Source organism: Burkholderia sp. Nafp2/4-1b (genome assembly GCF_003635165.1).
Classification (GTDB): domain Bacteria; phylum Pseudomonadota; class Gammaproteobacteria; order Burkholderiales; family Burkholderiaceae; genus Burkholderia.
In genome coordinates this window covers 1-45,668 of record NZ_ML058611.1, presented here as the reverse complement: position 1 = coordinate 45,668, position 45,668 = coordinate 1, and the positions used below count along the sequence as shown (strand labels likewise).

The following is a 45,668-nucleotide window of genomic DNA, read 5'->3' as shown; positions in this document are numbered from 1 at the left end:
AAAAGGGACGCGTTCATATAGGTTCAATGGCGCTATCGTGGCGAGGACATACTGCATTGGCCACGCGCCGCGGATTGGCAGAATGCCGCCGACATTCGAGGCGGAAATCCATTGCTGTTTCCGTTCGTCGGACGGCATTTCGTGGGCGGACACGAGGGCTGGTGGATGGATGGCGACGGACACGTACGGCGTCTGGCCTTGCACGGATTCGCATCGCATCTTCCATTCGAGATGACGGCGGCTGATCCGGGCGGCAGCATCACGATGACATTGCGAGACACGCCATTTACGCGCACCCGCTACCCATATGCCTTCGAATTCCGGATGACGTATCGACTGCTGGAGAACGGACTCGAAGCCACAATGACCGTATCGCACGAGGCACCGGTGCACGGCATGCGACGCCCGATGCCGTTTTATGCGGGCCACCACTTCTACTTTGAGTTGCCGCAGCAACTGCGCAGGCTCTCGACGCTATATCTTCCGGCCGCCCGCATGTCGCGCCAGCTTCCCGATGGGACGCTCGCCCCGTTCACGCCCGGCGATCGCGCGTACAGCGTGGACGATGCGACATTGATGGATTGCTATCACGTGCTCGACGAACCGGGCACGGTTCTGCTTGCCATTCCGCCCCATCCGCGCGCGCCGACGGGGCGGCGAATACGAGTCGAGCTGGATGGCGCGCCTGATCCTTGGTACGCAGTTACGACCTGGACGCAGCGTCAGTCGCCGGCGGATTTCTACTGCGTCGAGCCGTGGATGGGGCTCGCCAATGCCATACACCATGGACACGGGCTGCGGTTGCTCGCTCCTGGAGACAGTACCCGCGCAACATGTCGGCTTGTCATTGAGTCCGGATCGCAAGCTCCGTGCGCGTCGCCATGACCGCGGTCGGGTGGTCCCAAGGGGCCGCAGCCCGACCGCCTGTAGCGCCGAAATCCATCGGCGCTATGTCACCGCATCTTTAAAAGTTGAAGTTGGCGGCAATGCTCCTGCCGTGCGCGGCATTGACGTTCACGCTCAACTGGATCGGGCTGAGGCTGACCACCGTGATCGCGCTGTCCGGAGTTCCGGCCACACTGCTCGCATTATGGTTGATCGTGACTGTGACGACGCCATTGTTCGCCTCTGTCGGATCGGAAACCGCAACGGACAATTGCGACGCAGTTTCGGCCACCGTCACGGAAGCCTTGGACGAGCTCGTCAGGTAGCTTTGTCCGCTGACATTGACCGTGCCACCACTCGCGTTCCAGAAGTTCGCCCCGACGACGCGCGTATAGTTGCCGGCGCTCGGCGTGTACATGACCGCATGGATACCGTTGCCGTTGGACAGGATCGAGATGCCCGAATTCGAGGCGATCGCATTGACCTCGGCCGCGCTCTTGTTGGGCAGCAGGACATAGGCGTAGCTGGCCGAAGCCGGCGCTGTTCCCTCCGGAATGGCGAGGCTCAGATAGTTGTCCGTCACCTGCGTGGCGGAACCGCCCGCATTCACGTCGCTCCATGCGCCCGTGCGCGCTTCGCGCAGTACCGACAACGTAACCGGCGTCGGGAAGAAATAACCGATACCCTTCGAACCGGTCGGACAAGGATCGTTCAACACCGGGCTGCACGTGCTTTGGCTGCTACCCTGGATATGCGCCCATTTCACATTGGCAACCGTTTGAGTCCCGGCACCCAGTGACGCATTGTTATAGCCGCTGTTATTGATCGTGAGCTTGTTGGCACCACCCGCCGACCCGGAATATGGCGGTACGAGTTTGCGGTTGTCGACGATGGTCTCGACGGGACTTGCCGCGTTGTCCGCGATGTCGGAACCGAGCGCAACGATGCGATCGTCCATCATGAACCACGACTTTCGGCCGGTCAGGCCGCTCGGGCTGGTGCGACCTTGCGGCGGTTCCTGCGACAGAAATCCCGACATGTCGAACTCCATGCCCGCGGACGAGTAAGTGCCCGCAACGCTCGAACCACCTGTCCACCGAAGGTTGTTCAGCGCATTTCCGTAGAACGACCAGTCAACCGGCAGATGGGTGTTCGGATTGTTGAAATTGGAACCGTCGACGGTCGTGCCCGGCAGCCGCCCGGAATCGACCGTAGCCCAGAAGTTGCCGGTGAATTGCTTCTCGTCGTCGGTGTACATGGTCGACATGCCCGCGCCGGTCAGCCAGCCCTTCTTGTTCTCACCGTTTCCATATTCGAACGACGAGATTCGATCGGAAAACATCGAAAGCCCAAAGCCGAATGTCGGCGTCGTATGCACTGCGCGCGCCATGCTGCCGAATACGCGGCTCGTTTGCACGGTCGAGCCCGTCACCGTGCTGTCGGCTAGCAACGCCTTGACGCGCACCATATCGTACAGGCTGCTCACACCCCACATGTAACACGCCGACGTGCAACCTGACGCGCTATTGAACGTCGTGTCGGACTGAATCCAGCCCTTCACCAGACTATTGATGTGCGCAGCCGTCGCCGCATCTGCAGCGTCCGCGAGGCGCCGCACGGAAACACTCATCGCCCGTCCAGCCATATGATCGCTCGTCGCCGAACGAGAAATCTGCCGTCCGCGCGTCATGTCCATCATCGCTCCACCGTAAATGAACGGAGCGATGCTGTTGTCCACCCAGCCGGCAACGGATTGAATCTCGGCACTGGAAAAACTCCACTGCGTATTGTTGGTCAGGTACATCAGGTTCGTCATGTCGTCAATCACCGAGGCGCCGTAACCGCCGATGTAGCTGACGTAGTGATGCTGGATAAACGAACCGTCCGCGTAGAAACCGTCATCCGACGTGACGTTGTTATAGACCGGCGCCATCGCATTGCGAGCGGCCGTGATCTTGTTGCCGTCGTTGGCCAGCATGCCGCTGAAGATCCGTCCCACGACCTTGTCCAGCAGATTGGCGCCCGTCATCGCTACCGGCGGATTTGTCACCGGCCACGTCTGGTTGGTCGGGTCGGCGTTGAAGTGATCCATCGCCGTCACGTAATTGCCGATCAAGCCGCTGATGTTCGGATCGGAATCGTTTGTCAGATCGCTATAGAGCGGAATCAGTATGCTGCCGAGCGTCTTCGGAATGCCGATTTCCCAGTCCCACCAGTTATCGAACTGCGAAATGGACGGGCTGTAATGGTTGGTGTACAGCCACTGGAGCGCATCGACGATCTGCGCCCGCAGAGCCTGGTTACCGTGCAGACTGGATCCTTGCGTGGTGTAGGCAAGCACCATGCTCTGGACGTTCAGAAAGTTGTTGCGAACGGACGAGCTTTGCGTCCAGTCGCATGGATGAGTTGCGGTATTGGCTGCCGTGTTCCCGGTCCAGAGGCACGTGGTTCGGTTCGCAGCGGAAACGAAGTCGTTTTGCAGTTGCTGCGCGGTCGAGACGATGGACGAAATCTTCGCGGATACGTCCGGGTCGCTCGTGTCCACCGCCCCGCCGGTCACGTAGGTCTGCCACTGTGCGCGCATGCCGGCAATCGCATCCGAAACCGCGTCCTTCTGCGTGGCGACCAGAGAGTGCTGCGCATCGGATGGCGAGCCGTCACCGCCGCCGCAACCCGCCACCAGCGCTGCAATAGCCAATGCGATCGGAATCTTGATGCCGAGATTCTTACTTTTGCTACGAGATTTCATTCCGAACCTCTCACGAAATTAGCATTACTAAATGATCTTCCGGCCGTCGACTGCAAACAACGATGCAGCAGTGCTTTCCTCGCGCTTTCCGCGATGACCGGAACGACGTTCTGCAACTCACCGTTCAAGCGGCTCGCAAGGTCCGGCACTCCCCCGGCGTCAGAAAAGGCGATGAAGGTAAGCGCTTTCCAAAAAGACCGCTAAGCGTCCATCGCGGCCAAGCCGTATCAAGCCACACGCGAGAGTCGCTTTCCATACGGGAAACCACCAAAAAGCCACATCACGGATCCAAGCAAGACTACCCGATAACGGACAGCGACGCTCCGGCACAAGGTAATCGCATACCTTAGTCCGCATGCGCATAGCGATTCAGGCCGATTTGGAACAGGGGAATGGACGGAGCGCGCGGTGGGAGGAGCGAGATGTTGAACCGTTGAAACGGTACGCAAGGCTTTGCCATCACTCGCACAATGGGCACGAGGTCGAATGATCCGACGAAACCGTCACGAATACGGACGCCGGGAAGCTGAGTACGGCTTCGTCAAGCGGGTGGCGTTCTACAGCGACAAGTACAGCGTGTTCCGCAATACGACCGCCGGCAAGACCGGCCAGAGCGTCACGCACTTCGGCCGGGCCATGTATGAGTTGAACATCGACACGTTCTGCGCGAACAGCAGCTCGGCTGGGGCGTGTCGTGAGAGCACATCTGACGTTGCAGGACCGGCTGGTCAAGGAGATGCGCGCGTACCAGTCGGAGCACCTAACGACGGGGTGTGCTGGCACCGCCGGTCGAGGGACCGCTCATCTGCGATGCGGCCATGTCTGGAGACGCCCTCTGCTTCATTGGCGAACGGCAGACACTAACCCATTGATGATTATTATCGACAATTTGGGGTCGGACCGGATATTTGGCCTCGCACCGGCTGCGCACATCGATTTCGGACGACGCCGCGATCATTTGCCATCGGGCGGTAGCTGCAAGTTTTCCTCGCAGCGAACACGCCCGGTCAGGACAACGATCAGGCCGATGCGTGATCGCTGCCAGTCTGGAGTCGGTCGTCGAAGGGATACGACGCCCGCCTTGTCTCAGCGCTCAAGAAAGGGCCTGAGCTTGTCTGCACGGCTGGGATGCATCAGCTTGCGCATCGCCTTGCTCTCGATCTGACGGATCCGCTCACGAGTCACATCGAACTGCTTGCCGACCTCTTCAAGCGTGTGATCGGAGTTTGTGTCGAGCCCGAATCGCATCCGCAGAACCTTGGCCTCGCGCGGCGACAACCCGGCGAGTGCCTCGTCGATCGCCGCGCGCATGTTCGCGTGAATCGCCGCCTCAGCCGGTGAACTCGCCGAGACATCCTCGATCATGTCGCCGAGCGTTGCATCGGCATCGTCACCCACCGGGGTTTCGAGCGAGACAGGTTGCTTGGCGATCTTGAGGATACCGAGCACTTTCTCCTCGGTCATCTCCATGCGTTTTGCCAGCACCGCGGGATGCGCTTCCTGCCCGGTCTGTTGCAGGATTTCGCGCGATATCCGGTTCAGCTTGTTGATCGTCTCGATCATGTGGACCGGCACGCGAATGGTCCGCGCCTGATCGGCGAGCGCACGCGTGACAGCCTGCCGGACCCACCAGGTCGCGTAGGTCGAGAACTTCCAGCCGCGCCGGTATTCGAACTTGTCCACGGCCTTCATCAGGCCGATATTGCCCTCCTGGATCAAATCCAGGAACTGCATGCCGCGATTCACGTATTTCTTGGCGATTGAAATGACAAGACGAAGGTTCGCCTCGATCATCTCGCGCTTGGCCTGTCGCATTTTCAGTTCCGCGGCACTCATCTGGCGGTTGATCTGCTTGAGCTGCTGGAGCGGCAACGAGACCCGCGACTCGAGGTCGATGAGCTTCTGCTGCGCCGCCTGAATCGCCGGCTGATGTCGCTCGAGCGCCGCGCCAAACTGCTGCGAGGTCGCTGCCGTCCGGATCGTCCATTCAAGATCGGTCTCGTGGCCCGGGAACGATGCGACAAACGCGTCGCGCGGCATGCCGCAACGGTCGACAGCAATCGCCAGGATACTGCGCTCGATCGCGCGAACCTCAGTCACTTGCCCATGCACAATTGCGCACAGGCGGTCGATGGTCTTCGCGGTAAAGCGGATCGGCGCGAGTTCACACTGGATCGCCATGCGCACTTGCGCGGCGGCTGCGGAACGTGCATCGCCAGTGACAGGCTCATCCGGCAACTGCTCGAACAGTGCACGCACGCGCGCGAAAATCACAAGACTGTCGTTCGTGAGTTCTTGGAGGCGAGCCGCGTTCGCCTTCTCCGAATCCCCGGCGCCCGTTTCGACGTCGTCTTCGTCCGAATCATCGTCGGCGGCGAGTACTTCCGCATCCTCATCCTGGAACTCCGGCGTCATTTCGCTTTCATCGGCGTCGACACTGATGCCATCGACCAGTTCGTCGATGCGGAGTTCGCCTGCCACGATGCGGTCGACATCGGCAAGAATCGTGGACACGATCGACGGACACGCGGCAATCGCTTGAATCATGTCCTGTAGACCATCTTCGATCCGTTTCGCGACCTCGATTTCACCGGCGCGGGTCAGCAGCTCGCTGGCCCCCATCTCACGCATGTACATCCGAACCGGATCCGTGGTGCGGCCGAATTCGGAATCGACGGTCGACAACGCAGCTTCGGCCTCCTCGTCCGCCTGATCGTCGGATGCCACGGCCGGTGCAGCGTCGGTGAGCAGGAGCGCTTCGGCGTCCGGCGCTTGCTCATACACGGCCACGCCCATGTCGCCGAACGTGCTGACGATGGTGTCCATCGCCGCCGTTTGGGCAAAGTTGTCGGGCAGGTGATCGTTGATGTCCGCGTGGGTGAGATAACCGCGCTCACGACCGAGCGCGATCAACGCGCGCATCTGGTGCTGGCGCTCTTCGTTCTGGCGTGCCAGTGACGCGATGTCCGTCGGCGTCGGGGCCTGGGCCTTTCCCTTTGACACACGGCGGCCGGCTTTTGCCGTGGCGGTGATTTCAGGGGACGTGGAATCGTTCCGATCAGGAATTGTCAATACATGCTCCTCGACAGATGAGCCGACGATCGTCGCGAGCATGACGCCAGAACGGGTTGCCTGCCGGGATGCGAACGGAATCGTGATACGCACAGATAGTCGAGGCCGGGGTGCCTCGCTCGAAATCCGTATGCGCAGCTTGTGGGGGGCGTGAATGATACCGGAATGTATTGTGCGGCACAACACTGGGCCCCGTGGATCTCCATACACTGCCGGTGTAGTCCCGACCCGAAGCAGCCAGTCGAGACATCAACGAGCCTGCCCCGAACCAGACGTTCGGGACAGGCTCGAGCAATCGACTGCATCCGCTGCGAACCAGGTCCAACCTGCGCTCGGTTCAGTTCTCGATGCAGATCCGTGCAGCCATCAACCAGCCGCATCGCCTGAACTTCGCCCCTTTTCCGACGGCGCCTCTGGTGCGACACGCAATCTCTAACGGCTCCATGATTTGCCACGCCACCATAAATGGAGATACGATCTCCGTTTATGGATTCGACTGTCTTGGACCTCAGGAGGCATCTCATGGCAGACAGAGTTTTGGTAACCGGCGGGACCGGCTACGTGGCACGCGCGTGCATCGCCGCACTGCTGGAAAAGGGCTATGAAGTGCGCACGACGCTGCGCGATCCGGGCAAGCAAGCCGCGGTGCGGGCTGCCGTGGAATCGGGCGCGGTATGCGGTGGTCAGTTTTCGTTCGTGGTGGCGGATCTGCTCGCCGATGCAGGATGGGATGAGGCGGTAGAGGGCTGTCGCTACGTGCTGCATGTCGCCTCTCCGCTGGGTCTCGGCGCGACGACGCCGGAGCAGATGATCGAGACCGCACGCGGCGGCAGCCTGCGCGTGCTGGCCGCCGCTGTGCGCGGCGGCGTGGAGCGGGTGGTAATGACCTCTGCCGCCAACGCGTCCAGCCCGGACTCGTACGAGGAAGAAGGCGTCACCGACGAAACCCTGTGGACCGACCCCGATGCGCCGGGCCTCGTTCCCTACCGCCGCTCCAAGACGCTGGCGGAGAAGGCGGCCTGGGACTTCATGCAGGACAAAGGGGGCGCCACCACGCTGACCACCATCCTTCCTGGCGCAGTCTTCGGCCCGGTGCTGTCGGCCGAAAACCTGAACTCCGTGCAGGTCATCGGCCGCATGCTGCGCGGCGAGATAGCCGGGATTCCTCGCATCGGCTTCGAGATCGTGGATGTTCGCGACCTGGCCGACATCCACCTGCGTGCAATGGTGGCCCCCGCGGCGGCCGGCGAACGCTTCCTGGCCACGGGCGAGTTCATGTGGATGTCGGAGATCGCCGAGACGCTGCGCACGAGCTGTCCGCGGGCGGACAAGGTGCCCACCGTCGAACTATCCGACCAGCAGGTGCGACAACTGGCCGAGACGCGCCCGGAACTCCGCGAGATCGCGGTGGCGCTGGGCCGCAAGAACCGGCACAGCATCGAGAAGGCGCGTCGCGTCCTCGGCTGGATCCCGCGGTCCGCGCGCGAAACGGTGGCCGACTGCGGTCGCAGCCTGATCGAATGGCGGGTCGCTTGAGCAAGCCGCCCACGAAGCGTCTGCGAAGCGACGCGGCGAACAATCGCGAGCGGCTGCTGGCCGCCGCGAATGCTGTGTTCGCCGAGCGCGGCCTGTCCGCCACGCTGGACGACGTGGCGCGCCATGCCGGGGTGGGCGTGGGCACGGCCTACCGCCACTTCCCCAACAAGCAGGCGCTGGCCTCCGAAGTGCTCGAAGGCGCCATGCAGCAGTTGATTGCCGACGCCGAAGCTGCGCTGGCCGCGGCCGATCCCTGGCAGGGCTTCGCCAGCTTCTTCGAAACCGTGGTGGCGACGCAAGCACGCCATCGCGGCCTGCACCACCTGTCCGCCGCCGATGGCATCGCCAGCCCGCAAGTCCAGAAGCGCTTCGAACAAGCCGTGGCGGCGTTGTTCGAACGCGCGCAGCGCGCGGGCGTCGTGCGCGCGGATGCTTGCGCCACCGACATCGGACCGCTGCTGGTGATGATGCGCACGGTCATCGACCTGAGCCCGCCTGCCAAGCCGGAGCTCTGGCGCCGCTACCTCGCCTTCCTGCTCGACGGCATGCGCGCCGGCGGCCTCACACCGACCTGGGTCGAAGGCCTCACCATGCAGGAGTTCGACGACTTCCTGTCCACCAAGAAGCGCTCGGTGAAATGAGCCTGCGTCTATGAAAATCATCCTGACAGGGGCCACCGGCTTTGCCGGAGGCGAAGTGCTGCGACAGGCGCTGGCGGACCCGGACATCGCGCAGGTCACCGTACTGACGCGGCGCAGCGTGGGCTTCGTGCATCCCAAGCTGCGAGAAGTTCTTATGCGAGACTTCCTCGATTATGAGGGCCGGGATCTGGCCGGCTACACGGCCTGCATCTGGTGCCTCGGCACATCGCAGGCAGGCGCTGCGGCGCAGGCGTACATGCGCGTGACGCTGGACTATCCACTGGCCGCTGCCCGGGCGATGTTCGCGGCCAATCCCCGCTTGCGTTTCTGCTTCGTCAGCGGGCGAAGCGCCGACCCTACGGAACAGCGCCGCTCGTTATTTGCCTGCATCAAAGGCCGCGCGGAGCGCCAACTGTCGGAGCTGGACGCCCCGATCTTCATTTTTCGCCCCGGCTACATCCGTCCCACAGCCCGCAGCGGTCCGCGCAAGGACCTTGCGCGCTTCCTGGCCCCGGTGGGCGCCCTGTTCTCACTGCTGGGCGCCGACTACAGCGTGGACTGCGACCAGTTTGCGCGCTGCCTACTCGATGTTGCGAAACACGGGGCCGACCGTGCATTGCTGGTCAACAGCGAGCTTCGAGCATGGCCGATGAAATGAGCTGCCGTCGGCATGGACGGGCGTCAGCGTCGACATAGCGGCACAGCCGCTCGCACTGTGCGCTGCGGACCGATTAATTGCCAGGTCGCGAATCGTGGTGATTGCAGAAGCCCGGGAACGTTGAGGCGTCGGCGACTCCAATCTTTTCGAGCCCAACCTTTCCGTCTATTTTGCCAATCTGCACAAAGCCCTTCTTGGCGGAGTACGCGTGCCCGTCTTCCGAGATCAACCGCAACCCACCTCGCCGCTGCACGGTATGCGACCGGATCGCCTCGGCACTGGAGCATGTCTCCAACGATGCCGAAGGATGTAGACAAGGCCCCGATCGAAAAAACGCCATCTCCTCCGCGTGACTCTGCCCATCGGGCAGACGTTGTCGCTTCTCACGACACTGAGTAATGCTCAAAACGACGAAAAAAAGCAGCAAAACCAACCTTGAAACCGGACATTTTTAAATAGCTGGACGGTGGACATCTGAATTCGGGTATGACAGCCGTTTATATCGTTGGGTATATTAGCGCCACACGACGGCCATGCATCTATTGCAGCGGGTGTCGATATGAACGTGATCGCGCTTTGGCTCGGCCATAAGCATCTCGACACGACACACATCTACATGGAAGCCGATCTTGCGCACTGAAGGAGAAGACGCTGAATCGGCTGCAGCCGGCGGGGCAGACTGCTCCGCGATTTCGCGCGACCGACAGGGTGATGGCATTCCTCGCGAGCCTGTGATTATATTCACGGCGACGGTCCAAGACGTCCGTCACTCAATACGTTCCGGCCGCCGCTGTGCGTAATCCGGCGCTGAGCATAATCGTGAATATGCGAAGCTTCACAATGGGCGAATCCCGGCCGGCCCTCTAGCGTGCGCTCGTCAACTTGACAGAGCCATTTCGTCTTCCTCATCGCTTCATTCTCCCGCCGCCTCTTCACCAACTTGACAGAGTCTTTGCGTGGCTTTCAAGAGTTGGGCGGCAAGAAAATCGATAGTCGCGCTCGCCCCCGCAAACATCTTTCAATTGGATTTCAGGCGGTTCGATCATGCGTCATCGTTCCGCATTTCAGGCCACCGGCGCCCCGTCGTCGGCCGGCCAGCCGAAATACCGCCCCCCCGCCTCCGCCCTTTCAAATTTCCGCAAACGTCTGCCTATTGACCTATCTTTAATGGGATGAAAAAGCATGGGTCAATGCGTAAAAAATTCGATTGCGATCAGCCGCGCCGCAGGACAGCATGCCGGGCAGCGGCAATCGGATACCCATCCGGAACGATTCGATTGATCGCGCCGACCTGCGACTGAATCGTTTTCTCTGCACTTCGCGCCGCCGGATCCGGACGACCCACGCCCTACGGGAGATAGACATGGCCACCGTGACGCCCCACGCCGGCACACCCCCTTTGCGCGCCATGCTGCGCGGAGGACGCTTCACGCTCGGCACGCGCATCGTGCTCAGCTTCGGCGCGATCTTTGTGCTGATGCTGGTCATGGCCGTGATTTCATACACCCGATTGACGGCGATCGACGCCGCTGCCGACAGCCTCCAGCGGGATTCGGTGCCGGGCCTGTACCTGTCGACGTCGCTGCGCACCGTGATCAATCAAAGCTATACGGTGGTCGAACGCGCGACCTTCATCGACGGCGATGCGGACGGCACGAAGCGCGATCTCGACCGGATTCCGGAAGCGCTGAGGCGTTTCGACCAGGCGTCGACGCAATACGAGGCGACGCTGTTCCGCGACGAAGACAAAGCGCGCTTCGCAACGCTCCGGGCCGCATACGACCAGTACCTGCCGCTGTTGAACGACGCCGCGCATGCGGCGGCGAGCGACCGCGCGGCTGCGCAGGCCAACTTCGCGCCCGTGACGACGGCGTGGGAGAACGTAGTCCGTGCCGCGGACGCGCTGGTCGACGAGAACCGCAGCGAGGCCGACGATTCGGCACGGCAGATCCGCCTGTTGGTCAACACGGCGGAAGCGACGCTCGCGACCGCGCTGAGCGTCGTGCTGCTGGTCGCGCTCGCGACCGGCTATGCGCTGTTCCGCGCGATCACGGGGCCGATGGCACGGCTCGTCGAGGTGCACGACGCAATGCGCACCGGCAACCTCGCGCAGCGGCTCGACCTGCGCCGCAGCGACGAATTCGGCACGCTGCAGGACGGCTTCAACCGAATGGCCGAACAGCTCGCGAGCCTCGTGTCGCAGGCGCAGCAGTCCTCGCTACAGGTGACGACGTCGGTTGCCGAAATCGCGGCGACATCGCGCGAGCAGCAGGCGACCGCCAATGAAACCGCGGCAACGACGACCGAGATCGGCGCGACGTCGCGCGAGATCTTCGCGACGTCACGCGATTTGCTGCGCACGATGAACGAGGTGACCGGCGTGGCCGAACAGTCGGCGACGCTCGCGGGCGTGAGCCAGAGCGGCCTCACGCGGATGGGCGAGACGATGCGCAGCGTGATGGACGCGGCCGGCTCGGTGAACGCGAAACTCGCGATTCTCAACGAAAAGGCGCTGAACATCAACCAGGTCGTCGCGACGATCACCAAGGTAGCAGACCAAACGAACCTGCTGTCGCTGAACGCGGCGATCGAGGCCGAAAAGGCGGGCGAGTACGGCCGCGGCTTCGCGGTCGTCGCGACCGAGATCCGCCGCCTCGCCGACCAGACGGCCGTGGCGACCTACGACATCGAGCAGACGGTGAAGGAAATCCAGTCGGCCGTGTCGGCGGGCGTGATGGGGATGGACAAGTTCTCCGAGGAAGTGCGCCGCGGGATGCTCGACGTGCAGCAGGTCGGCGGCCAGCTGTCGCAGATCATCGCCGAAGTGCAGACGCTCGCGCCGCGCTTCCAGATGGTCAACGAAGGGATGCAGACGCAGGCGAACGGTGCCGAGCAGATCACCCAGGCGCTGTCGCAGCTGTCGGAATCCGCGCAGCAGACGGCCGAATCGTTGCGCCAGTCGTCGCAGGCGATCGACGACCTCACGCTCGTCGCGAACCACCTGCGCACCGGCGTGTCGCTCTTCAAGATCGACGGCTGACGCCCGCGGCCTTCGGGCAGACGACACGATGCTCTTCCTTCTTTTTGAACTCGACGGCGAACGCTATGCGCTCGATGCGACGCGGATCGTCGAGGTGCTGGCGCTCGCGCCCGTGAAGTCGATGCCGGGTACGCCGCCATGGCTCACCGGCGTGATCGATCACCGGGGCACGCTGGTGCCGGTGATTGATGTGCCGCGGTTCGCGCTCGGGCGCGCGGCGCACGCGCTGCGATCGACGCGGCTTGTCGTCGTGCGCTATGCGCAGCAACACGAGGCGGACGGCGCCGATCGATGGCTCGGGCTGATCATCGAGCACGCGACGCAGGTGCGCGAGTTCGCGCCCGCGCAATTCGCCGACAGCGGGATCGCGATGCCGCACGCGCGCTGGCTCGGGCCGGTCGCCGCCGACGCGACGGGATTCGTGCAGCGGATCGACGTAGAGCAGATGCTCGATGACGACGCGCGCGCATTGCTGTTTCCGCCCGCGCAGGTGCTTGCCGGATGATGACCATGATGAACGCCAACGACCCTCGATTCGAAGCGTGGCTCGCGCGTGAAACCGGGATGGATGCGGCGACGCTTGGCAATCGTGCGCTCGCGCGCGCGGTTGCCGAACGCGCACGCGTCACGCAGCCCAATGCACCGGACGCGCCCGACACACCGCTGCCCGCCGGCGGCATGCCGGACGACGTCGCCGAGGCCGCCGGTGGCGCCGCGATCGATGCGTACTGGCAGCGGCTGAATGCGTCCGCGGACGAACGGCAGGCGCTGATCGAAACGCTGGTCGTGCCGGAAACGTGGTTCTTCCGCGACCGCGAGGCATTCGTCGCGCTTGCGCGGATCGCCGACGCGCGGCTCGTGCGCGAGCCGGCGCGCACGCTACGTGTGCTGAGCGTGCCGTGCTCGACCGGCGAGGAGCCGTATTCGATCTCGATGGCACTGCTCGACGCCGGCATCGGCCCGTCGCGCTTCGCGATCGACGCGATCGACATCAGCGCCCGCGCGATCGAGCGGGCGCGGGTCGCCGTCTACGGACGCAACGCGTTTCGTGGCCACCCGCTCGAATTCCGCGACCGCCATTTCCGTGAAACGGCCGGCAGCTGGCAGCTCGACCCGCGGGTGCGCGAACCGGTACGCTTCGTGCAGGCAAACCTGTTCGACCTGCCGCTCGACGCGGACACGCGCTACGACTTCATCTTCTGCCGCAACGTGCTGATCTATTTCGACCGACACGCTCAGGACCAGTCGATCCGGCTGCTCGACCGGCAACTCGCGGACGCCGGCACGATCTTCGTCGGCCCGGCCGAGACGGGGCTGATGATGCGGCATGCGCTGGTGCCCGCGCGCATTCCGCTCGCGTTCGCGTTCCATCGCGCGCCGCCGGTTGGTGCTCCGGCTGCGGGCGTGAACGGTGGCGAGCGGCTGTCCACCGTGTCTGCGGCATCTGCCACACCGGTGGCCCCGCGAACGTTGCCGCTCGGGCACCCGGTCGCGGCGCCCTCCGCGGCAAGCCATTTCGCAACGGCAACCCTGTACCGCCCGCCGGCCGTGCCGCAGCGGCAGCCGGCGACGCGCATCGCGCACGCGGCGCCCGATGCCACGGATTCCACGCCGAGCGCACCCGCCGCCCCGGCGCCCACGCTGGCCGACGCCCGCCGGCTCGCCGACACGGGCCGCCTCGACGACGCCGAGCGCGCCGCGCACACGTTCGCGCTCGCGCACGGCCCCGACGCGGACGCGTTCTACCTGCTCGGCTTGATCGCCGATGCGCGCGGTCTCGATGCGGACGCGCAGGATTTTTATCGCAAGACGCTGTATCTCGACCCGGCTCACTACGAGGCGCTGACCCATCTCGCCGCGCTGCGCGATGCGGCAGGTGACGCGGCAGGTGCGCGGCAACTGATGCTGCGTGCGCAGCGGGCGAGCGCGCTGCGCGGCGCGTCAGCCGTGCCGACGGCGGACCGGACCAGCGAACCCGGGAGGAACCGATGACCCACGCCGCTCGTGACGACCGCGCTCCGGCTAGGGCTATCGACGATTGCTGGAATGGCATCGGCACGCGAGGTGACGGCTCATGCCCGCGGCTTGTCGAGCACACCCGTTGCCTGAACTGCCCGGTGTTCGAACAAGCAGCCGGGAAGCTGCTCGACCGGCCGCTCACCGACGCGGACCTCGCCGAAACGGCGCGCGCCGCACGCAGCGCGTCGCAGCCGGCCCCGGCGGACGCACGACTCACTGCATCCGCCGCCTCTGCCGCATCCGCCGACAATGCGCGAGCGCTGCAGTCCGCGCTCGCGTTCCGCGTCGGCGACGAATGGCTCGGCCTGCCCGCCGCCGCGCTGCGGCAGATCGACGGGCCGCGCCCGATCCATTCGCTGCCGCACCGGCGCGACGGCGCAGTGCTCGGGCTCGTCAACGTGCGCGGCACGCTGACGATCGCAGCATCCCTCGGCGTACTGCTGAATCTGGAACGCAACGCAGCCGGACCGCACGAGTCGCGCAACGCGTATGCGCGGATGCTGGTCGTCGAGCATCGCGGCGACGCGGTCGCGCTGCCCGTCGACGAGGTCGAGGGCGTGCTGCGATTTGCGGTGCACGCGCTGCTGCCGGTGCCGACGACGCTCACCCACGCGGCCGCGATGCACACGCGCGGCCTGCTCGCGTGGCGCGATACGACGATCGGCGTGCTGGACACCGACCGCGTGTTCGACTCGCTTGCGAGGAGCCTGCGATGAGCACCGACGACGACCTGATGCGCCTGTCGCTGCTCGACCTGTTCCGCGACGAAGCACACACGCAGACGCAGGCGCTCGCGAGCGGCCTGCTGACGCTCGAACATGCGCCCGGCGACGCGCCCGCGCTGGAAGCGTGCATGCGCGCCGCGCATTCGCTGAAAGGCGCCGCGCGCATCATCGACCTGCAGGACGGCGTCGACGTCGCGCACGCGATGGAGGAATGCTTCGTCGCCGCGCAGCGTGGCGAGCTGACGCTGACGACCGCGCACATCGACGCACTGCTGCATGGCGTGGACCTGCTGCTGCGCGTCGGCAACGCCGATCCGGCGGCGGCGGTTTCACGCACGGACATCGAGGCGCTGGCCGCACTGGGTCGCACCGACGCGTCGGACGAGGGCGCCGAACGCGCGGTGTCGCTCACACCGCTTGCACTGCCCATACCGCCCGCGCCGGAACCAGGCGCCGCAGCGCCGCACCTCGGCTACCCGCCCGACGCTGCCGCCCTTGTCCCAATATCGCCGCACACCGGCGACGGCCCCCCGCGCCACCCGCCCGCCGATCCGTCGCCGGGCTTGCATGCCGTCGCGCCCGACGCCCCGCCTTTGCACACCCAACCGCCCCCCCGGCACGATCCGCAGCGGATGCTGCGCGTACGCGCCGAGCAGCTCGACCAGCTGTTGAGCCTGTCCAGCGAATCGCTCGTCGAATCGCACTGGCTGAAGCCGTTCACGGGCTCGATCCTGCGCATCAAGCGGATGCAGCGCGACGTCGCGCGCTCGCTCGACATGCTCGTCGAAACGCTCGCGGAGCGGCTCGACCCGCCCGCGCTCGCGTCGCTGAACGATGTGCGCCAGGGGCTCGGCAACCTGCAGCTGCAGCTCGGCGCCCGCCTGGACGAGCTCGACCGCTTCGACCGCCGCAGCACGCATCTCGCGCAGCAGCTTTACGACGAAGCGTTGCGCTGCCGGATGCGGCCGTTCGGCGACGCGACGCACGCGTATCCGCGCATCGTCCGCGATCTCGCACGCTCGCTCGGCAAGCGCGTGCGGTTCGCGATCGTCGGCGAAACGACGCAGGTCGATCGCGACATCCTCGACATGCTCGACGCGCCGCTCGGCCACCTGCTGCGCAACGCGCTCGACCACGGCGTCGAGACGGCCGGCGAGCGCATCGCGCGCGGCAAGCCGGCCGAAGCGAGCGTGACGCTCGAAGCGCGCCACAGCGCGGGCCAGTTGCTGATCTCCGTCAGCGACGACGGCGCCGGCATCGATCTCGGCGCGCTGCGCGCAGCCGTCGTGCGGCGCGGGCTCGCCGACGCGGACACGGCCGCGCGGCTGTCCGACCACGAGCTGCTCGACTTCCTGCTGCTCCCCGGCTTCTCGATGCGCGACCGCGTCACCGATGTATCGGGCCGCGGCGTCGGCCTCGACGCGGTGCACGACATGGTCAAGGCCGTACGCGGCACCGTGCGGATCTTCACCGAGCCGGGCCGCGGCGCGCGCTTCGTGCTGCAACTGCCGCTCACGCTGTCGATCGTGCGCAGCCTGCTCGTCGAGGTCGGCGGCGAAGCGTACGCGATCCCGCTTGCGCACGTGCGCCGCACGCTCGAACTCCCGCGCGCCGACATCGACACGCTCGAAGGCCAGCAGCACTTCCGCTTCGACGGTCGCCCGGTCGGGCTCGTCACCGCGCACCAGCTGCTCGGCGCACCGCCGCCGGAACAGGCGCGCGACAGCGTCGCGACTGTCGTGATCGGCGACGAATGGGAGTCGTACGGGATCGCCGTCGACCGGTTCCGCGGCGAGTGCATGCTGGTGATCCAGCCGCTCGATCGCCGGCTCGGCAAGGTCAAGGACATCGCCGCGGCCGCGCTGATGGAGAATGGCGAACCGGTGCTGATCATCGACGTCGAGGACTTGCTGCGGTCGGTCGACAAGCTCGTGCGCGGCGGCCAGCTCGACAAGGTGCAGCGCGCGCAGCAGACGGCCGCCGCACGGCGCCGGCACGTGCTGGTGGTCGACGATTCGTTGACGGTGCGCGAACTGGAGCGCAAGCTGCTCGAAAAACGCGGCTACGCCGTCACCGTCGCGGTCGACGGGATGGACGGCTGGAACGCGCTGCGCGGCGCCGATTTCGATCTCGTCGTGACCGACATCGACATGCCGCGCATGGACGGCATCGAGCTCGTCACGCTGATCAAGCGCGATGCCGCGCTGAAATCGCTGCCGGTCATGATCGTGTCGTACAAGGACCGCGAGGAGGACCGCCGTCGCGGGCTCGACGCGGGCGCCGACTACTATCTGGCGAAGAGCAGCTTCCACGACGAAACCCTGCTCGACGCCGTACGAGACCTGATAGGAGAAGCCCGTCCGTGAACATCGGCATCGTCAACGACCTTCCGCTCGCCGTCGAGGCGTTGCACCGCGTGGTGGCGCGGCGGCCCGAGCACCGCGTGCTGTGGGTCGCGACCGACGGCGTGCAGGCCGTCGAGTTCTGCGCAGCGCAACCGCCCGACGTCGTGCTGATGGACCTGATCATGCCGAAGCTCGACGGCGTCGAAGCGACGCGGCGGATCATGTCTTCGGGCAAACCGTGCGCGATCCTGATCGTGACGAGCAATATCGGCGCGAATGCATGGCGCGTGTACGAGGCGATGGGCGCCGGCGCGCTCGACGCAGTCGATACGCCGCGGCTCGGCGCAGGCTCGAACGGCGACACCGCGCAGCTGTTGCTCGCGAAGATCGACCAGATCGGCCGGCTGCTCGACAAGCCGACGAGCGCCGCCCGCCCCGCCGGCACGGCGGCGCGCGGCGACGGCGGGCGGCTCGTCGCGATCGGCGCGTCGGCCGGCGGCCCGACCGCGCTTGCGTCGATCCTCGGCGCACTGCCCGCCGATTTCCGCGCGCCGATCGTTATCGTGCAGCATGTCGACCAGGCGTTCGCTGACGGCATGGCGCAATGGCTCGACGGCCAGACGCCGCTCAACGTGCGCATCGCCCGCGAAGGCGACCGGCCACAACCGTCGTTCGTGCTGCTCGCCGCGACCAACGACCACCTGCGGATCACGCGCGCCGGCACGCTCGAATACACGCGCGAGCCGACCGAGACGCCGTACCGGCCGTCGGTCGACGTATTCTTCAGCAGCGTGACCGAGCACTGGCCCGGCGACGTGATCGGCGTGCTGCTCACCGGGATGGGGCGCGACGGCGCGATCGGGCTGAAGGCGATGCGGATGAAGGGCTACCAGACGATCGCGCAGGACCAGGCGACGAGCGCCGTCTACGGAATGCCGAAAGCCGCCGCGACGCTCGGCGCTGCGCGCGCGATCCTGCCGCTCGAGCGCATTGCGGACGAACTGGCGGCGCTCGTCAGGAACTGAATGAAATGGACTTGCGTGCCAGCAACGGCAACAACAGGTGTCGACATGACGAATGACTCCACGCGACGCCCGGGCCACGATAACGGCACGTCCGCCGCGGACGACGCGGACGACGCGGGCGCGGCGCTCGAAGCCGCGCGCGCGACCCTGCAGGCGCCGCCGGCGACCGACGTGCCGGTGATGGTGCTACTGGTCGACGACCAGACGATCGTCGCCCAGGCCGTGCAGCGCGCGCTTGCCGACGAGCACGGCATCGACTTCCACTACTGCACGCGCTCGGACGACGCGCTCGCCGCCGCAGTCGAAACGCGGCCGACCGTGATCCTGCAGGACCTCGTGATGCCCGGCACCGACGGATTGAGTCTCGTGAAGGCGTACCGCACGAATCCCGTGATCCGCGACGTGCCGATCATCGTGCTGTCGACCAAGGAGGAACCGGCGATCAAGAGCGCCGCATTTGCGGCCGGCGCGAACGACTACCTCGTGAAGCTGCCGGACCGCATCGAGCTCGTCGCACGGGTCCGCTACCACTCGCGCTCGTACGTCAACCTGCTGCAGCGCGACGAAGCCTACCGCGCACTGCGGCAATCGCAGCAGCAATTGCTCAAAGCGAACCTCGAACTGCGCCGCCTCACGCATTCCGACGGGCTCACCGGGCTGTCGAACCGCCGCTATCTCGACGAATACCTGGCCGCCGAATGGCGGCGCTGCGCGCGCGAGCGCAGCGAGCTGTCGCTGCTGATGATCGACGTCGACAACTTCAAGCTCTACAACGACACGTACGGACACGTGTCGGGCGACGACGTGCTCAAGCGGGTCGCCTCGACCGTCGAAAGCTGCCTCGGCCGCGCGGGCGATCTCGCCGCACGCTTCGGCGGCGAGGAATTCGCGGTGGTGCTGCCGGGCACGTCGCCGGGCGGCGTGCGCCTGCTCGCCGAGAAGATTCGCCTCGCGATCGAAGCACTGCGGCTGGAGCACGTGCATTCGTCGACCGGCCGCTACGTGACGATCAGCATCGGCGGCGCGAGCGTCGTGCCGGCGGCCGGCCTGCCGACGACGTCGCTGATCGAGGCAGCCGACCGCGCGCTGTACCGCGCGAAGCACCAAGGCAAGAATCGCGTCGCGATCGATGCGGGGCCGGCAATGGCGAAGTAGTCTGCGTAGTACGCGCATACGCTTGCAGCTCGAGCGCCGATGGAAACGCGATCGTCCCGGCAACGGAAGGACAAGCGCCATCAGCTGCTGGTAGTGCCGGCACGTCATCACAGACAGCGCCGGCTAACTCTGTGCCGGCCGCTCCCGGCAATGGATCGGCAAATCGTGTGTCTGAACCGGCGAATGGGGCCGCGCAGGCAATCTGGCTTGCGCCATCGCAAGCCAAAGTTGGCCAACCGTTCACGGTGCAGCTCGTCATGAATTCGGGTCAGCCCGTGACCGGCATTCCAGTAGCGATCGGCTACGATCCGAAGAAACTGCAAGCGGGCAGGTGTCCGTTCGGACTCCTGTCGTCAAGTCAAGCGGCATCGCGTGAACCAGGCCAATCAATCTCGTCCATGGTGTTTTCCCGTGCAACCAGCGACGAGTAGCAGCGCGCCGGTCGATTCGACATGGATCAGGTTGACATCGACACCTGCGGCACGCGTACGGTGAGTCCGGGTAGATCGGCGAAATCCGCCACATTCAGCGTCATCAATGCGTAGCCGTGCTCGATTGCCTGCGCCGCGATCCACAAATCGTTATAGCGCGGGCGCGGCGAGCGGCCGGCCTGCTTGACCGCGGCCGCCAGCACGCCGAACGCGGCGGCGGTGTGGCGCGTGACGTCGAGCACGGGACGCCGCTCAAGCTGACGCAGATGGGCGGCTCGACGCGCACGCTCCGCGGCGTCTGCGCAAGACTGCACGCCGAATGCCAGCTCGCCAAGCGAGATCGTCGAGATGAATACTGGCGCATCACCGGCGACGTCGATCACCGCGCGTGATTCGACCGTGCCACCGGCGAGCCCAACCCACACGCAACTGTCGATGATCATGCCCACGGATCACGCACTCCTTCTTCAAAGCCGGCGCGACTGTCGCGCAACCAGCGGGCCGCATCGTCGGCGCCGAGGCTCAGCGGCAAACCCTCGAGCGCCTGCGCGGCGTTCATGACCGGTTCGGCGGGCACCAGGCGTGCGATCACGGTCTGGTTGCGTTCGACCACGACGGTCTCGCCGCGCTGCGCGACGCGATCAAGGATCTGGCGGGTGTGGCGCGCCAATTCGGTAGCGGTGATGGTCGGCATGATAGCCTCCGGGGATGATGAATACGTATTATACGTATTTTGCGCATCACGCCACACGAGAGGTGCGGTCCTAGCGTTCGGGGGCATTCAGCACTGTGCCGCCAAGGCAGTTAGGGACACAGGCCGTTGCCTACCATAGGGCTTGGACGAAATGGCAGATGTGTGGTGGCGCGCAGCGGCCGCGTCCATCGCACAACCTCGCGGATTTTCGGTGAATCTTGCACAGCGTTAGAATGGCGCCCCTTCCCACAGGAGACGAAAATGTCCTGGTTCGTATACGAAGTGCCCGAATACCACGAAGACGCTGCGCGCATCGAGCCGTTGAGCGATCTGCGTAGCCGTGTGCTGAAACTCGGTGACCCGGCCATGGCCGACGAACTGGAAAGCGTTCGCGAGAACGCCGCGGCAACAGCGGACACACCCGAGCGCCCGCTGCGTAATCCGGAAAACCCGCATGTCTTTCCGATTCCTTACGCCGAGTCCATGATCCTGGTCGGATTCATCTTCGATCTGAAGCGCGAATTCCGGCAACTGGTCGTATCACCCGTGGAAATGCCCTGGCTGAAAGACGCGTAAAAGTTGGTCGGAGCGGAAGCCGACGGGAAAGTCGCACCGGTTGCGGAGCCGGTCCGAATATCCAGCACGCTCTCAACACAATGAGCCGGCGCCCAACCACAAGCGCCTAGAAATTGCGCGCCACGCCGACCATGAACATGTCCTGGTCCTTGTCGTTGCGGGTTGCGACACGATTGAAGCGCAAGCTCGCCGCCCAATCGTTCGTGACTTGATAGGTCACTTGCGCGCTGAGCAACGCATTGAGTCGCGTCCTGCCCGAGGGCTCGTCCCGATCCCGCGACAGATACGGACCGACGCCTGCCGAAAGCGTCCATTTGCTCTGGATCGGCGCGACGTACCAGAATTGCGCGGCCACGCCTCGTCGGCCGGCAACGCCATTGTTGCCTTCGTAGACGAAGCTCGCCGAATAGGCCCACGCATTGCCGAGCGGCCGCTTGACTTCGACCATGTAGCCCTTCTCGATCGGCACTTGAGGACGGTTCGTCTGCGACGTCCCGGCCCAAACGCTGACCTGCGTCTTGCCGTCCGAAAACGCCGGGGCGGGATCGCCGCCGAAATCCGAGCCGATGCCGAACAGCACCGCGTCGGAATTGAATCCGCCGATCATCTGGACGTGGTTGTACTGCACCTTGACGAAGAAGCGCTTGGGAACGACGTAATACCGCACCGCCGCCGACGCACGCACGCCCCAGCGCTTGTCATTGCGTGGCTGGTCGTCGACATGTGTCGTATCCATGCTGAAATACGGGCCCGCCGAAAATTCGAGTGCCAGACGACTGCCGACCGGCCAGCGAAACGAACCCAGGGCAGCGAAGCCGTCGCGATGGTGATTCAACGGATGCCCCTCGTTCAAATATGCAAGGTAGACGGAGAGGTAGTCATTCAAGACGTCGCCGAAACCGACTTCGTACGCACGCCAATGCATATCGCCACCCTCGGTCGCGCGTCCGTCGCCATACACCGCATAGGCGTTGAACGTTCTCTCCGATGGTTTGGGCCCGCTCGGCGAGCTCGAAGGAGCATCCTCGGCGTGCGCGAGTACCGGGCACGCCAGCATTGTCAGACCGGCGATCGAGCTTGCGAGGACGAAGCGCGAACAGATGCGACGGCACTCTCCCATTTGGACACCCCCTCACCTTGGTAACCGCGATTTTCTGGAGAAGTTGATAGCGATTATAGGCGGCGTCGGGTCGCCTGCTCGCGCCCATGGACGAAGGCGGGGATGTAGCGACTCGAACGGCGGCTCATGGTGAGCACCGCGCCCGAGCCTCGCCGATGCGTCCCCCCTCGTGGCCCGCGCCTTGCTCCCTACTGGATACGCAACATCCCAGGTTGCGATCAGGAGCTTGAAATGGCAGACCACGAGCAACACAAGGGCAAACCTGCCGGCGACACGAAGTCCAGCGGGAAGCCCGATGAGAAGTCCGGTCAGAAGTCGGGCGTGCAGTCCGCCGAGAAGTCCGGTCAGAAATCAGGCGAGAAGTCCGGCGGGAAGCGCGACGATGAGCAGTCCACGTTCGAAACCGATATTTCCGAATCCGACGAAGAAGGCACGACGGTACGTCAGGCCGAGGTTCGCGAGGACGACCTGTCCGAAGTGAAACCGTCCGCCTCCGGCCAGAAGCACTGAGCGTCACGAACGGCGTGCCGCCGATACGCGACACGCCCTTTTCTCCGCTCGGGCCGAGCATCGGCCGGATACGCCAGTGCCGGTTTGACGAGCGCCTCGGTATTACGAAACGGTACTGCGCGATTGCCGGGCTTGCCTTCGTCGCGCTTCGCCACCAGCTTCCCAAGCGCGCACATTTCGACCGGCGCGACGCCGCGACCCGCCGCGCCTCCCGGCGCCGTGTCTTTTCTGGAGTGGTTGCAATTTCTGCCTCCGGCCCGCGCCGCCCGGCCCCTCCTTCCCTCCAGCGGCGTGCCCGATGCGGCCGCGGCACGCCGACTGCTATCCGCGATCGGCAGACGAAAAACGCGCCATCCTCACCCCCTTGAAATTCGCTCGCCGTGTCCTATTTTATGTATCGCTCAAGGCAGTCGCGGTTCACGCGCTGCGTGTTTCGATTTGTTTGTCAGCGAACGTCTCGCGGATCGACGAACTGGAGCGCGTGGTCCGGTTCGTCGTCCGCAGGGGACAAAACAGGAGCGAGTCATGAGCGATATTTTCTTCCCCACCGATCTGCTGGCGGAATTCGACCGCCTGCAACGGCAGATGGCCGGCATGTTCACGGGTTTTCCGGCGAGCCTGCGCGCGCCACGGCCCGGCGCATTCCCGCCGGTCAATATCGGCAGCACCGACGATACGTTCGAGATCGTCGCATTCGCGCCGGGTCTCGATCCGGCAAAGATCGACATCTCCGTCGATCGCGGGCTGCTGACGATCAGCGGCGAACGCATTCCCCCGGACGACGGCACGGCCGACGACGAGCGGCGCGCCTACGCGAACGAGCGCTTCATGGGCGCGTTCCGCCGCGTGATCGAACTGCCGCAGCATGCCGACCCCGACAAGATCCAGGCCCGCTATACGAACGGCTGCCTGACGATCAGCGTCGGCAAGTCCGAGGCATCGAAACCGCGCGCGATCGCGGTCCAGTAACCAGCAACCGGTAAGCGACACCACGTCACGAACGCATGACGGAGGACATCATGAGTGACACCGACACCACTGAATTGACGCGCCGTTCGCCCGACACGCAAACGGCGGTGACGAATCGCGAAGCGGCCGAGCGCAACGCGCCGCGTACACGCATTGCGCCGGCCGTCGACATCGTCGAGGATGCGCACGGCATCACGTTGTACGCGGACCTTCCGGGCGTGCCGCGCGACAAACTCGACATTCGCGTGCACGACGGCAACCTCGACATCGAAGCGGAAGCCGTCATTCCCACGCCGCCTGGCCTGCGCCTGCAGCACGGCGAAGTGCGCCACCCGCACTTCTCGCGCGCGTTCACGCTCAGCCCGGATTTCGATGTGTCGCGGATCGACGCGCAACTGCGCGACGGTGTGTTGAAGCTGAGCATTCCGCGCCGCGAAGAGGCGAAGCCGCGGCGCATCCAGGTGACGGCGGGGTGACTGGATGCGCTGGAAGCGTTTGATCGATTCGCCGCGGCCCGGGAGGCTCGCGCAGCCTCGTTCACCGAGCGCGGGCATTCCGGGCCGGCGCAAGCGGCGTGCATTGGAACGCGTTCGCGGTCCGAGCGACCGCGGCGATCGCGCCGGATCGCCCGGTTCGAACGCTAGAGCCACGACCGGCCGTCGGAGACTGCCGCGCAGGCGGATCGCCACGGCCGGACGCGTGCTGCACCACGTGTCGTTCTTTTTCGCTGTGCCGCGGCCTGTGGTTCCGGCCTCGACCGGAGGCGGCACTGCGGCGCACGCACGCGTGCCGGAGCGACAACGCGCGAGCAAACGTCGCGCCAAGGCCGGGCTCCGTCTCGCCGCGTGATCAGCCGGGCGCCCCGCTCGCGCGGCGGCGCCCGCTCGTCATCGCGTACATATCGCCAGCGCCGTCCGTGGCGCACGGCCGACCGGCGAAACGCGCGTCGGCACGCGCGTTTCACAGTGATTTCACCCTTCCCTGCAGGAGGTGCCAGATGCAAACGGACAAGATCATCGAGCATCGCGGATACGAGGTCCGGGCCGCGGTTACCGACACGGAAGCGGGCCGCTACTCGGCAACGGCGATCATCACCGATCGCGACGGCGAAACCCGGACGCTCGGCGTCGACGGTGACTTCGCCGATCGCGACGAAGCATGCGACCGGGCGCTCGAACTGGCTCTCGCGTGGATACAGCGGCGCGCCGTGGTGTCGGACCAATACGTCAGACGGAATCGACCGGGCGCGCAGCAGCGATTCCGTTAGCGTACCGGCCGCCCGACAATGACCGCGAGGCCGGGTGCGCTGGGCCCGGCCTCACCCCAGTTGCCACGTCAGCGATCGGGTTTGCCGTGCGGCGGGCAGCCGGCTCGGACGCTCACACCGCGATGCACAGGTACTTGATGACGAGGTAATCGTCGATCCCGTAGTGCGACCCTTCGCGACCGAGCCCCGACTGCTTCACGCCGCCGAACGGCGCGACCTCGTTCGAGATGAGCCCCGTATTGATGCCGACCATCCCGTATTCGAGCTGCTCGGCCACCCGCCACACGCGCCCGATATCGCGGCTGTAGAAGTACGCGGCCAGCCCGAACTCGGTGTCGTTCGCGAGTTTCACGACCTCGTCGTCGCTCGAGAAACGGAACAGCGGCGCGAGCGGCCCGAACGTTTCCTCGCGCGCCACGTCCATCTGCACGGTGGCATTCAGCAGCACCGTCGGCTCGAAGAAGCCATGCCCGAGCGCATGCCGCTTGCCGCCGGTGGCGAGCGTCGCGCCTTTGCCGAGCGCGTCGGCGATCTGCGCTTCGACCTTGCCGACCGCCGCGTCGTTGATCAGCGGCCCGAGCGTCACGCCGCCTTCGGTGCCGTGGCCGACCTTCAGGCCCTTCACCGCCTCCACCAGCTTCGCGGCGAACGCGTCGTACACGCGGTCATGCACGTAGAAGCGATTGGTGCACACGCACGTCTGCCCGTTGTTGCGGTACTTGGACGCGATCGCCCCTTCGACGGCCGCATCGAGATCCGCATCGTCGAACACGATGAACGGCGCATTGCCGCCGAGTTCGAGCGTCACCTTCTTCACGGTGGGCGCGCTCTGCGCCATCAGCAGCCGCCCCACGCCGGTCGATCCGGTGAAGGACAACTTGCGCACCACGGGGCTGCTCGTCAGCGCGCCGCCGATCGCCTTCGGGTCGCCGGTGACGATATTGAGCACGCCGTTCGGCACGCCCGCGCGCTCGGCCAGCACCGCGAGCGCGAGCGCCGAGAACGGCGTGGCTTCGGCCGGCTTCACGACGATCGGGCAGCCGGCCGCAAGCGCCGGCCCGACCTTGCGCGTGATCATCGCGTTCGGGAAATTCCACGGCGTGATCGCCGCGCACACGCCGATGGGCTCCTTCAAGACCACCAGGCGCTTGTCGGCCGCGGGCGTGGCCAGCGTGTCGCCGGCCACGCGCTTGCCCTCTTCCGCGAACCATTCGATGAACGACGCGCCGTAGACGATTTCACCCTTCGCCTCGGCCAGCGGCTTGCCCTGCTCGGCCGTGAGGATCAGCGCGAGGTCGTCGGCGTGCTCGATCATCAGCTCATACCAGCGGCGCAGGATGCGCGCACGCTCCTTCGCGGTCCGGGCGCGCCACGCCGGCCATGCGGCATTGGCGGCGTCGATCGCGCGCGACGTCTCCGCCGCGCCCATCAGCGGGACGCTGCCGAGCGTCGCGCCCGTCGCCGGGTCGAGCACGCCGAAGCGCTCGCCGGAATCGGCCTCGCACCATTGCCCATCGACATAAGCCTGCTGACGCAACAGCGCCGGATCCTTCAACAGCGTGTTCAATTCCACGTTGGTTCCTTCCAGGGATAAAAATGCGACGCGCGACCCGAGCACGACCCGGGCCGCGAATACTTGAAAATGAAGAATGACGGGCGGCGGCGGGCGCCGCGTCACGCGGCAACGCGCGCTACCCCGCCTGACGCCACGACGCGCTGTCGTGACCGTGCGTCAGCAACTGGCGCGCGATCTCGGCGACACGATGCACGTGCGCGACGGCCGCCTCGCGCGCCGCCACGCCGTTGCCGGCGGCGATGCACGACAGGATCGCGCGCATCTCCTCGACCGCCTGACGTCCGCGATCGTCGGACGCGATCGTCAGCGCGCGCAGCCGGTTGATGCGCGCGATCAGCGTCTGCACGATTTCCCACGCGACGTGTTTTTTCCCGGCGCTGAACATCCGTTCATAGAACGCCGACGTGAGCGCCTTCACCGCCTGATGATCCTGCGCGTCGAACGCTTGCTGGATCTGGTCGATACACGCAGCCAGCGCGGCGACCAGCGCTTCGTCCGCATGCTGCGCGCAGGCCATCGCTGCCTCGCCTTCGAGCAACGCGCGGATTTCGTAGATTTCGGCCGCCGTGTCGAAATCGAGGACCGCGACGATCGGCCCCTGGTTCGGGATCGAATCGACGAGCCCTTCCGTTTCCAGGTGCCGCAGCACCTCGCGCACGACGGTGCGGCTCACGCCGAGGATCTCGCACAGCGAGCGCTCGACCAGCCGCTCGCCCGGCTGGAAATGCGCATCGAGGATCGCGGTGCGCATCTTCTCGAGCGCGAGCTCGCGCAGCGTGGCGGTCGGACGCTGGACTTTCAGGGACGGCAGTGCGGGGCTCATGGCGGCCGCCTTCAGGCTTGCGCGAACAGGCGCACGTCGCGCGCGTCCCAGTCGACGAGCGCCTGCGCGCCGATCACGATCCCGTTGTCGTGCCGATGCGCGGCCGGCATGCGGATCGAGATCTCCTGCTGCCACGGCGTCGCCACCGCGTAGTGCATCGCATCGCCGAGATAGGTGACGTCGCGCACGGTCACGGGCAAACCGGCCGTGCCGTTCGACCCCTGCGAGCCGCCGGCGCGCTGCAGCGAGCTGATGCGCATTTGCTCCGGGCGAATCATCAGCGCGCCTTCGTCGCCAGTGGCGAGCGTCGGGTGGGACGTCGGATGGAACATGTCCGACGCCATCTCGAGGCCGTTCGGCAACACGCCGCCGATGCGGCCATCGCCGTGCCTGGTCACCTTGACGGGCAGGAAATTCGAGTTGCCGATGAAGCTCGCGACGAAGCGCGACGCCGGGTTGGCATAGAGCTCCTCTCCGGTGCCGACCTGCTCGATGCGCCCCTGGTTGAACACGGCGATGCGATCGGACAGGCGCAGCGCCTCTTCCTGGTCGTGCGTGACGTACAGGATCGTCACGCCGGTTTCCTGGTGAATGCGGCGCAGCTCGAGCTGGATTTCCTCGCGCAGCTTCTTGTCGAGCGCGGACAGCGGCTCGTCCATCAGCAGCACCGGCGGATCGTACGCAAGCGCCCGCGCGATCGCGACGCGCTGCTGCTGGCCGCCCGACAGCTGCGCGGGCATCCGGTCGCGGCACTCGGACAGGTGCACGAGTTTCAGCATCTCGTCGACTTTCGCGCGAACCTCGGCGTCGGGACGGCGGCGTACGCGCAGCGGGAACGCAACGTTCTCGCCGACGGTGAGATGCGGGAACAGCGTGTAGCGCTGGAACACCATCCCGATGTTGCGCTGGTTCGGCGCGACCGACAGCAGCGGCTTGCCGTCGAGCAGCACGCGGCCGTCGGTCGGCTCCTGGAAGCCAGCGACGATATAGAGCGTGGTGCTCTTGCCCGAACCGGACGGCCCGAGGAAGGTCATGAATTCACCCTTCCTGATGTCGAGCGACACCTGATCGATCGCGACGACGTCGCCGTAGGTCTTGCGCAGGCGCTGGATTTGCAGGAATGCAGTCATGGCGTGTTACCTCAGTTAGCGCGTGCGCGGCGCACCAGGGCGCCCGCCAGCATCAATACGGTGGTCAGTCCGACGAGCAGCGACGACGCAGCCGCGACGACGGGCGTCAGGTCCTGCCGCAACGTCGCCCAGATCCGCACGGGCAGCGTCTGCAGCGTCGGGCTCGACATGAAGATCGACACGACGACTTCGTCCCACGACGCGAGGAACGCGAAGATCGCGGCGGCAAAGAGGCCGAGCCGGATCGCGGGCAGCGTCACGCGCAGCTTCACGGTGAGCGGCGATGCGCCGCAGATCAGCGCGGCATCCTCGAGTGCCGTGTCGAAACTCACGAGCGAGTTGCTGATCGAGATGATCGAGAACGGCAGCGCGATGATCAGGTGGCCGATCACGAAGCCGGTCATCGTGCCGTTCAGGCCGATGCGCAGGAAAAATGCATACAGCGCGACGGCGAGCACGACGACAGGCAGCACCATCGGCGTGAGGAAGAAGCCCCGCACGGCTTCGCGGCCGCGGAACTTGCCGCGCACGAGCGCGAGCGACGCGAGAAATCCGATCGCGACGGACAGCGCCGTGACGATCACCGCGAGCTTCGCACTGGTCAGCAGCGAGTCGATCCAGCCGGCATCGGTGAACAACTGCCGGTACCACTCGAGCGTCCAGCCCGGCGGCGGGAAGATCAGCCACTGCGAATCGCCGAACGACAGCGCGACGATGAACACGATCGGCAACAGCAGGAACAACGCAACGGCCGCGCCCACGGCCACGAGTACCCAGCGCAATGCGCCCAGGCGATCGAAATCGAGTAGCATGTCAGTCCTCCCGCCGGGCCGCCCCAAGGGAGACTGACGCCCCCTCGGGGGGAGCCGTGCATGGGACCGGAGTATGCGCTGAAGCGCCAACTCCGGTCGACAGCGAACGTAGTGAGCGTGGGGGTTGTTTCATCTCAGCGGCCTCCGGTAGTGGCGTGCGCGCGGTTGGTAAAACGCAGCTGCAACGTATAGAGCGCCAGCGTCACGGCGAGCAGCACGAACGCTGCAGCGCCGGCGAGGCCCCAGTTCAGCAGTTCCTGCACGAGCTGCGCGATGAGCTCCGCGAGCATCATGTAGGACGGCCCGCCGAGCAGCGTCGGCGTGACGAAGTAGCCGAGCGCCATCACGAACACCATCAGCGCGCCGGACGCGACGCCGGGCATCGCGAGCGGCACGAGGATGCGCCAGAACGCCTGCCAGCGGCTCGCGCCGCATACCGCGGCGGCACGCAGCGTCGACGGGTCGATGCCGCGCAGCGTCGCATGCAGCGGCATCACGAGGAACGGCAGCATGATGTAGGTCATGCCGATCGTCACACCGGTCAGGTTGTTGACCAGCGACAGCGGCTCGTGAATCACGCCGAGCGCCATCAGCGCGCGATTGATCGGCCCGGTGCCCTGCAGCAGCACCATCCATGCGAAGGTTCGTGCGAGCAGGTTGGTCCACATCGACAGCAGCAGGATCGCGAACAGCACGGCGCTGAGCTTGCGCGGCGCGATCGCGAGCAGCCACGCCATCGGGAAGCCCACCAGCAGCGTGACGAGCGTCACGACCGTCGCGACGAGGAACGTGTTGCCGAACACGCGCACGTACGTCGTCGAGCCCAGCAATTGTTCGTAGTTGTGCAACCCGGGGGTCGGTTCGAGCACGCTGCGCAGCAGCAGCGACAGCACGGGCAGCAGGAAGAAAATCACGAGCAGCAGCATCGCGGGCGCCAGCAGCCGCATGCTGCGCCAGTCGCGCCGCTTGCGCGCGGCCGCCGCGGGCGGATGCGCGACGGTACTCAATACGTTGGGCATGGTGCCTCCTTTGTCGGCCAGGGCCGGCGCGTCAGCGCCCGCTACCCCGGCCCCGTGCAGATGCGTTGCTCGGTCGGTCCGGTTCGTTCCGATTCGGTCCAGATACGGTTCGTCATCCTGATCGGAACGCGAACCCGTGCGCGTTGCCGCGCCGGTTTACTTCGATTGCCACGCGTACCAGCGCTTCGCGATCGCGTCGCGGTTGTCGGCCCAGTACTTCATGTCGAGATTGATCTGCGAGCTCTTGTACTGGTCCGGCAGCGTCTTCGCGATCGCCGGCGGCATCAGCGCGGCCGACTTCACGTTGATCGGCGCATAGCCCGTATCGGCCGCGAACTTCGCCTGCGCCTGCGCGCTCGTCGCGGCGGCGACGAACTTCATCGCCGCGTCGCGATGCTTCGTGCCCTTCGGGATCACGAGCATGTCGGCGGCGGTCAGGTTCTGGTTCCACGATATGCCGACCGGCACGCCGGTCTGCTCGAGCGCATGCAGGCGGCCGTTCCAGAACATGCCGATCGGCGCCTCGCCCGAGGCGAGCAGCTGCTGCGACTGCGCGCCGCCGCTCCACCAGACGATGTCGCCCTTGATCAAGTCGAGTTTCTTGAACGCGCGATCGAGGTCGAGCGGATACAGCTTGTTTGGCGCGACACCGTCGGCGAGCAGCGCGATTTCGAGCACGCCCGGCGCCGACCACTTGTAGAACGTGCGCTTGCCCGGGAAGCGCTTGGTATCGAACAGGTCAGCCCAGTTCTGCGGCTGCGCACTCGTGTATTTCGCCTTGCTGTAGCCGAGCACGAACGAGTAATAGAAGCTGCCCACCGCGGACGGCGTCGCGAAGCGCGGGTCGAGCTCGGCCTTCTTCACCACCGAGTAGTCGATCGGCTCGATCAGTCCGGCCTTCTCCGCCGCGTACGCGAAGTCGCCTTCGACGTCGACCACGTCCCAGCTGACGTTGCCGCTGTCGACCATCGCCTTGAGCTTGCCGTAGTCGGTCGGCCCGTCCATCAGCACGGTGATGCCGCTCGGCTGCGCGAACGGCTGCGCCCAGTCCTTCTGCTGCGACGACTGGGTCGTGCCGCCCCAGCTCGTGAACACGATCTGGTCAGCGGCCAGCGCGGGCGCGCTGCTCAGCGCGACCAACGGGGCGATACAGGCGAGGCGCGATGCTGCGAAACGCGGGATGCTTCTGCTGCTCATGGTCACTCTCCAGGTGGAAACAGTTGCGGCTCGCGGCCACCGGAACGGCAGCCATTCGAATTCGCGTATTAAGTCCGGCATCGTTCGCCGCGCCGGCTTCTCGATCGTGTCGTTCATCGCCGCGGGGCAGTCGCGCGGCGGGCTGCCGTCATGCCGTCAGTGCGCGAGCGCGAGCGGCTGCACCGTGCCGGCTTCCGTGCCGCCGACATAGATGCCGTATGCATCCTGCCGGCGTTCGCGCACGTAGCGTTCGAGCATCGAGCGCACGGCGGGATCGGCGATCTCGTCCCACGGCACCTGCCAGAGCGGCACGATGCGGATGCTGCTGTCGAACCACGGCGACGCGGTCGGAATCACGCGGCCGCGGTAATAGATATGGACACCCGGCTCGCGCGCGCCGATCGATTCGAACACGGCGAACAGGAAGTCGAGATGCGCGTTGAGGCCGAGCTTCGCGAGCACGCCGCGCAGGCTCGCCGCGTCATTCGCCGCGTCACTCGCCGGCTCGAGCCGCGTGCCGGTCGGCAAGCGCAGCCCGTCGGGTGTGTCGACGAGCACCAGCCCGTCGCGATGTTCGAGAATCGCGCCCACTTCGGCGCGACCGGCGGCCGCGGACAACGCGTCCTGCGACAGCGTGAAGTTCACGTACGCGCCGCGGCAATAGCCGAGCGGCGATGCGCTCGTCTGCTCGAAGTCCACTACGCGGCCGATCAGGATGATGTGGTCGCCCGCGTCCACCACGTCGTGCGTCACGCAATCGAAGCTCGCGGCCGCGTCCTGGATCACCGGCGCGCCCGTCGTGCGCGTGCGCCACGGCACTTGCGCGAACTTGTCCTGCGCTTTCGACGCGAACACGCCGGACACGTCGGCCTGGTTGTCGGCGAGCACGCTGACGGCAAAACGCCGGGTGGCGGAGAACACCGCGTGGCTCGATGCCGTCTTTGCGATGCACACGAGGATCAGCGGCGGGTCGAGCGACACCGACGTGAACGAGTTCGCGGTGAAGCCGCGCGGCGAACCGTCCGGCTGGATCGTCGTGACCACCGTCACGCCCGTGACGAATGCGCCGAGCGCGCGGCGGAATCCGGGCGTGTCAAAGGCCGGTTGCGCGGTGGGTTCGGTCGTCGATTCAGTCATGGCGCTCTCCCGTGATCGCTGCGTTAGTCGATGAGATTATGGTATGCCATCTTATGGCCCACAACAATGTCCGTCGTATTATGGAATACCATAAGTCGAATCCGCAGACGAAATCGAGCCGAAGGCAGAAAAACAAAAGGCCGCCGGCGTGGTGTGCCGGCGGCCTTTCGTGTCGAATCCGAAGCGTGCGAGGCGAAACCCGCGCCGGCTCCGGTCAACTTTCGTCGACGACCTCGTCCTGTCGCGCCAGCGCCGACAGCGCCAACTCGGAAACGCGCTTGATGTGCGCGGCCGACGCGGCGGACGCCGCATCGCCGTCGCGCCGCTCGATCGCGTCGAGCAGGCGGTTCATCTCGGTGTTGGAGTCGCCGCCGCGCCCGGGCATGGCGATGGTCAGTGCGCGCAGCCGGTTGATGCGTGCGTTCAGCGTCTTGACCACGCTCAGTGACACCTGCTTCCCCGCGGCCTCGAACAACGCTTCGTAGAAGCGCTCGGTGTATTCGAGCACCCGCGGCAGTTCCTGCTTTTCGAACGCGTCTTCGATCGTCGCGCGAATCTCGCGCAGCTGCTGCACGACTTCGGGCGTCGCGCCCTCGGCACAGGCGCGCGCGGCATTCGCCTCGAGCAGGCCGCGCAATTCGTAAATCTCGCCGACCTGCGCCGGATCGAGCCGGGCGACCACCGGCCCCTGCCGCGATACGGTCTCGACCAGCCCTTCGGTCTCCAGATGGCGCAGCACTTCACGCACCACCGTGCGGCTCACGCCGAGTTCGTCGCACAGCGTGCGCTCGACGAGCCGCGCGCCGGGCCGGAAATAGCCTTGCACGATCGCGCCGCGCAGTTTGTCGAGCGTCAGTTCGCGCAAGGTCTTGGCATTGCGGTCGATTTTGAGGTCTTGCATAGGCGGCACTCAGAAAACGGATGGGCGGCCTGCGCCCGGCAACGCGCCGGGCACAGACATGGAATGCCATATTATGACCTAACCGTCAGCGCTTTCCATTGCGCGCGCCACGCGCGTCCCCGCCGCCATTCTCGCGCTCAGCCCTCCAGGCCCTCGACGATCGAGATCTGCGCGCGGCAATGTCCATCCCGCTTCGCCTTCGCCGCCTGGTATTCGGGCGAGTGATAGCACGCGAGCGCCGTCTCGATGTCCGGGAAGCGGATCACGACGTGGCGCTCGAACGACTCCCCCTCCAGCACCTGCGAGGCGCCGCCGCGCGCGAGAAACACCGCGCCGAACTTGTTGAACGCCTGCGGCGCGAGATCCGTGTAGTCCTTGTACTTCGCTGGGTCCAGCACCTGCACGTGGGCAATCCAGTACGCACTCATTTTTCGTCTCCAGTTTCGGGAAATTCCCGGGCACGGGTTAACACTCATGGCATGCCGTAACATGGTATACCACAATGAATCCCACAATCAACGCACGAAAGGAAGGTGCCATGAGCCTGATCCGGAAATCCGTCCTCCATGTCGAGACACTCTATGTCGATGGCGACAAGGTCGCGGCCAAACCGCTGAAGATGATCGGCGCGGTCGCCGTGATCAAGAACCCGTGGGCGGGGTGCGGGTACGTCGAAGACCTGTCGCCGGAGATTCGCGCGCTCGCACCGCAACTGAGCGAGCACCTGACGAAGCTGATCCTCGACGAAGCCGGTTCGGGCGACGCAGTGGAAGCGTTCGGCAAGAGCGCGATCGTCGGCCTCGACGGCGAAATCGAGCATGCGTCCGCGCTGATCCACACGCTGCACTTCGGCAACACCTATCGCACGGCCGTCGGCGCGAAGTCGTACCTCGCGTTCAACAACACGCGCGGCCCGGCCAATGCGCCGCTCCTGATCCCGATGATGGACAAGAACGACGAAGGCCGCCGCTCGCACTACCTGACGCTCCAGTTCTCGATTCCGGACGCGCCGGCTGCCGACGAACTCGTCATCGCCATCGGGGCCGCCACCGGCGGCCGTCCGCATCACCGCATCGGCGACCGCTACAAAGATCTCGCAGAGCTCGGAAATGACGTCAAGAACCCTGCCGCTGTCAAATAAGCGCGTCGCGCACTATCTCGACCAGGGCGCCGGCGAACCGCTGGTGCTGATTCACGGGGTCGGCATGCAGGCGGGCGCATGGTATCCGCAGATCGACGACCTGTCGCGCGACTTCCGCGTGATCTCGGTCGACATGCCGGGCCACGGCGCGAGCGATGCGCTCCAACCCGACGCCGACCTGCAGCAGTTCGTGCAGTGGGCGATCGGATTCATCGAAGCGTTGCAGCTCGGCCCCGTGAACCTGGCCGGCCATTCGATGGGCTCGCTGATCGCCGCCGGCGTAGCGGTGACGCGGCCCGATCTGGTGAAGCGCGTCGCAGTCCTGAACGGTGTGTATCGCCGCACCGAGCAGGCGCGCGAAGCCGTGCTGCAACGCGCGGCCGAACTGCGCTCGGGCACGATCGACGTCGATACGCCGCTCAAGCGCTGGTTCAACGCGGACGAAGCGCAGCAGCTCGCCGCGCGGAAAGTGGAATCGTGGCTGCAGTCCGTGGATCTCGCCGGCTACGCGACCGCGTACACCGCGTTCGCGAAGGGCGACGAAGTGTATGCCGACGGCTGGCACCGGATTGCCTGCCCTGCCCTCGTGCTCACCGGGTCCGACGACCCGAATTCGACGCCCGAGATGGCGAGGCAGATGGCGCAGGCCGCGCATGACGGCAAGGCCGTCGTGATCGAGAACGAGCGCCACATGGTGAACCTGACCGCGCCCGAGGAAGTCAATCGCGCGCTGCGTGCCTGGTTGCAGACCGAGCCGCACGCGGAAACCCTGAAATCGGAAGTGTGAGATGAGCCAAGCAACCAGCCACGAAGCCCCGACGATCAACACGCGGGAGCTGCGCGACGCGTTCGGCGCGTTCATGACCGGCGTGACGATCGTCACCACCGCCCGCGACGACGGCCAGCCGCTCGGCTTCACCGCGAACTCGTTCTCGTCGGTGTCGCTCGACCCCGCGCTGCTGCTCGTCAGCATCGCGAAGACGTCGAGCAATTTCCAGACGTTCTCCACCACCGGCCACTTCGCGATCAACATCCTCGCGGAGGGGCAGAAGGAGCTGTCCAACACGTTCGCGCGGCCCAGCGACGACCGCTTCGCGCAGGTCGGCTGGCGACTGAGCGCGCATCGCAACCCGCTGATCGACGACGTCAGCGCGTGGTTCGACTGCACGACGCATGCGGTGATCGACGCGGGCGACCACGCGCTCATCGTCGGCAAGGTCGAGGCGTTCCATTCGGCCGGCTACGCGGGGCTCGGCTACTACCGCGGCGGCTATTTCACGCCGGCGAAGCTGTCGGCCGAAGTGATCGCCGGCCCGAAGGTGATCGTCAGCGCGATCATCACGCGCGACGACAAGGTGCTGATGGTGAAGACGGCCGACGGCAAGTGGGCGCTGCCCACGCGCGAGATCGGCAACGCAGGCGCCGACAAGGCGCTCGCCGAACTCTTCCGGCAATACCAGCCGGACGCCTCGGCAAGCTTTATTTATTCGGTCTACAACAATACCGACACGCACTACCAGTACATCTCGTTCCTCTGCAGCGCACCGGACGAAGTGGCGGCCGCCGGCGAATTCGTGAGCCTCGACGAGCTCGGCGACCTCGGCGCCGACGCGTTCCAGGACAGCGCGCTGGCCAGCATGCTCGAGCGCTATCGCAAGGAGAGCCAGTTGAAGAGTTACGGCCTGTACTTCGGCGATCACAGCACCGGCACCGTCCGCCCGCTTCTTTCCTGAAAGGTCACATCATGCGTTTTTCGCTTTTCGTACACATGGAGCGCGTCTCCGACCAGACCAGCCAAAAGCAGCTGTACGACGAAATGGTCGAGCTGTGCCAGATCGCCGATCGCGGCGGCATGCACGCCGTCTGGACGGGCGAGCACCACGGCATGGATTTCACGATCGCGCCGAACCCGTTCATCAACCTCGCCGATCTCGCCAACAAGACGAAGCGCGTGCGGCTCGGCACCGGCACGGTCGTCGCGCCGTTCTGGCACCCGATCAAGCTCGCCGGCGAAGCGGCGATGACCGACATCATCTCGGGCGGCCGGCTGGAACTGGGCATCGCGCGCGGCGCCTACTCGTTCGAATACGAGCGCCTGATGCCGGGCCTCGACGCGTGGGGCGCGGGCCAGCGCATGCGCGAACTCATTCCGGCGGTGAAGAAGCTGTGGGAAGGCGATTACGCGCACGAAGGCGAGTTCTGGCAATTCCCGGCGACGACGTCGTCGCCGCTGCCGCTGCAGCGCCCGCATCCGCCGATCTGGGTGGCCGCGCGCGATCCGAACAGCCACGAGTTCGCGGTCGCGAACGGCTGCAACGTGCAGGTCACGCCGCTGCACCTCGGCGACGAGGAAGTCGAGAAGCTGGTCGGCCACTTCAACGCCGCGTGCGAGAAGTTCAGCGACGTGCCGCGTCCGCAGATCATGCTGCTGCGTCACACCTATGTGGCGAGCAGCGAGGACGATGCGCAACTGGCCGCCGACGAAGTGAACGTGTTCTACAACTACTTCGGCGCGTGGTTCAAGAACGAGCGACCGGTCAGCCGCGGGATGATCAAGCCGCTGAGCCGCGACGAAATTGCCGCGCATCCGTTCTACACGCCGGACGCGATGCGCAAGAACAACGTGATCGGCACGCCCGCGGAAGTCATTGCGCGCCTGAAGGCCTATGAAGCGCTCGGTTTCGACGAGTACTCGTTCTGGATCGATACCGGGATGAGCTTCGAGCGCAAGAAGGCGTCGCTCGAGCGGATGATCCGCGACGTGATGCCTGCGTTCCAGTAAGGGGACGATGCGATGAATGCGCAATTTCAGCTGTATATCGACGGCCAGTTCGAGCCCGGCGCCGCGACCTTCGGCAGCATCAATCCGGCGACCGGCGCCGTGTGGGCGCAGATGCCGGAAGCCCGCACCGACGAGGTGAACCGCGCGGTGGCGGCCGCCGGCCGTGCGCTGACCGATCCCGCGTGGGCAGGTCTTACCGCCTCCGCGCGCGGCAAGCTGCTGTACAGGCTCGCCGATCTCGTCGAACAAGCTGCCCCGCGGCTCGCCGAAATCGAAACGAACGACACCGGGAAGATCATCCGCGAAACGTCGAGCCAGATCGCGTACGTGGCCGAGTATTACCGCTACTACGCCGGCATCGCCGACAAGCTCGAAGGCAGCAGCATTCCCGTCGACAAGCCCGACATGCAGGTGTGGCTGGAGCGGCAGCCGGTCGGCGTGGTCGCCGCTATCGTGCCCTGGAACAGCCAGCTGTTCCTCTCCGCGGTCAAGGTCGGCCCGGCCCTTGCGGCCGGCTGCACGGTGGTGCTGAAGGCGTCCGAGGAAGCGCCGGGGCCGCTGCTCGAATTCGCGCGCGTCGTGCACGAGGCCGGCTTTCCGCCGGGCGTCGTCAACGTGATTACCGGCTTCGGCCCGGAATGCGGCGCGGTGCTGAGCAGCCACCCGGGCGTGGACAAGGTCGCGTTCACCGGCGGCCCGGAGACCGCGCGCCATATCGTGCGGAACACGGCCAACAACCTCGCGAAGGTGTCGCTCGAGCTCGGCGGCAAGTCGCCGTTCATCGTGTTCGCCGATACCGATATCCAGAGCGCGGTGAACGCGCAGGTCGCCGCGATCTTCGCGGCGAGCGGCCAGAGCTGCGTCGCCGGTTCGCGGCTGCTGATCGAGGCGTCCGTCAAGGAGCGGTTCCTGGCGCTGCTGGTCGAACGCGTGTCGCGCATTCGCGTCGGCTCGCCCAACGAGCGGGAAACGGAATACGGGCCGCTGTGTACCGAGCGGCAGCTTCGCAACATCGAGGCCGTGGTCGCCAGTTCGGTGCGCCAGGGTGCGAAGGTGCTCGCAGGCGGAAAGAAGCTGGAGCGCGACGGGTTCTACTACGCGCCGACGATCCTCGACTGCACCGGTGTCGCGCAAGCCGACAGCATCACGACCGAACTGTTCGGCCCGGTGCTGTCGGTCGATACGTTCGACTCCGAACAGGAAGCGATCGACAAGGCGAACAGCACGGCCTACGGCCTCGCGGCCGGCATCTTCACGACCAATCTCACGCGTGCGCACCGCGTGTCGAAACGCGTGCGCTCGGGCATCGTGTGGATCAACACCTATCGGGCCGTATCGCCGCTCGTGCCGTTCGGCGGCTTCGGGCTGTCCGGGCACGGCCGCGAAGGCGGCCTGAGCGCCGCGCTCGAATACACGACCACGAAGTCCGTGTGGCTGCGCACGTCGGACGATCCGATCAGCGACCCGTTCGTGATGCGTTGAGCGGCTGCGCATTCGCCTGCAGTATCGATTCAAGGCCGCGGAGGCCATGCCGCGCCGCGCGCGTCATCGAGCGCGTGCGGCGACGCATGGCCCCGGCAATAAAAATGGAGACAGCATGACAACGCAGGAAAGCGACGGCAGCGTTCTCGCCATCGAAAGCAACTCGATTGAATATGTTCCGCCGGAGGCGCGGCACGGCAAGCCGGCCGACCTCTTCACACTGTGGTTCTGCACGAACGTCGCCCCGCTGGCCGTGATCTCGGGCGCCACGTCGGTGCTGGTGTTCCATCTCGACCTGGTCAGCGCGATTCTCGCGATCGCGGCCGGGCAGTTCTTCGGCGCGATCTTCCACGCGCTCACGTCCGCGCAGGGGCCGCTGGTCGGCGTGCCGCAGATGATCCAGAGCCGCGCGCAGTTCGGCCGCTACGGGTCGCTGCTGGTGGTGGGATTCACCACGCTGATCTACCTCGGCTTCTTCGTGTCGAACATCATTCTTGCCGGCAAGACGCTGCACACCGCAGTGCCCGCGGTACCCGTGCCGGTCGCGACGGTGATCGGCGCGGTGCTCGCGACGCTCGTCGGCGTGATCGGCTGCCACTTCATTCATCGCTTCAACAAGATCGGCGCGTGGTTCATGGGCGGCGCGCTCGCGATCGGCATCGCGCTGATGGCGCCGGGTCTCGACGCGCGGATCTTCGCGCACGGCCATTTCGATCTCGCGAACTGGTTCGCGATGTTCGGGCTGTGCGCGGTGTGGCAGATCAGCTTCGCCCCCTATACGTCCGACTATTCGCGCTATCTGCCGGCATCCACCGGATTCGGCAAGACCTTTGCGTACACCTATTTCGGCACGTCGCTGGGCACGATCTTCGCGTTCCTGTTCGGCCTGCTCGCGGTCAGCACCGGGCATTCGACCGACGCGATGCAGGCGATCCGCGAGCAGACCGGCGCATTCGGCTACGTGCTGATCTTCCTGTTCCTCGTCAACATCATCGGCCACAACGGGATGAACCTGTATGGCGCGGTGCTGTCGTTCATCACCGCCGCGCAGACCTTCCGCCCGCACTGGGTGCCCGGCCGCAACGTGCGCGTCGTCGTGTCGGCGGTGCTGCTGGTCGCGTCGACCGTCACCGCGCTATGGGCGTCGAGCAACTTCATCTCGATCTTCCTGAATGCGATCTTCGCGCTGCGCATCGTGCTGGCGCCGTGGATCGCGATCAACCTGATCGACTTCTACCTGATCAAGCGCCGCCACTACCGCGTCACGGAAATCATCAGCAGCAATGGCGGCGTGTATGGCACGTTCAACGTGAAGGCGCTCGCGATCTACGTGTTCGGCATCGCGGTCCAGGTGCCGTTCATGGACGAGAGTTTCTTCCACGGCGCGTGGGCCTCGATGCTCGGCGGCGCGGACGTGTCGTGGATGGTGGGGCTCGTCGTCACCGCGCTGGTGTGCTACCTGTCCGCGTCGAAGGACGGCTCGCGTGCGCGCGGCCGGTGTCCGGCGTGCGCTGCTTTGGATTAAACACGGAGATCGATCATGAATGAAGACGACGCGCTGTTTCAGAAAGGCTTGCCGATCCGCCGTGAAGTGCTCGGCCCGGAATACGTCGATGCGTCGATGGAAAAGGCCGATGCGTTCATGATGGCGTTCCAGCGCGCCACCACCGCGTGGGCATGGGGCTGGGCATGGGGCGATGAAACGCTCGATCGCAGGACGCGCAGCCGGCTCAATCTCGCGATGCTGACGGCCGGCGGCCATACGAACGAGCTGAAGCTGCACGTGAAGGGTGCGCTCAACAACGGCGTGAGCGTCGAGGAAATCAAGGCGACGCTGCTGCACGCGACCGCCTATTCGGGCATTCCGCACGGGCTCAGCGCGTTCAAGGCCGCGCACGAGGTGCTGGTGGCGGAGGGGGTGTTGAAGTAGCGAGGCGCCGAAAGCCGGGGTTCCCGTTATCGGGCGCTCCGCGTCTTCGTGCAAAGCGGAGCGGCCCGAGGTCGACCAGCGACCCCGGGCCCTGCAACGTACCGGAAGCGCCGGACATCACCCGCATGTCCGCCGCTTCCGCCCGCTCAACGCGGTTCGGCCCGCGTCAGAACTGATAACCCGCACCGACCACCGCACCGAAGTCCGAGCGCGTATTGCCCGTCACCGACGCCTTGACGACCCAGCGATTGCTCTCCGTCACGTACGAGTACCCGGCCGCGAACCCTTGCTGGCCGTGATAGTTCGACGTTGCCGCCGACACCATCGAGCGTCCCGCTCCCGTCGGCTGGGGCAACCCGGCCACCGCCATCGCCGACGCGACGCCGCCGTACATGTCCTTCTTCAGGTCGTTGAACGCGTTGTACACCTGCCCGATCCGCTGGTCGGTGTAGCCCTTCGCCTGCGTCGACGCCGCACTGATGTTGTCGTTCAGCTGCTGCACGTTGACCGCGTCGGTCGGCGCCGTGCCGGCCGCGACGTTCGTGATCTGCCGCTCGCTGCCCTTCGCGCCGACCGAGAATGAATTGTCGCGATCGGCCACCGAGCCCGCACCAACCGCCACCGCGTTCTTGCCGGTTGCCGTCGCCGTCGAGCCGATCGCACCCGCATCGGCACGCGCGATCCACGTCGTGTTCGCATCGGTTGCCGCGGTGCGGACCTTGTCGTTCGCCGCGGCGGTCTTCAGCGCATCGTTGAACTGGGCCATGTTGACCGCGTCGTTGGCATTCACGCCGGCCGCGACACCGGTCAGCACGCGGTCGCCGGCCGTGCCGGAGAAGTTCACGCTGGTGCCGCCCGAGTCCTTGCCGACGGTAATCGCGCCGTTCGGATTCTGCTGCTGCACGAGGCCGGCCTTGCCGTTCGCGATGTCGGTCACGTTCCCTTGCAGGTTGGAGATGTCGGTGGTGTTCTTCGACACCTGCTGATTCGTCGCGTACAACTGCGAACCGTTCACCGCGTCGGTGCTGGTCGCGCTGAGCGTGCCGGCCTTCACGTTGGTGATGCGCGTGCCGCCTGCACCGCCGAGCGTGATCGAGCTCTTCGACGCGTCGTCGTACTGCACCGCGAGCGCGCCGAGCTGGTCGAGGTTCGACTGCACCGACTTCAGCTGCTTCACGTTCACCGCGTCCGTGTCGTCCGTGCCGGCCGCGACGTTCTTCAGCACGACCGCCGCATTCGCGTTGCCACCGACGAGCGACACCGAATTGAGACGGTTGCCGTTGCCGTCGACGTCGTACTTGACGACGTTCTTCACGGCTTCGCCCGTCTGGTTCGACACCTGCGTGATCTGCTGCTCGAGATCCGACTTCACGCCGTACAACTGGCCGCCGTTCACCGCGTCGGTGCTGCCCGCGGCGAGGTTGCCGTCGGCGACGTTGGTCACCTTGGTCGGCACGCCGCCGCGTGCCGCGCTGTACGCGCCGAGCGTCGGATCGAACTGCAGCGCGTCCTTCTGCAGCCCGACGATCGCGGTCGTGTTGCCCGCGATGTTCGTTTCGGCATTGCCGAGGCGCGTTTCGTGATTCTCGAGCGTCGTCGTGTTGCTGCCGACGCGGCCATCGAGGTTCGTCAGTGCGTCGCCGACGTTGTTGAATGAATCGCCGCCGATCTTGTACGACGGTGCCGTGATCGAACCATCCGTATTCGCCGTCGCGCCGCCGCCGAGCGCGGCCGCCGTGCCGTCGATCGTGCGGCGCAATTGCGCGCCGTTCACCGCATCCGTGCTGCCGGCCGCGACGTTGCCTTCCGCGACGTTGGTCACGCGCACCGGCACCCCGCCGTTACCCGCGCCGAGCGACACCTGGCGCTTGCTCGCGTCGTCGTACTTCACGGCGAGCGCGTCGAGCTGGCTCGTGCCGTCGTGAATCGCCGCGTTCAGCTGATCGACGTTGACCGCGTCGGTGCCGTTCCGGCCGGCCGCGAGGTTGCCGATGCGTTGCGGCGCGTTGCCGCCGTGGCTCGCGTCGTAGGTGCCGAGGTTCGCATTCCATTGCAGCGCATCCTGCTGCAGCGCCGCAATGTTGCCGGTGTTCGTCGTGACCTGGTCGCCGAGCTTCGTCACGCTGTTGCCGACGTTGGCAATCGACTGGTTCAGCGTGTCGGTCGCCTTGCCGAGCTGGCCGACGTTCACCGCGTCGTGCGCGGCGACGCCGTCCGCGACGTTGTGCAGGCCGACCGGCGCCGCCGCGCCCTGGCCGCCGAGCGTGACGCCACCATGCGCATCGTCGTCGTACTGCACCGCGTTCCTCGTCGCGTTGCCGATCTGGTTCGCGATCGACGTGCTCAGGTTGCCGATCGTCGTGTTGACGTTGTTGGTCACGCTCGTGCTCAGCGACGCGAGGCCGCTGCCCAGTTGCCCGACGTTCACCGCGTCGTGCGCGGCCACGCCGTCCGCGACGTTGTGCAGCGTCGTGCCGTTCGGGCCGGCGAACGTGACCGAATCGAAGCCGCTCGCACCGTCGTACTTCACGTTGCGCGCATCGGCTGCCTGCAGGCTGCCGATGTTCGACGCGGCCGTGCTCAGCGATGCGTTGAGGCCCGTCACGTTGTCCTGCAGGTTCGTGATGTTCGCTGCGGCCGTCGACAGCGACGTCTGCAACGGTGCGACGGTGCCTTTCAGTTGCCCGACGTTGACCGCGTCGGTATCGGCGACGCCGGCCGCAAGGCCGCTGATCGTCGTGCCGCTGGCGCCGTCGAGCGCGATCGCGGCATGCGAATCGTCGGTATATTTGACGACGTTTTGCGTCGCCGTGACGATGCTCGTGCTGAGGCTGTTGCCGACGTTCGTCACGCGCTGGTCGACGTTCGCGATCGACGTCGACAGCGTATTGCCGACCGAGGTCACGCGCGCGTCGACGTTGGCGATGCCGGTGCTGAGCGTGCTGTTGACGTTCTTCAGCTGCTGGACGTTGACGGCGTCGGTATCGGCCGCGCCGGCCGCGACGTTCTTGATCTGCCGCTCGTGGCCGAGCGAGCCGAACGAGACCGCGCCGCCGACCGGTGCCGCCGTGCCGCCGAACACGGGCGTGCCGCCGTTGTTCGCGCCGACGCTGCCGGAGCCGATCGCGACCTGGTTGTTGTCGTTGGTCTGCGCACCGGCGCCGATCGCGACGGACTGCGTGCCGCCGGCACGCGTCTGCGTCGCCGCGTCGTACGATGCGCCGTTCGACACGCCGTCGCTGGTGGTCGGGTTCGCGCCGCCGATCGCAACGGAACGATCGCCGCTCGCAAGTGCCGAGTGGCCAAGTGCGATCGAGCTCGTGCCATGCGCATCGGCGACGTTGCCGATCGCCATCGAGAAATCGCCGATCGCGGCCGACTGGCGGCCCATCGCGAGCGCCGTATTGCCTTGCGCGAGCGCTACCGTGCCGATTGCCGTCGACGAGTTCGCGAGCGCCTGCGCACCAACGCCGATCGCGATACCGCCGCCGCTGCTGCCGCCGCTCTGGCTGCCCGCGTTCGACTGATCGCCGATCGCGATACCGCTGGAGCTGGCCTTCGCGTTCGTGCCCGACGTGAAGTTCGTGGTGCTGGTCGCGACGAACGTCCCGTTCTTCGTCGCGATACACGCCGGGTTCGTCCCGTCGATGCACTGCCCGTTCAGCGCGTTGTCCGGGTTGCCGCGATCGACGAAGTTGTCTGCATGTGCGGCCCCCGCGACCAGCACGCCAGCACCTGCAAACATGGCGGCGACGAGCGCCGAAATCTGGTTCCTCTTCATTTTTTTGCTCCGTTTTTTTGCGTTTGATTTGAATACGGACTGCTTAAGGTTGTTCACAGCTTCAGCTTCGACTCCAACTTCAACTTCGGTGTGAAACGTAGGGATCCCGTCCGTCACGCCGATGGCGACACGACGCCACGCGCAGATCGACAGCGCGCACGCTCCCCTCGGGCTGCCGGCATGATTACCGGCCCGTTCCGTTGATTCGACCAATACATCAGGAGTGCAGACTGCTTGGCCAGGACGTGTTCGCCCCCGGTCGAATCTCGCGATTCAACCCGTCACCTGAGCATTCCGCATTGAATGTCGCGCAGACCGCGACCAACCCCGTCTCTCTTATTTGTTCGTTTGCAACTGAATCGACTACTTTGCGACCGTATTTTCCATTTGCTTGCGGGACTCGAATCGCGCAACGTCCGTCACGGTATGCCGTGGGTCCCGCCTGCTTGACTCACCCGTCATTCAAAGTTCGGACGAATTATGGGACACGAATTCAAACTGGAGAAGGCGACATTCTTTAGTCGGCCCTGCAGAACTATC

The 45,668-nt window shown here is 65.7% G+C and carries 38 protein-coding genes and 1 pseudogene; 24 read left to right on the top strand and 15 right to left on the bottom strand.

Features of this window, described 5'->3' with window-relative positions:
• The first annotated feature begins 111 nt into the window (after positions 1–111).
• Entirely contained in the window at positions 112–885 is a 774-nt protein-coding gene (locus tag C7H84_RS21905) for an aldose epimerase (RefSeq protein ID WP_346428392.1), read from the top strand.
• Between the two features lie 79 nt (positions 886–964).
• Here the strand turns inward: C7H84_RS21905 and C7H84_RS21900 are convergent, their stop codons facing one another.
• Complete coding sequence (locus tag C7H84_RS21900) at positions 965–3,634, bottom strand: polysaccharide lyase 8 family protein (RefSeq protein WP_121860753.1); 2,670 nt, start codon at positions 3,632–3,634, stop codon at positions 965–967.
• Between the two features lie 543 nt (positions 3,635–4,177).
• On the opposite strand from C7H84_RS21900, the pseudogene C7H84_RS37205 reads away from it, so the two are divergent.
• Positions 4,178–4,376 (top strand): annotated as a pseudogene (locus C7H84_RS37205) (ISNCY family transposase); the annotation flags it as partial.
• A gap of 344 nt (positions 4,377–4,720) precedes the next feature.
• On the opposite strand, the gene rpoD reads toward C7H84_RS37205, so the two are convergent.
• A complete protein-coding gene (gene rpoD / locus C7H84_RS21890; protein WP_240462066.1) occupies positions 4,721–6,748 on the bottom strand; it encodes an RNA polymerase sigma factor RpoD in 2,028 nt (675 codons plus the stop codon).
• A 480-nt stretch (positions 6,749–7,228) separates the two neighbouring features.
• Between rpoD and C7H84_RS21885 the strand changes: the two genes are divergently transcribed.
• The 10 genes from C7H84_RS21885 (at position 7,229) to C7H84_RS21835 (ending at position 19,850) form a co-directional block, all read left to right on the top strand.
• On the top strand, positions 7,229–8,242 hold the full coding sequence (locus C7H84_RS21885) for an NAD-dependent epimerase/dehydratase family protein (protein WP_121860752.1): 1,014 nt from the start codon (positions 7,229–7,231) through the stop codon (positions 8,240–8,242).
• The gene (locus C7H84_RS21880; protein WP_162999338.1) at positions 8,239–8,883 is read left to right on the top strand and encodes a TetR/AcrR family transcriptional regulator; all 645 of its coding nucleotides are present in this window, start codon (positions 8,239–8,241) and stop codon (positions 8,881–8,883) included. The genes C7H84_RS21885 and C7H84_RS21880 overlap by 4 nt, the downstream gene beginning before the upstream one ends.
• A gap of 10 nt (positions 8,884–8,893) precedes the next feature.
• The gene (locus tag C7H84_RS21875) at positions 8,894–9,541 is read left to right on the top strand and encodes an epimerase (protein WP_121860750.1); all 648 of its coding nucleotides are present in this window, start codon (positions 8,894–8,896) and stop codon (positions 9,539–9,541) included.
• 1,363 nt (positions 9,542–10,904) lie between these two features.
• Positions 10,905–12,581 carry a methyl-accepting chemotaxis protein gene (locus tag C7H84_RS21865; protein WP_121860749.1) on the top strand — a complete coding sequence of 559 codons (1,677 nt, stop codon included), beginning with the start codon at positions 10,905–10,907 and terminating at the stop codon, positions 12,579–12,581.
• 28 nt (positions 12,582–12,609) lie between these two features.
• A complete protein-coding gene (locus C7H84_RS21860) occupies positions 12,610–13,086 on the top strand; it encodes a chemotaxis protein CheW (protein ID WP_121860748.1) in 477 nt (158 codons plus the stop codon).
• Between the two features lie 8 nt (positions 13,087–13,094).
• Positions 13,095–14,573: a protein-glutamate O-methyltransferase CheR gene (locus C7H84_RS21855; protein ID WP_121860755.1), complete on the top strand. Its 1,479-nt coding sequence runs from the start codon at positions 13,095–13,097 to the stop codon at positions 14,571–14,573.
• Positions 14,570–15,316 (top strand): chemotaxis protein CheW, encoded by a 747-nt coding sequence (locus C7H84_RS21850; RefSeq protein WP_121860747.1) that lies wholly within the window; start codon positions 14,570–14,572, stop codon positions 15,314–15,316. The genes C7H84_RS21855 and C7H84_RS21850 overlap by 4 nt, the downstream gene beginning before the upstream one ends.
• Complete coding sequence (locus tag C7H84_RS21845; RefSeq protein WP_121860746.1) at positions 15,313–17,691, top strand: hybrid sensor histidine kinase/response regulator; 2,379 nt, start codon at positions 15,313–15,315, stop codon at positions 17,689–17,691. The genes C7H84_RS21850 and C7H84_RS21845 overlap by 4 nt, the downstream gene beginning before the upstream one ends.
• Positions 17,688–18,695 carry a chemotaxis response regulator protein-glutamate methylesterase gene (locus C7H84_RS21840; protein WP_121860745.1) on the top strand — a complete coding sequence of 336 codons (1,008 nt, stop codon included), beginning with the start codon at positions 17,688–17,690 and terminating at the stop codon, positions 18,693–18,695. Before C7H84_RS21845 ends, C7H84_RS21840 begins: the two co-directional genes overlap by 4 nt.
• A gap of 45 nt (positions 18,696–18,740) precedes the next feature.
• Positions 18,741–19,850, top strand: coding sequence for a diguanylate cyclase (locus C7H84_RS21835; RefSeq protein ID WP_121860744.1), 1,110 nt, complete (start codon positions 18,741–18,743; stop codon positions 19,848–19,850).
• Between the two features lie 457 nt (positions 19,851–20,307).
• Here the strand turns inward: C7H84_RS21835 and C7H84_RS21830 are convergent, their stop codons facing one another.
• Both C7H84_RS21830 and C7H84_RS21825 read right to left on the bottom strand, forming a co-directional pair.
• Positions 20,308–20,730 (bottom strand): type II toxin-antitoxin system VapC family toxin, encoded by a 423-nt coding sequence (locus C7H84_RS21830; protein ID WP_121860743.1) that lies wholly within the window; start codon positions 20,728–20,730, stop codon positions 20,308–20,310.
• Positions 20,721–20,975 carry a type II toxin-antitoxin system Phd/YefM family antitoxin gene (locus C7H84_RS21825; RefSeq protein WP_121860742.1) on the bottom strand — a complete coding sequence of 85 codons (255 nt, stop codon included), beginning with the start codon at positions 20,973–20,975 and terminating at the stop codon, positions 20,721–20,723. The genes C7H84_RS21830 and C7H84_RS21825 overlap by 10 nt, the downstream gene beginning before the upstream one ends.
• Positions 20,976–21,236: 261 nt before the next feature.
• Here C7H84_RS21825 and C7H84_RS21820 point away from each other — a divergent pair, with 261 nt between their 5' ends.
• A complete protein-coding gene (locus tag C7H84_RS21820; RefSeq protein WP_121860741.1) occupies positions 21,237–21,551 on the top strand; it encodes a helicase in 315 nt (104 codons plus the stop codon).
• Between the two features lie 106 nt (positions 21,552–21,657).
• On the opposite strand, the gene C7H84_RS21815 is transcribed toward C7H84_RS21820, so the two are convergent.
• Entirely contained in the window at positions 21,658–22,671 is a 1,014-nt protein-coding gene (locus C7H84_RS21815) for a hypothetical protein (RefSeq protein WP_121860740.1), read from the bottom strand.
• Between the two features lie 321 nt (positions 22,672–22,992).
• Between C7H84_RS21815 and C7H84_RS21810 the strand changes: the two genes are divergently transcribed.
• The 4 genes from C7H84_RS21810 to C7H84_RS21795 all read left to right on the top strand — a co-directional run bounded on the left by C7H84_RS21810 (position 22,993) and on the right by C7H84_RS21795 (position 25,417).
• Positions 22,993–23,181: a hypothetical protein gene (locus C7H84_RS21810; protein ID WP_121860754.1), complete on the top strand. Its 189-nt coding sequence runs from the start codon at positions 22,993–22,995 to the stop codon at positions 23,179–23,181.
• A gap of 525 nt (positions 23,182–23,706) precedes the next feature.
• On the top strand, positions 23,707–24,150 hold the full coding sequence (locus tag C7H84_RS21805; RefSeq protein ID WP_121860739.1) for an Hsp20/alpha crystallin family protein: 444 nt from the start codon (positions 23,707–23,709) through the stop codon (positions 24,148–24,150).
• 50 nt (positions 24,151–24,200) lie between these two features.
• Positions 24,201–24,626: an Hsp20/alpha crystallin family protein gene (locus C7H84_RS21800; RefSeq protein ID WP_240462065.1), complete on the top strand. Its 426-nt coding sequence runs from the start codon at positions 24,201–24,203 to the stop codon at positions 24,624–24,626.
• A gap of 521 nt (positions 24,627–25,147) precedes the next feature.
• On the top strand, positions 25,148–25,417 hold the full coding sequence (locus C7H84_RS21795; protein WP_121860737.1) for a hypothetical protein: 270 nt from the start codon (positions 25,148–25,150) through the stop codon (positions 25,415–25,417).
• Positions 25,418–25,529: 112 nt separating this feature from the next.
• On the opposite strand, the gene C7H84_RS21790 is transcribed toward C7H84_RS21795, so the two are convergent.
• From C7H84_RS21790 to C7H84_RS21750, 9 genes are all read right to left on the bottom strand, one after another.
• A complete protein-coding gene (locus C7H84_RS21790) occupies positions 25,530–26,990 on the bottom strand; it encodes an NAD-dependent succinate-semialdehyde dehydrogenase (protein ID WP_121860736.1) in 1,461 nt (486 codons plus the stop codon).
• Positions 26,991–27,108: 118 nt separating this feature from the next.
• On the bottom strand, positions 27,109–27,816 hold the full coding sequence (locus tag C7H84_RS21785; protein ID WP_121860735.1) for a GntR family transcriptional regulator: 708 nt from the start codon (positions 27,814–27,816) through the stop codon (positions 27,109–27,111).
• Positions 27,817–27,827: 11 nt separating this feature from the next.
• Entirely contained in the window at positions 27,828–28,946 is a 1,119-nt protein-coding gene (locus C7H84_RS21780; protein WP_121860734.1) for an ABC transporter ATP-binding protein, read from the bottom strand.
• An 11-nt stretch (positions 28,947–28,957) separates the two neighbouring features.
• Complete coding sequence (locus C7H84_RS21775) at positions 28,958–29,758, bottom strand: ABC transporter permease (RefSeq protein ID WP_121860733.1); 801 nt, start codon at positions 29,756–29,758, stop codon at positions 28,958–28,960.
• Positions 29,759–29,892: 134 nt separating this feature from the next.
• The gene (locus C7H84_RS21770; protein ID WP_121860732.1) at positions 29,893–30,777 is read right to left on the bottom strand and encodes an ABC transporter permease; all 885 of its coding nucleotides are present in this window, start codon (positions 30,775–30,777) and stop codon (positions 29,893–29,895) included.
• A gap of 156 nt (positions 30,778–30,933) precedes the next feature.
• Positions 30,934–31,974, bottom strand: a complete 1,041-nt coding sequence (locus C7H84_RS21765; RefSeq protein ID WP_121860731.1) for an ABC transporter substrate-binding protein — start codon at positions 31,972–31,974, stop codon at positions 30,934–30,936.
• Positions 31,975–32,130: 156 nt separating this feature from the next.
• The gene (locus C7H84_RS21760; RefSeq protein WP_121860730.1) at positions 32,131–33,111 is read right to left on the bottom strand and encodes a flavin reductase family protein; all 981 of its coding nucleotides are present in this window, start codon (positions 33,109–33,111) and stop codon (positions 32,131–32,133) included.
• 214 nt (positions 33,112–33,325) lie between these two features.
• Positions 33,326–34,012 carry a GntR family transcriptional regulator gene (locus C7H84_RS21755; protein ID WP_121860729.1) on the bottom strand — a complete coding sequence of 229 codons (687 nt, stop codon included), beginning with the start codon at positions 34,010–34,012 and terminating at the stop codon, positions 33,326–33,328.
• A gap of 137 nt (positions 34,013–34,149) precedes the next feature.
• Positions 34,150–34,440, bottom strand: coding sequence for a DUF1330 domain-containing protein (locus C7H84_RS21750; protein WP_121860728.1), 291 nt, complete (start codon positions 34,438–34,440; stop codon positions 34,150–34,152).
• Between the two features lie 110 nt (positions 34,441–34,550).
• Here C7H84_RS21750 and C7H84_RS21745 point away from each other — a divergent pair, with 110 nt between their 5' ends.
• From C7H84_RS21745 to C7H84_RS21715, 7 genes are all read left to right on the top strand, one after another.
• Positions 34,551–35,153: an amino acid synthesis family protein gene (locus tag C7H84_RS21745; RefSeq protein ID WP_121860727.1), complete on the top strand. Its 603-nt coding sequence runs from the start codon at positions 34,551–34,553 to the stop codon at positions 35,151–35,153.
• Positions 35,122–35,940 (top strand): alpha/beta hydrolase, encoded by an 819-nt coding sequence (locus tag C7H84_RS21740; protein ID WP_121860726.1) that lies wholly within the window; start codon positions 35,122–35,124, stop codon positions 35,938–35,940. The genes C7H84_RS21745 and C7H84_RS21740 overlap by 32 nt, the downstream gene beginning before the upstream one ends.
• A 1-nt stretch (position 35,941) precedes the next feature.
• A complete protein-coding gene (locus tag C7H84_RS21735) occupies positions 35,942–36,886 on the top strand; it encodes a flavin reductase (protein WP_121860725.1) in 945 nt (314 codons plus the stop codon).
• 11 nt (positions 36,887–36,897) lie between these two features.
• Positions 36,898–37,935 carry an LLM class flavin-dependent oxidoreductase gene (locus C7H84_RS21730; RefSeq protein WP_121860724.1) on the top strand — a complete coding sequence of 346 codons (1,038 nt, stop codon included), beginning with the start codon at positions 36,898–36,900 and terminating at the stop codon, positions 37,933–37,935.
• 12 nt (positions 37,936–37,947) lie between these two features.
• Entirely contained in the window at positions 37,948–39,417 is a 1,470-nt protein-coding gene (locus C7H84_RS21725) for an aldehyde dehydrogenase (protein ID WP_121860723.1), read from the top strand.
• Between the two features lie 115 nt (positions 39,418–39,532).
• Positions 39,533–40,942 carry a cytosine permease gene (locus C7H84_RS21720; protein ID WP_121860722.1) on the top strand — a complete coding sequence of 470 codons (1,410 nt, stop codon included), beginning with the start codon at positions 39,533–39,535 and terminating at the stop codon, positions 40,940–40,942.
• A 15-nt stretch (positions 40,943–40,957) separates the two neighbouring features.
• A complete protein-coding gene (locus C7H84_RS21715) occupies positions 40,958–41,347 on the top strand; it encodes a carboxymuconolactone decarboxylase family protein (protein ID WP_121860721.1) in 390 nt (129 codons plus the stop codon).
• A 166-nt stretch (positions 41,348–41,513) separates the two neighbouring features.
• On the opposite strand, the gene C7H84_RS21710 is transcribed toward C7H84_RS21715, so the two are convergent.
• Positions 41,514–45,128 (bottom strand): YadA-like family protein, encoded by a 3,615-nt coding sequence (locus C7H84_RS21710; protein ID WP_121860720.1) that lies wholly within the window; start codon positions 45,126–45,128, stop codon positions 41,514–41,516.
• Positions 45,129–45,668 lie beyond the last annotated feature (540 nt).

Coding starts and splice junctions, on each gene's coding strand:
- C7H84_RS21900 (WP_121860753.1), bottom strand. CDS start 3,634: ATGAAATCTCGTAGCAAAAGTAAGAATCTCGGCATCAAGATTCCGATC.
- rpoD (WP_240462066.1), bottom strand. CDS start 6,748: ATGCTCGCGACGATCGTCGGCTCATCTGTCGAGGAGCATGTATTGACA.
- C7H84_RS21885 (WP_121860752.1), top strand. CDS start 7,229: ATGGCAGACAGAGTTTTGGTAACCGGCGGGACCGGCTACGTGGCACGC.
- C7H84_RS21875 (WP_121860750.1), top strand. CDS start 8,894: ATGAAAATCATCCTGACAGGGGCCACCGGCTTTGCCGGAGGCGAAGTG.
- C7H84_RS21865 (WP_121860749.1), top strand. CDS start 10,905: ATGGCCACCGTGACGCCCCACGCCGGCACACCCCCTTTGCGCGCCATG.
- C7H84_RS21860 (WP_121860748.1), top strand. CDS start 12,610: ATGCTCTTCCTTCTTTTTGAACTCGACGGCGAACGCTATGCGCTCGAT.
- C7H84_RS21855 (WP_121860755.1), top strand. CDS start 13,095: ATGAACGCCAACGACCCTCGATTCGAAGCGTGGCTCGCGCGTGAAACC.
- C7H84_RS21850 (WP_121860747.1), top strand. CDS start 14,570: ATGACCCACGCCGCTCGTGACGACCGCGCTCCGGCTAGGGCTATCGAC.
- C7H84_RS21845 (WP_121860746.1), top strand. CDS start 15,313: ATGAGCACCGACGACGACCTGATGCGCCTGTCGCTGCTCGACCTGTTC.
- C7H84_RS21835 (WP_121860744.1), top strand. CDS start 18,741: ATGACGAATGACTCCACGCGACGCCCGGGCCACGATAACGGCACGTCC.
- C7H84_RS21825 (WP_121860742.1), bottom strand. CDS start 20,975: ATGCCGACCATCACCGCTACCGAATTGGCGCGCCACACCCGCCAGATC.
- C7H84_RS21820 (WP_121860741.1), top strand. CDS start 21,237: ATGTCCTGGTTCGTATACGAAGTGCCCGAATACCACGAAGACGCTGCG.
- C7H84_RS21815 (WP_121860740.1), bottom strand. CDS start 22,671: ATGGGAGAGTGCCGTCGCATCTGTTCGCGCTTCGTCCTCGCAAGCTCG.
- C7H84_RS21805 (WP_121860739.1), top strand. CDS start 23,707: ATGAGCGATATTTTCTTCCCCACCGATCTGCTGGCGGAATTCGACCGC.
- C7H84_RS21800 (WP_240462065.1), top strand. CDS start 24,201: ATGAGTGACACCGACACCACTGAATTGACGCGCCGTTCGCCCGACACG.
- C7H84_RS21795 (WP_121860737.1), top strand. CDS start 25,148: ATGCAAACGGACAAGATCATCGAGCATCGCGGATACGAGGTCCGGGCC.
- C7H84_RS21785 (WP_121860735.1), bottom strand. CDS start 27,816: ATGAGCCCCGCACTGCCGTCCCTGAAAGTCCAGCGTCCGACCGCCACG.
- C7H84_RS21780 (WP_121860734.1), bottom strand. CDS start 28,946: ATGACTGCATTCCTGCAAATCCAGCGCCTGCGCAAGACCTACGGCGAC.
- C7H84_RS21775 (WP_121860733.1), bottom strand. CDS start 29,758: ATGCTACTCGATTTCGATCGCCTGGGCGCATTGCGCTGGGTACTCGTG.
- C7H84_RS21770 (WP_121860732.1), bottom strand. CDS start 30,777: ATGCCCAACGTATTGAGTACCGTCGCGCATCCGCCCGCGGCGGCCGCG.
- C7H84_RS21765 (WP_121860731.1), bottom strand. CDS start 31,974: ATGAGCAGCAGAAGCATCCCGCGTTTCGCAGCATCGCGCCTCGCCTGT.
- C7H84_RS21760 (WP_121860730.1), bottom strand. CDS start 33,111: ATGACTGAATCGACGACCGAACCCACCGCGCAACCGGCCTTTGACACG.
- C7H84_RS21755 (WP_121860729.1), bottom strand. CDS start 34,012: ATGCAAGACCTCAAAATCGACCGCAATGCCAAGACCTTGCGCGAACTG.
- C7H84_RS21750 (WP_121860728.1), bottom strand. CDS start 34,440: ATGAGTGCGTACTGGATTGCCCACGTGCAGGTGCTGGACCCAGCGAAG.
- C7H84_RS21745 (WP_121860727.1), top strand. CDS start 34,551: ATGAGCCTGATCCGGAAATCCGTCCTCCATGTCGAGACACTCTATGTC.
- C7H84_RS21740 (WP_121860726.1), top strand. CDS start 35,122: ATGACGTCAAGAACCCTGCCGCTGTCAAATAAGCGCGTCGCGCACTAT.
- C7H84_RS21735 (WP_121860725.1), top strand. CDS start 35,942: ATGAGCCAAGCAACCAGCCACGAAGCCCCGACGATCAACACGCGGGAG.
- C7H84_RS21730 (WP_121860724.1), top strand. CDS start 36,898: ATGCGTTTTTCGCTTTTCGTACACATGGAGCGCGTCTCCGACCAGACC.
- C7H84_RS21725 (WP_121860723.1), top strand. CDS start 37,948: ATGAATGCGCAATTTCAGCTGTATATCGACGGCCAGTTCGAGCCCGGC.
- C7H84_RS21720 (WP_121860722.1), top strand. CDS start 39,533: ATGACAACGCAGGAAAGCGACGGCAGCGTTCTCGCCATCGAAAGCAAC.
- C7H84_RS21715 (WP_121860721.1), top strand. CDS start 40,958: ATGAATGAAGACGACGCGCTGTTTCAGAAAGGCTTGCCGATCCGCCGT.
- C7H84_RS21710 (WP_121860720.1), bottom strand. CDS start 45,128: ATGAAGAGGAACCAGATTTCGGCGCTCGTCGCCGCCATGTTTGCAGGT.